Source organism: Streptococcus sp. HMSC061E03, from assembly GCF_001813505.1.
GTDB lineage: Bacteria > Bacillota > Bacilli > Lactobacillales > Streptococcaceae > Streptococcus.
In genome coordinates, this window is record NZ_KV812784.1 from 1,066,376 (window position 1) to 1,112,111 (window position 45,736).

A 45,736-nucleotide genomic window follows, 5' to 3' on the forward strand; every position below is an offset into this window, starting at 1 on the left:
ACCAAGTCGGTCGTCATCAAAATCTTGCGACGCGAAAAACGGTCTGAAATCACTCCTCCAAAAGGATTCACGAGAATCCCTGTCACTAACTCAGAAATCTGATAGATCCCTAATACCGTCTTTCCTATAGTCCCCATCGAGGCCAACCAGACACTATTTCCGTAGTCATAGAGCATATTTCCAATTTTGTTAATAGCTCCACGACTAATTAATTGGACCGCATGTCGGTTCATAAAATCTCCTTTATCACTGTCCTATTTAGAACATTCATGTTTTACAAATTTATCAAAGTGTTCTTGATAATAGGCTACCTGCTCTGGCAGTCCCAGCACATCAAAAATGTGCATGGCTTCCCTCATTTGCTGCCGCCCTTCTTCTGTTTGCCCCTTCTGATACAGGGCAAATCCCTTGAGATAATGAAAGACATTGCGTTCGTAGAGCTTGATGCTCTTGCCGATAATCTTTTCTACATAGGCTTCAAAATAGCTGGCGTTTTCAAAAGAACGATGTTCTAAACAATGTTGGTAGCAATTCAGGGCTAGAATCAAGACCAGTTTGCGATGGCGACCAATTTCTTTGTAGAAATCTTCACGCTCCATCACTTCTCTCCCAAGCCGTGTGACATAGTCCACCTCATAAAAGCTGTAGAGATTGCCAAAGAGGATCAATTCATACATGGTCCACTCTTCCGTTTGAAAGAGGTAATCCGCCACCTTATCCAGATCACGCTGCTTCATGGTGTAGCTGGCATCTCTCTGGCAAATCAGCCCTTGTAGCAGGATCCAGTTCAGCTCAAAATAGAGAGGATTGGTCGAACTCTTGGCTTTTTCAAGTTGTTCTCTTTGAAGCTTTTTAAAACCTGCAATATCATTTGAGTAGTAAAGCGGAATAATCTGAGCCATCAAAGCGACATGCTCATGGTGTTGAAAATTTCTGGCCTTATCCATAAAATTCTCAATCGTCACATGGATATTGTCCAAAATGTCAAAGAAGCGCGAAGCAGCCAGATCCGACTCCCCCAATTCAAAACGGGATAATTGGGAAGTCGAGCAAGCTTCTCCTGCAGCTTCTTTTAACGAATAATTTTTACTGATTCGAAATTCACGAAAAACTTTTCCTAAATTTTCCATCTATTCCACCTGCTCTGACAGTTCTGCCCACTCTTCCATGACTGCTTCCTGCTGGACAGTCAGTTGATCCAGCTCGCTCTGGAGTTGAACCAAGTCAGCTGCATCGTTGGTGCTATGCATGGTTTCGGTGATGTCTTGGATTTTTTGATCTAACTCTTCCATCTCCGCTTCCAATTGCTCAATGCGACGAGTGATTTTCCGGAGTTCCTTCTGGTTTTGCTTTTGCAAGTGATAATCATTGCTGGTGACTTCTTCAGTCGAAGAAACAGGCACAGCTTCTGCTTGTGCTGCAGCAAGGGCCTCTAACTCTGCTTTCTTCTCCAGATAATAGTCATAGTCTCCCAGATAAAGAGTTGAGCCCTCTTCTGACAGTTCCAAAACTTGTGTAGCCACCCGATTGATAAAGTAACGGTCGTGGCTGACAAAGAGCAGGGTGCCGTCAAAATCAATCAAGGCATTTTCTAGCACTTCCTTGCTATCGATGTCCAAGTGGTTGGTCGGCTCGTCGAGAATCAAAAAATTGTTATTTTCCATGGACAGCTTAGCTAGAAGCAAGCGGGCCCGCTCTCCACCCGACAGCATGCCGACGGTTTTCTTGACATCATCCCCAGAGAAAAGAAAGGCTCCCAGGCGATTGCGAATTTCCACTTCTGGCGTCAGTTTAAAGTCATTCCAGAGCTCATCCAAGACACTGTTGTGAGGCGTTAGTTTACTTTGGGTCTGATCATAGTAACCCACCTCGACATTGGCCCCAAAACGAGCTTCCCCCTTGATAAAAGGAATCTGCCCGACGATGGACTTTATAAGAGTAGATTTCCCGATCCCATTTGGTCCCACAATGGCGACTGCATTCATCTTGCGGATATCCAAATTAATAGGCTCTGAGAGGATTTGATCGTCATAGCCGACGGCTGCCTCTTCTACAGTCAAGACGACATTGCCCGATGTCTTATCAGCATGGAAGGTCATATGGGCAGACTTGGTCCCAGCTTCCGGCTTGTCTAGGCGCTCCATTTTTTCCAACTGCTTGCGCCGAGACTGAGCCCGCTTGGTAGTCGAAGCCCGCACCAAATTGCGATTAACAAAGTCTTCCAGCGCCGCGATTTCTTTTTGTTGCTTCTCGTAGTTCTTGGCTTCGGTCAGCAGTTTTTGCTCCTTTTGCTCCACAAAGCTGGAGTAATTGCCGACATAGCGATCTAAAGAATGCTTGGTCAGGTCCAAGGTAATGGTAGCAACTTTATCGAGGAAATACCGGTCGTGGCTGACAATGAGAAGGGCACCACTATAGTTGACCAGATAGTTTTCCAACCAGGCGATGGTCTCAATATCCAAGTGGTTGGTCGGCTCGTCCAGTACCAAGAGATTTGGTTTTTCCAAGAGCATCTTGGCCAGAGCGAGACGGGTATTTTGCCCACCAGACAGCTCTTCAATCTTCATCTGCCACATGGACTCATCGAACTTGAAGCCGTTAAGAATCGCACGGATATCTGCCTCATAGGTAAAACCACCTGCCTGACGGAATTCTTCCGATAGACGGTCATAGTCCTGCATGAGTTTTTCTAAGTCAGCCCCAGTTTTTTCCCCCATCTCAAGCTCCATCTGCCGCAAAGTTTTCTCCGTTTTACGGAGGTCGTCAAAGACATGGAGCATCTCATCGTAGATAGTATTGGACGACTCAAAGCGACTATCCTGGGCCAGATAGGAGAGAGATAGATCCCGCTTTTTATTGATTTCTCCTGAAGTCGGCTCTTCTTCACCCACCAAGATTTTTAAGAGTGTTGACTTACCGGCTCCGTTCTTTCCGACCAGGGCAATCCGGTCCCGTTCATCCACTTGCAGGCTGATATTATCAAAAAGAACCTCCCCTGCAAAAGAGCGTTCAATTTTGTTGGCTTGTAAAATAATCATGTCCCTATTTTACTATCTTTTTTCAGATTAAACAAGGAAAGACGAGCCATCAAAAAAATCCTGAGCCCCTTGAGGCTCAGAACTTTTAGAAAGTATTTTAAAACTTATTCTTCCTTGTATAATTGTCGGACTGCTTCCACATCTGTATCCTGAATACTGTAGAAAGAGCCGGCCGGTTGCATGACCGATTCTCCATCAGTGTGATCCAGCCCAATCGCATGGCCTAGCTCATGCTCAGCTGTATTGACAATCCGATCATAACTATAGTTATAGACATAATTTAAAAGATAATGGCGATTGAGACGCACTGTGATGTGGGTGAACCGGTTGGTTAAAAGGTTAGTCTGAGAGGCAGTCTCTCCTGCAGCAGAAACCGATGCGTTATCCATTTCCGTCAAGACCACATTAGCCTCTTTTTCATTTGTAACCAACTTGAAGGTAAAGGCGCCTGTTTGGTTCCAAGCCTCAATAGCTTCCCGATAAGCTTTTACAAAAGTTTGACTGATATTGGGATCCAAATAGACCGTAGCCTCCGCTTTTTCCCAGCGAGCACCGCTATGCTCATGATTGTCTGTCTGCGTGGTCTGTGAGCTAGGTGTCATCCCAAAGCGCGATGCAAAGCCCTGATCACCAAATAAATTGCCGACTTGATAGACAACCTTTTGGGCAGCTCGTCCAAATCCATCCATACCAGAACTAGGAGAATCTGTGAAATAGATGATCCCCACTAGGACGAGAAAACTGATGGCAATGGTCCAGAAAAATCCCCAAAAAAGACTCCAAGCCATGCGAAGGATTCCTCTGAAAAATCGAAAAATGGTTCTCATACATTCTCCTTTCTCTTAAAGAAGGTATGCAATTGTAACACCCCATTCTTAAAAATAACTTAAATAACTGCGCTTTCCAGCTTATTGATGGACGGTTACTTTTCCTGTCTGGTAATCCAGGCTAATCCCACTTTGAACATTAGGAACAAAAACATTGAATTCAAGCGTCCCGTCACTCGATTTGGCTTCGATATGAGAACCTAATGGAATCAAATCTTCTGGCTGGTTGTAGATCAAGGTCACCCGATAGCGGATCCGCTTGTTCTTATCCAGTGCTTTTCGGACCAGGGTCTCATAGTAGTTTTGACCGGTGGAATGAGGATCATTGGCTTGATTGGACCAAGCCGTTTGCACAGCGATATTTTTGGGATTGCTCGTCGAAGCATCGAAACCTTTGAGATTACCGATCAAGGCATAGCCCAATAGGTGGCCCCGATCCACAGCATGGTCATACTCACCGGACAGATTATGGACCTGATGCCAACCTGCTGGTTTCCAATCGGTTAGGCCACTTCCTGTTGCATCTCGATCTCTGTACTGGCGAGTCGCCTTGGTCATAATAGCGTTCGCAACGGTCGGTACGATCTTTCCATTGACTTCTTTTGTCTTGTTATCCGCATAGGGTTGACTAGCCACGCTGGCATCCAGATCTGTGCGATTTCCCTTAACTACAAAGGCTCCAGCACCATTCCATTCCAAGTCATTTCCCAATTGTGAACGAGCAGATTTCGTTAATACAGAGCTAGCTAACTCTTTACTAGGTGTTTCTTGTTGGCTACTCGTCACCACCGAAACAACCTGATCTGTCGCTTCTTTTTCCGTCGGTTGATTGAAATAATAGCCCCCAATAGCTAGGGCCGTTGCCACCACAAAACCTGCTAGGGTTTGTTTGGTTCGTTTGCTTACTGTTTGTTTTGCCATACATCTCTCCAAAAAAGAGCAGCGCTAGATGGGTCACTGACTCGATTCGCTGCTCTCCTTTTTACTCAATTTTAGTTAAAAACTTATTTGCCTGTTAGTTTTCCAATGATCTCTGACCAAGTGTCCGGAGAGAGAATGGACCATGGATTTTTTCCATCTCCATTCACTCCATAACCAATGACCAAACCAACTGCAAAAATGATGATTCCAATCACAGCCAACAGGAGGACAATTCCTAGCTGTTTTCCAACATAGCGAAGATTAGTTTTCATCGTCTTCTTCCTCTACACGTTTCACGTCTGCACCTAGTGCCACTAATTTCTCATGGAATTGATAATAACCACGATCTAAGTGACTTAATTTGCTGACTTTCGTCTCTCCTTCTGCTACCAAGCCCATCAAGACCAAGGTTGCACTTGCTCGTAAATCTGTCGACATGACCTCTGCACCTTGGAAGCTTTCCCCTCCAACGATACGAGCTGTATCCCGCATAATATCCGAGTGAACGCCCATCCGACGCATTTCTTCCAAATGCTGGAAGCGATTCTCAAAGACCGTTTCAATCATGGTAGACTCACCTTTAGCCATGGCCATCAAGGCTGTGAATTGAGCCTGCATATCGGTTGGGAATCCTGGGTAGGGAAGAGTTTTAACGGTCACTGGACGGAGCTTACTGATATCCGACTGAATCCGAATGCCATTTTCTTCTTCGGTCACCGTCACACCCATCTCCTGCATCTTAGAAAGCAGCGGACGGTTGTGTTCCCAAATGGCATCTTCGATCAAGACATCTCCACCAGTCATGGCTGCCCCAATCATAAAGGTTCCAGCTTCGATGCGGTCTTGCACAACATTGTGGTTTGCACCATGCAAGCTCTCCACACCAACAATGGTCAAGGTCTCAGTTCCTGCCCCCTTGACATTAGCTCCCATTTTATTCAGCAAGAGAGCTAGGTCAACAATTTCAGGTTCTCGAGCTGCATTTTCAATCACAGTGACTCCATCTGCCAAGGTTGCGGCCATCATAATATTTTGTGTCGCCCCAACTGATGGGAAGTCCATATAGATGTGTGCACCCTTGAGACGATCTGCTTTTGCTTCAATATAGCCGGCCGTTTGGGTAATTTCAGCCCCCATAGCTTCCAGACCTTTCAGGTGGAGGTCAATCGGACGACTCCCAATCGTACAGCCTCCAGGCATGGAAACTTTGGCATGGCCATTGCGTGCCAAGACAGGACCCAAGACAACGATAGAAGCCCGCATCTTACTCACATATTTATAAGGCGCTTCCTCAGACAATTTCTCTCGTGCATCTACGACAACCGTATTGTCTTCTTCATTGAAGGTTACTTGTGCATTCAAACCACGAACAACATTGTTCATTGTAAAGACATCTGATAAAACAGGTACATTTTTCAAGGTTGTCACGCCCTCGCTTGCTAGAACTGTTGCAGCAAGAAGAGGAAGGACAGCATTTTTTGCTCCTTCGATTTTGACGGTTCCAACCAGTCGATTATGACCACCATTAACGATTATTTTTTCCATACGGGATTGTTCTCCAATTTCTTAAAGTCACGCTTTCTATCATACCATATTTTTTATAAAATGTGGCTAGAATTGGCCAATAAAAATCTGCCGACTCATCTCATAGACACTGATAAAAAATGAGCTCGCTAGATAGCCTATTCCAACGCTGATCATCAAGATCAAAAAACGGATTTTAACCGCATTTTCAGCACTTACTTTTAAAAACTTTTCCCATTGAACCAGGTTCATCAATAGGTAATAGGCAAAAAAGATAAATAATAGATGGCTTGAAAGATTAAAAATCATTTGAATCATATAGCTATTATACCATATTTGGTCCGTACTTTCTTCTTTTGATTCTCTCCCAACAAAAATAAGGTGAGGACAAAACCTCCACCTTATTTTGAATATCTTATAAACGATTTCCGACATTAATCCGGTTAATGGCGCGTTGAAGAGCAATTTTAGCACGACGTTCCATATCAACCGAATGCTGATCTTTGGCTTCTTCAATCGCTTTTTCAGCTCGCAGTTTGGCACGTTCTGCACGACTAATGTCGATATCTCGAGCACGTTCGGCAGAATCGGCAACAATGGTAATGACATTATCAGCTACTTCGATAATCCCCCCATTGACTGCAATCCAATCAATATGTTTGTCATCGTCGACACGACGAACCTTTACTTGGTCTACAGCCAAAACCGCAATGGTATTGATATGATGAGGTAAAATCCCTAATTCACCATCAATTGTCTTGACAGATACAAATGCGGCATGATGATCATAAACCAGTCCATCCGGTGTAACGATTTGGACGTTCATTTGACTCATCTTTCACCTCTTCTTAGAATCCCATTTTTTCAGCTTTGGCGATCACATCTTCGATCGATCCAACACCACGGAAGGCATCTTCAGGAAGATGGTCATATTTCCCATCCAAAATTTCTTTAAAGCCACGAACAGTTTCTCCAACTGGAACATAAGAACCAGGTTGACCTGTAAATTGTTCCGCAACGTTGAAGTTTTGTGACAAGAAGAATTGGATCCGGCGAGCACGAGCAACCAAGGTCTTTTCTTCGTCAGACAATTCATCCATCCCCAAGATAGCAATGATATCTTGCAATTCATGGTAACGTTGAAGGACGCGTTTGACTTCAGAAGCTACTGCATAGTGTTCTTCTCCTACGATTTCTGGAGAAAGGGCACGTGAGCTTGATGCCAATGGGTCCACCGCAGGGTAGATCCCCAATTGTACCAATTTACGTTCCAAGTTAGTGGTTGAATCCAAGTGGGCAAAAGCGGTTGCTGGCGCTGGGTCTGTGTAGTCATCGGCTGGCACATAGATGGCTTGGATCGATGTAACAGAACCTTTCTTGGTTGACGTAATCCGTTCTTGCAATTGCCCCATTTCAGTTGCCAAAGTAGGTTGGTAACCAACGGCTGATGGCATCCGTCCCAAAAGGGCTGATACTTCAGATCCGGCTTGAGTGAAACGGAAGATATTGTCGATAAACAAGAGAACGTCCTGACCTTCAACATCACGGAAATATTCCGCAATGGTCAAACCAGTCAAAGCAACACGCATCCGTGCTCCAGGTGGCTCATTCATTTGTCCAAAGACCATGGCTGTTTTTTCAATAACGCCAGATTCTTTCATTTCCCAGTAAAGGTCATTCCCTTCACGAGTACGTTCCCCAACACCGGTAAATACAGAAATCCCACCGTGTTCTTGGGCAATATTATGGATTAATTCTTGAATCAAGACGGTCTTCCCAACTCCGGCACCACCGAAGAGTCCGACCTTCCCACCTTTCAAATAAGGGGCTAAGAGGTCAATAACCTTGATCCCTGTTTCAAGAATTTCTTCTGAAGTAGAGAGCTCGTCAAAGGATGGAGCTTTTTTGTGGATGGAGTCACGAGGAGCATCCTGAGGAAAAGGTTGATCCAAGTCAATGGTATCTCCAAGAACATTGAAGACACGTCCCAAGGTTTCTTTTCCGACTGGAACAGAGATTGGACGACCTGTGTCCAAGACTTCCATTCCACGTGTTAAACCATCAGTTGATTCCATGGCGATGGTCCGTACGACCCCATCACCAAGTTCCAAAGCTACTTCAAGAACGACTTTTGATTTTTGTTGGTCATTTTTATAGACTACAAGCGCATTATTGATCTCAGGAAGTTTATCTCCAACGGAAAAGGCAACGTCTACGACGGGACCTACGACCTGAGAAATTTTGCCTAAACTCATGTCATTCTCCTATTCTAAGTAATTTCTACTGCTCAAAAGTTCTCTTTCGAGCATCTGTTTTTGTATATAAAATTGTATCCGACAACTATTCAAGGGCGCTAGCACCTGCAACGATTTCGGTAATTTCTTGTGTAATCGCTGCTTGACGAGCACGGTTGTATTGAATCGTTAATTCATCAATGACTTTCTTGGCATTGTCTGTTGCAGTTTGCATGGCCATCATCCCCGCAGCATTTTCAGCTGTTTTAGCATCAATAATGGCACCATAGATCATGCTTTCAGCAAATTGAGGGAGCAATTGATCCAAGATGGCATCTCGACTAGATTCCAATTCTAGATTCAATACATAATCCTCATCTGCTTCATTGGGGTCCAAATCAATAATCGGAAGCATCTGTTCCACCCGCATTTGGCTAGTCAAACTGTTGACGTGATGGTTGTAACAGACGTACAACTCGTCAAACAAGCCTTCCTGATACATTTGGACTGTTTTCGAAATGATCTTACGAACTTCCTTAAAGCTAGGCTGATCAGGCAAACCACGCAATTCATAAACCGGCTGAATCCCACGGGCACGGAAGAAATCCGCCCCGACACTTCCAATACAGATCACTTCAAAGTCATCCCCAGTTGGATGGTATTCTGCCTTCATTTCCATCATGGTTTTAAGGATGGAGGCATTGTAGCCTCCGACCAAACCACGATCGGATGTAATCACGATATAAGCTGTCTTTTTTACCGGCCGACTCACCAACATCGGATGGGACTTGGTATTTTCTGTTTCGTGGCCATGGAGCAAGTCTGTTAAGAGCTTACGAACCTTAGCAGCATAAACCTGAAAATCCTTGGCTGCCTGCTCAGATTTACCAAGTTTGGCAGCGGACACCATCTGCATGGCATTGGTGATTTGACTGGTGTTTTTTGTGGATGCAATTTTATTTTTAATATCATTTAATGAAACTGCCATCTTCCACTCCTATTTCTATTTGAAATTTGACTGGTTGACAAATTCAGTAAGGGCTGCATCCAGTTCTTCTTCTGCTGGAAGATCATGTGTCGAACGAATCGTCTCAAAGATTTGATGATAATGTGCTTCAAAGTAATCAAACAACTCTTCTTGGAAACGAAGAATGTCGTCTACTGGAACACTATCTAAGAAACCATGAGTCAAGGCATACAAGATCACGACTTGTTTTTCAACTGTCAATGGTTCATGAACAGGTTGTTTCAAGACTTCCACTGTCCGACGACCACGGTTCAATTTCGCTTGAGTGGCCGCATCCAAATCACTACCAAATTTCGTGAAGGCTTCCAACTCACGGTAGGAAGCGAGGTCGATACGAAGGGTACCAGCAACCTTCTTCATAGCCTTGATTTGAGCAGATCCACCAACCCGGGAAACAGAAGATCCGGCATCAATGGCTGGACGAATACCGGCATTAAACAAACTATCTTGCAAGAAGATTTGTCCGTCTGTGATCGAAATCACATTGGTTGCGATATAAGCGGAGATGTCCCCTGCTTGGGTTTCAATGATTGGAAGAGCTGTAATAGAACCCCCACCCAATTCATCCGAAACTTTCGCAGAACGTTCCAACAAACGGCTGTGGAGATAGAAGACATCCCCTGGGAAGGCTTCACGTCCTGGTGGACGACGAAGAAGAAGGGACAATTCACGGTAAGCTACGGCTTGTTTTGACAAATCATCATAGACGATCAAAACATGTTTACCGTTATACATGAACTCTTCTGCCATGGCAACCCCAGCATAAGGTGCCAAATAAAGCAATGGAGACGGTTGAGAAGCCGAAGCGGTTACCACAATCGTATAATCCATAGCTCCGTATTTACGGAGAGTTTCTACTTGCGTACGAACTGTTGATTCTTTTTGACCAATCGCCACATAGATACAGATCATGTCTTGACCCTTTTGGTTCAAAATGGTATCGATGGCAATCGAAGTTTTCCCTGTTTGACGGTCCCCGATGATCAATTCCCGTTGACCGCGTCCAATTGGAACAAGGGCATCAATGGCTTTCAAACCAGTTTGTAGGGGTTCTGAGACAGATTTCCGTTGCATAACACCAGGAGCTGGTGTTTCAACTGGACGGAATTTATCTGTCACAATCTCACCTAAACCATCTACTGGTTGGCCAAGTGGGTTGACAACACGACCAATCAAGGCATCCCCTGCAGGGACTTCCATGATTTTACCTGTACGACGGACAGAGTCTCCTTCACGAATATCCGTGAAATCACCCAAGATGATGATCCCGACATCCGTTGTTTCTAAGTTTTGGGCCATCCCGTATGAGCCATTTTCAAAGATTAACAACTCACCACTCATGGCATTTTCAAGCCCATGAGCGCGGGCAATCCCGTCACCAATGTAGGTTACAACACCTGTCTCAGTGACGTCAAAGTTTGGCTTGAAATTTTCAATTTGTTGCTTAATTAAAGCGCTGATTTCTTGTGCGTTAATCGCCAAAATTCACACCACTTTCTATTTCAATTTAGATTTTATAACTTGCAATTGGTGTTTGAGACTGGTATCCAACGTTTTATGATTGGCTGTCACGACAAAGCCACCAATTAAATCTGGATCGATCTTTTGTTGGATCGAGCGAACTTGAATCCCAAATTTTCTTTCGATAATGGGTACTAGCTTTTGCTCTTGAATAGGATCCAAACCAGCAACTGTCGTAACAGTGACGACAAATGCGTTGCTCAACAGTTGAATCTGATCCAAACAAATCGTTACAATGTCATAAAATAAGGCTTCACGATGATTGAGAATAACCACTTCAATCAAATGGTCGAGTAATTGTGAATCAGAGGGTTGAAAAAGTCTTAGACTTTTTGCTTTCTCTTCATCCTCTACACCGATATGAGCTAAGAAGTTAGCAAGTCCAGTCTCCTCAAAAATGCCCTTGATTTGGGTCAATTTTTCAAAGACAAGATCTTGTTCTCCTTTTTCAAAGACCAATTGAACAAAAGGCTGGGTATATTTCTCAATCACCATCAGTTGCTTTTTGTCCATTAGGCTTCTCCTAATTCATCAAGATAGCGATCGATCAGTTGGCGTTGACCTTCAGCATCCAGCTGTTGACTCAACAATTTGCTGGCAAGATTGACAGTGAGATCTGCCACATCGCCTTTGATACTGTTCAATGCTTCTTCTTTGTTATGCGCAATTTCTTGTTGCGCTTTTTCTTTCAAACGTACTGCTTCTTGAGTGGCTTCTGAAAGGATCTGAGATTTGTTCTTTTCTGCAGTTTCCTTTGCATTTTCGACGATAGACGCAGCTTCTTTGCGGCTACCTGCCAACTCTTCTTCACGTTTACTTGCTAGTTCCTCAGCTTTTTGACGAGCTGATTCTGCTCCATCAATATCATCTGTAATCTTTTTGGCACGCGCTTCTAAAATTCCATTGATATTGTTCCATGCAAATTTCTTTATTAAAAAGATTAATAATAGGAAGGAACCAGCAATGAGAATAAAGTTACCAATAATTTCACTCATTGATACATGCATTCTTCTACTCCTCCTCTACTTACTCTTCACCATTAATTTTCTTACCAATATAAATTGATGACAACATGGTAAACACATAGGCTTGGATACATGAAATGAAAATCGAAAACGCTGTCCACGCCATGCTTCCAATAAAGGCAAATGGATACCAATAAACAGCTTGATGCGACAAAGTCACAAGCAAGCTTGCTAGTACCTCACCCGCAAAGATATTTCCGAAGATCCGAAGTGCCAAGGAGGCAAAGTTCGTTAATTCTTCCAAAATATTCATGGGGGTCATAAATCCGGGTGTCACAAAAGCCTTTAAATATTCCTTCACACCACGTCTGCGAATTCCTTCTACATGGGCGATTAAGGTGATCAAAAATGAAAAGGCAAAGTCATAACCCAGGTTAGCGGTTGGTGATGTCCACAAATTGTAACCATTGGTCGTTTCGATTTTAGCCATCAATCCAATGTTATTGGCTACTAAAAGAAAGAGGAAAAGAACAAACAAGAACAAGGAATAGTCCTTTATGTAATGTTCCCCAATATTTCCTTTTGTAAAGCCTACGACAAAGTCATATGCGTATTCCAGCACATTTTGTTTGCCTTTTGGTCGGATCGACATTTTTCGACTGGCCCAATAAATGAAGCCAAAAACGGCGAAAACAGAAATCAGGGTCATAGCAAGTAGGGTCAAATTAAAAGATACAGGTCCAAGAGTAATCGTTGGATTGATACTTTCTTCCAAGGTTTGACACCTCCTTTTCTAAAATAGAAGCGTCTATTTGATAATAAAGGCCATAACCAAGGTTACGAAGAAAGTACCTTCGACAAAGGCAACACCAAGAATCAAGAGGCTACGCAATTGACCGATAATTTCTGGTTGACGAGACGCAGATTTCAATAAGCTACTCATCATCAAACCTTCTGCCAGTGATACACCAAAACAGGCTAAACAAAGACCTAAAAATGTTAAATTCATGATGAATTCTCCTTTTATAAATTTTACCTCCTTAGTTTACTCCTAAAAGATATAATAGTCAAATATTTCCTATAAAAGTAAGCGTTTTAGTGAAATTACGTTGTTTTTTTAATATGATAATTTTTCCTATCTACGATTGATTTCTTTTAATTTTTAGACGCTTTGTCCACCTCTATTCATTTTTTCTTCTAAAAAACTCTCACCTGCTCAGCAGATGAGAGAATTCGATTATTTAAAGATAGACGTTTTGAAACTGTCTGTTTGTTGCAGTAATTTCTTAAAGATTTTTTCTTTCAAGGCAAGGGTATTGTCAAATTTGACAGAACCATTCTTCAAACTGGCCTGATCTTTTTCAACCGCAGTTGCAAAGGCTTGTTTTAAGTCCTCATAAGAGCTATAAGTAGTCCCATCCACTTCAATAGCCTGAAGTCCATTTTTGGCACTGGTTACCACTTCATTGAAGTAGGCTTTCTTCCAGTCTTCAAGGGTACTGAATTTCCCATCAGAAATCTTTTGAATGATGTAATCATCCCCTAGAGTCGCATGACCTGCTTGTTTGGATTCTTGTTTATACTTGTTTGAAGCATAGCCTAAGAAGCCTTTTTCATAGCCATAGTAACCCCAGAGTCTGAAGGTATTGTGTTTGAAGGACATGGCTCCAGGAGCCCCTTCACTGGTGTTTCCACCATAGATCCCTGTCATCATCGGTACCGTCACATAGGCGGAGCCAAAGTCAGATGGATTATAGACTCCATTTCCAGGACTACGATTGGTCATGAAGTTGTTGGTGATGAGATCATCTACTGAATGTAAGGTGATCGCTTTTTCCTCATCGCTCAAAGGACGTACCTTATCAAATTGATTCTTGGTGTTAGCCCCTCGGTATTGTTTATCAACCTTCTTGAACCATGCATTGTTCAAGTCTTGACTGCCTTTGTTGAGGACAGCTTCTCCTTCTAGGTAATCCAGAAGCATGAGGGTGTCGTTATAGCCTTTCATATACCGATCAATTTCGTCACGTGACTTCAAATCATTTGGATTGGTATTGTACCATTGGTTCCCATCATTTGGACGTTCATAGGCCATGTTGATACCTAAGGCCTTGTATTCCCCATTTGGATTGGATACGGATGGCGTTTGTAACATGCCTTGGGCAAAGGCTTCGATATCGGTTCCTTCTCGGTGTCTCCAACCACCTAAGTATACCATGCGGTCATTGACGTGCGTTGTTTCGTGGGTAAAGGCAGAGACCCCAAAGTCACTGATCATATCGGTCACCATGAAGAAAACAGAGTCGTCTTTATATGGGTTTCCGTAAATTCGCGCCACAGCTCCCATGCGCCAATCTGTCGCATGGTAACGATCGGTTGGACCATACAATTCACGGATTGGAGCGACATCTTTGCCACTGTTGGTATGGCCGTAACGGTCTGTACTAATGCCCTTGTAGTTTTGGTTATCAAGGACAGGGGTCGGCACCATATTATTGCTCTTCAAGAGTTGATTGCGAACCTTATCCGTTGCTAGACGTGACCAGAAATCGAGATAATTTTGTTGCCCTTTCGCCACCTTGTCAATTTCCGCTTTGAAGGCATTCCGCTCTGCTTCCGTGTTCTTACCATATTTCTCGAAGGAACTATAAGCCATGGTATTGTATGTTGAAATCAAGAACATATGGGCATCTTTTAAGTTCAAGAGTGGCAAGATCATTTTACCGTGAACATCATTGTTTAAGCCCTCATAGGCTCTATGCTTAGCAGATGCGAAAGCTGGATTGGTCGTCTCAGGCTCCACAATATAGACATTGTCTTTGGTTGCTTTAATGAACCAATCATTCAAGTCTGTCTCTTTTGTGAAGAGCTCCATATTGTACTTCAAGAAGTCATTTAGGTTCCCAGAAAGAGTCGATTTAGCCACGACTTCTCGGAAGGCATCGTGGGTACGAGTCCCTTTGATGTAGTCTTCTTTTGAACCAATTTCAATCAAGCGGTCTAAGACATCAACATTCTTCCCATAGAAATCTGGCTTGAACAACATGAGCTGTTTGAGATTGACATCATCGAACTTCACTCCATAATAGCGATTGAGGTATGACAAACCAAGAAGAACAGCGGCCTTGTTGTCATCAACTTTCTTGATAAGGGCCCGTTTGGCAGCCTCATCTGTATTTAATTGATGATCTTGGTTTTCAACTAGTTGTTTGACAAAGTGAGTCAGATTATCCTTGACTGCTTGGAAGCTTTCTTCAAGGTAAAGGTTCTTAATGGCATTGACTTTGTTAGGACCTGTTCGACCAAGATGTGTGTAGATTGGATCTGATTGTAATTCGACAGGGCTTAATTTTTCAACGATCGCACCAATGAGATCGCTCCGGTCTTTGTCCACCATATTTGGCGTATAGACCACTTCACCGAGCTCCGCCACACTGTACTCTTTGACTTGTTTGACTTTAGACTCTTTCGGTGAAATGCTAAAGATATCTTTTGTCTTATCGGCATAATGGATCAGGATGTGATCAGCATCAGCTAGTTCAGTAACAAAATCATTGCCCTTCATAGCAGTCACAGACAAGACTTCCTTGGTCAAGAGAGGACTCGTTGCAGCCAATTTATTCCCTTGGTCGACAATCCATTCTTTGTTGTAGAATGGTTGCAATTTAGCAATATTGCGGTAAGCTAGCTCACGAGTCGCATCGTAAGCAGTGATAGCCTTGTATTGATCGTCTTTGCTAACAAGGTGATTGAGCGTATCTTCAATTGGTTTCCTGCTGGTGAATTTATCAGCAGTGATTCCCATTGCTTCAATCTTCTGCTCAGCTTCTGCCAGCGAGATGCTAGGGATTTTACGGGAGTTGTTAAAGGTTTTCTTCCCTTCACTCACGCCTTCCACACTGTAATTGCGCTTGGTTCTTGAATAGGTGAAATAATCATCTGCGTCAATATCTGAGTGACCAAAGACCATCTCACCAGTTTTGACTTTCATCATGGTGATGTTGTCTTCAATAGTCCCCAAGGCCCAGTTGGTCCCTAGTAATCCACCCGATTGAACCGCTTCTTTCAGTTCAATTGATCCTTTAGCAACTGAATTTCTGAGAACCCCTTCTTTACCTACTGTGTGGTTATTTCCACCATTTTGAGAGGAATAAACGAGACCTGCAGCTTTGGCTTTGTTCCCAGTGATTTCAGCATCAACGTAAGCTTTTTCTACGATACCTTTCCAGTTCTCGCCAACAACACCCGCTAGATAGCCACCTTTGTTACCAGTAGCGTGCAGTTTCCCGATAAAGGCAACGTTGCTGACCTTCCCGCTACCATCAATTTTATTGACAATTCCTGCTACGTCATTGTTCCCGACAACACTTCCTATTACTTTAACGTTCTCAACAGTTGCATTGTTTTTGATGACACCTGAGATTGGGGCTACTCGATCTGTCCCAGGTAGGTCAATATTGACATTTTCAAGCAAGAGATTCTTAACCGAGCCACCTTCGATGTTCCCAAATAATGGTCTTGTAATGTTATGGATGGCAAATGTATTTCCATCCGTACTTTCCAAAATTCCCTTGAAGGCATTGGTTACATAAGATTTTCCTGCTGGCTGGACATTAGCCGCATTCATATTGCTACCCAGTTTAAAGGTTCCAGTCGGATTGGCTTGCATGGCTTTTACAAGTTCGTTGAAATTGTAGTAGACATCACCTTCATGAGCTTTTGGTTTCGCAATATAGTGGACATAGTTCTCATTGAACTGGTTGTCCCCAGTCCGTTGGACCAAATCTGGAGCTTTGGCTGTTACTTTGTAGAGGGTCGCGCCATCTACCGTCACTTCTTCGATTTTATCAACGGCTAGTTTCGTGACCTTATTATCATGGGTGGTAACTTTTAAGTAGTATGGCTTCACATCAGACGGTGTTTCAGACAAGAGGCTGCTATCGGTCTCAAGACCTTGGTCATCCACGCTAATCAGACTGGTTTCCTTGATGTTTTTGATTTCAACTTTTTTAAGATCAATTCTCAGTGGTTCTTCCTTGAGAACTTCTTCTTCATCCCCATTTCCACGGTCATACACCATGGTCGTTGCGAGCGTATAATCCTTGTAGTAGTCCAAGTCCGCTAAAGCAGCTGCCAAGTCTGTCTCTGAAAGGGTCAGGGTTTTCACCACTTGATCACCCTTCTTCAATACAGCCTGGATGGACTTGATGGTCACACCGTCTGGTTTGTCCAAACGATAGGTAGCTTTAGCACTGCGCTTCAACACTTCCTGATCAAGATTGGTCAAGGTCAAGGTTGGCTTGTCTAATTCCTTTGTCCCTTGTTGAATGATCTGATCTTGCGCTTGTTCTACCACTTCTTCGGAAATTGTAGGAGCATCCGTTGTTTTGACACCTTTAATGGTCTTGTAGACCTTGGTGATTTTCTTCTTCCCATTTTTACCGGCTTGAGAAACCCTTTCAGTTCCTTTTAGCAAGGTGGCATCTTGTTCGGTTACCGTCTTAAATGGAATTTCTTCAAAAGCAACTTCCTCTTTTTGGCCTTCAATCGCCTTAGTCCCACGACTAATTTTTTCTGTCACAGGAGCTTTGACCGTTTCAGTGGTCGTACTGAGAGGCTCTCCAATCTTCTCACCATTGACCGTCTTATAAACACGACGAATCTCCTGGCTACCAGCCTCTCCTTTTTGAAGGAGGCTTTCTTCATCGGTGTAACGATTGGCGTCCGTTACATACTCTGTTTCATATGGAAGGATTACCGTTTCTGTCTCGGTTACCGTCCCTTCCGTAACTTGATAGGTTGGATTCTCCGGTTGAACGGGGGCTTCGCCAACATGGCCTTCTTCTTGTGTCCCTTTAGCTTCCACCACACCTGTATAGGCTGGGTTCTCTGGTTGAACAGGAGCTTCGCCAACATGGCCTTCTTCTTGTGTCCCCTTAGCCGTTACAACTGGAGAAGGGCTGGGTTGAGGGGTTGGTTGGGCATCTTCTTTTGTCCCAACAGCAAGAATTTGTGAAACTGGTTCTTTAGTGACCTTGCTTTCAACGACTCTGCGAACTTCTTGTCCATCTACCACACTCACTTCTGTCAATAGGGTCCGCTCCCCATTTTGACCAGCAGTCAGCACCTTGGTTTGCCCTTTAGGTAATGTAGGATCAACTTGGTTGACAGTTTCAAATGGCACAGGCTCAGTATAGACTTCCAGGCTTGGTTTTTCAACTTGAGGAAAGGCTGGAGCGACTTCTGGGGTCACACGCGCTTGTGGTTCCACTTGTGGAATCCCTGTACTTGTTTTGATCGTTCCTTTTACAGAAGGTTTCGTTTCCTGCATAGCCTTTGGCTCTCGTAAGCTCGTCTTTTGGACTGACGGGTAGCGCAGATAACCAATATAGTCATAGCCGTCAATTTGAATCACGCCATTTGCAAGATCTTTGCTCGATGCGATCGCAAGATCCTGATTATAGGCGCGCAAGACTTGATTTTGTAGGGCTGCGACTTCAACTGGAAGTAGAAGACTTTGTCCCATGGCTCCAATCAAAAGGACGCCCATGATCTTCTTCCGGTGCTTTTTAGAGAGTAAGAGGACCGCAAAGGAAGCAGTGGCTAGACTTAGCCCAAAAAGGGCGATTTCCTGACTTCCTGTTTGAGGAAGAACCGACTGAGTTGCTTCCTTCTTCTTATAGACGAGATAGAAAGTATCTTCATTTTGATATGCTTCAGGGATTGCATGAATCACCTGTGCTTTTTCTTCAGCAGTCAGCTCTTCTTCTGTCACATATCCTAAGTGCACATGAGCAGGTAGGGTCACCTGATCTGCTTGGACAGGACGAGCCCCTAACAGGCTTCCTCCTAATAAAAAGGCTCCAATGGCCACCGGACCAACACCGACAGATAATTTCCGAATCGAATATTTGGTCATTTTTTCAAACGTTTGTTTCGCTTTTTTCATCCTAAAATTCCTATATAGTAATATTTAACCCTCGAGCAGGGACCTGATTATTTTTAGAGAGGATGGGATCCTTTCCAGAAATAAGAACCTTCCCGGGATTTTTTACCTTTACCTATCTTATCTTTTTTCTTCTATTTTAGCAAGCTCTAAAACTCAAAAATATAAACCGTTTTCTTTATAGGAAGAAAGCAACACAAAAAAACGCCTCGAAAGGCGTTTGTATCATAGATCTATTTATAAGGATTGGTACAAATCATTGTATCGTTGACTAGCCGTATCCCATGAGAAGTCACGCGTCATAGCTTGCTCTTGGAGACCATACCAAGCCTGTTTGTCATTGTAGTAGACAGCCAAGGCTTCATCAACTGCCCAGTTAAACCAATAGCCAGACAAATTATTGAAACTAAAGCCTGTTCCACTTCCATCAACAGCATTATACGGTTGGACCGTATCTCGAAGTCCGCCGACTTCATGCACCAGAGGAAGGGTTCCATAACGCATGGCCATCATTTGAGAAAGGCCACATGGTTCAAAGCGGCTTGGCATCAAGAAGACATCCGACGCTGCATAGATTTCTTGGGCCAATTGGACATCAAATGTGATATTCGCTGAAAGTTTATCTGGGTAGGCTTGACCAAACCAAGCAAAGGCATTTTCAAATCCAGGGTCTCCTGTCCCCAGCAAAACAATCTGAATATCCTTTTGCAAGAGTTGATGCAACTCTTCTACCACCACATCAAAACCTTTTTGACGTGTCAAACGAGAGACGATCCCAAACAAAGGAACATCATCGCGAACAGGTAGACCAACACGTTCTTGAAGAGCTCGTTTGCTAGCTGCTTTACCTGAAAGATCTGAGAGACTGAAGTGATACGTCAAGAGTGGATCCGTTTCAGGATTATACAGATCTGCATCAATCCCGTTAACAATTCCGGTCACCTTGCCAGACTCCATCCGAAGGATCTGATCCAAGCCACAACCATATTCAGCAGTCATAATCTCATGCGCATAGCTAGGAGAAACCGTTGTTACACGGTCAGCATATAGAATGCCGGCTTTCATCCAGTTCAGGCAATCATTCCACCGAAGCGTTCCATCTGCATAGCGTTCAAATCCAACTCCGAATAGGTCCCACAACATTCCTGGGTCGAACTGACCTTGGAATTCCAAATTATGGATAGTCAATACTGTTTTAATTTCATGATAAGCTTGAATCCAACGGTATTTTTCCTTCAGCAAGAAAGGAATCATCGCCGTATGGTAATCATGGGCATGAAGAACATCTGGAATGAAGTCAACCCGTTCCATCGTTTCTAAAGCCGCGAGCTGGAAGAAGGCGAAGCGTTCTCCATCATCAAAGTCACCATAGACATGACCTCTAAAGAAATAATGTTGGTTATCAATAAAGTAAAAGGTGACTCCATCACGCACAATACGTTTCACACCAACATATTGACTTCTCCAGCCAACCTTGGTCTCAAAATGCAAAACATCTTCGATTTGATCTCCAAACTTAGTCTCTACCATATCATAGTAAGGGAGGATCACGCGCACATCATGACCACTTTTCGCTAAGGATTTAGGAAGAGCGCCAATAACGTCTCCCAATCCGCCTGTTTTAGAAAATGGTGCACCTTCAGCTGCAACAAATAATAGTTTCATTAGACAATATCCTCTGTAACAATCGTTCCTTTTTTAACCACGACAGGTGCTTCTTCTGTCCCACGAATCGTCACACCAGCAGCCACTTCGACACCCTTATCCAGGATGGCATATTCGACGATTGCATTTTCATGAATCACAACACCAGGGAAGAGAAGACTACTGCGGACTTCTGAACCTTCATGAAGGTGTACCCGCCGTGAAACAACGGAGCGTTCAACGGTTCCTTCTACAATACTACCCGAAGCAAATTGAGACGTTTTAATATGTGAAGTCTTGGAATAATACGTTGGTTCTTCATTCTTCACTTTCGTATACACCTTTTGGTTTGGTGAAAAGAGCTTCATGAATTTTTGGTTTTCCAACATATCCAAGTTTGCATGGTAGTAGGATTCAACTGAATGAATATTGGCTAGGTAACCTGTATATTCAAAAGCAAAAGCATTGTATTCCACCGCCAAATCACGCAAGATATAGCGCAATTTTTGTGGGTATTCTTTCTTGGCTTCTTCTTCAATTTTTTCAATCAACCAAGGAGTATCCACAATAAAGACATCTGTCGACATGTTGTAGACTTCGTCAGGATCCTTGCCATCGAAAAGTCTTTGCTCTGTAACATGGTCTGTTTCATCAATTTCCAAGATAGCATTGACTTCAGAGATATTTTGAAGATGCAACTTCTTATAAACCACTGTAATCGGACGGTCAACGCTATTATGCAAGTGGAAAACTTGATTGAGGTCAATATTCATCAAGACATCACAGTTCAAAGCAACTGTTTGGTTGGAACCAGACCGTTTCAAATAGGTCAATAATTGTTGGTAGTATTCTGGCCCTACATTTGTATTTTCAACAGGAGTGTTATAGATTCCGAGGTAATAGTGGCTCAATAAAGTAGACAAGCCCCACTCACGACCTGAACGAATATGGTCAAAGACCGAACTAATATTTTCTTGTTGGAAAATCCCAAAAACACTACGAATACCAGCATTCGCAAGACTAGACAACGGGAAGTCAATCAAGCGGTATTTCCCATCAAATGGTAGAGATGCTACCGGACGATGGCTGGTCAAAGTGGACATATCATGATACCCAACTGTATTTCCTAAAATGGCTGAATATTTATCAATCTTCATCTGTTGCTACCCCCACTTTTTCATTGTAACCGACAACTTGTACTTCCTCTGTTCCATCAATCACGACACCTTCTGCAATGACTGCACCTTCCCCGATAATCGCGCGTTTCACGACAGCTCCTTTACCGATAATGGCATTGCTCATCACGACAGCATCTTCGACAACTGCTCCTTCACGAACTTGAGCTTCTGTTGATAAGATGGAGTGTTTGACTGTACCGTCTACCGAACAACCGTCGACGACAAGAGAATCTTCGACGTGGCCATGTTCCCCAAAGAAGTTCGGTGGAGAAATGAGGTTGCGTGAATAGATTTTCCAGTGACGATCGCGACTATCCAAGGCATTATTTGGATCGATATATTCCATATTGGCTTCCCAAAGAGACTCAATCGTACCAACGTCTTTCCAATAACCATTGAATTCATAAGCATAAACACTTTCGCCTGATTCTAGATACGTTGGAATGACATTTTTACCGAAGTCTGACATATCGATATCACTCTTTTCAGCAGCAACCAACATATTGCGGAGACGAGCCCAGTCAAAGATGTAAATCCCCATGGAAGCCTTGGTAGATTTTGGTTCAGCTGGTTTTTCTTCAAATTCGACAATCCGATTATTGGCATCTGTATTCATGATTCCAAAACGGCTTGCTTCCTTCAAAGGTACATCTAGGACGGCAACAGTTAAGCTTGCATTATTATCCTTGTGCGCTTGAAGCATATCATCGTAATCCATCTTATAGATGTGGTCCCCAGATAATATCAAGACATATTCCGGATTGATGCTGTCGATATAGTCGATGTTTTGGAGGATGGCATGGCTAGTTCCTTCAAACCAACGATTTCCTTCACTAGCTGAATAAGGTTGGAGAATAGACACACCTGTATTGATTCCATCCAAGCCCCAACTGGAACCATTTCCAATATGGCTGTTAAGTGCAAGGGGTTGATACTGTGTAATCACACCAACATTGTGAATTCCTGAGTTGGCACAGTTTGAGAGAGCAAAATCGATAATCCGATAGCGCCCACCAAATTGAACCGCAGGTTTCGCGATGTTTTTGGTTAATTTTCCAAGACGTGTTCCTTGCCCACCGGCAAGAATTAAAGCGAGCATTTCATTCTTCATTGACTACTTCCTCTTTTTAAAGCTTGGACTCCCTTAGAGTCAACCGATCATCATTTTTTATCTGATGTTTTAGATTTCGTTTTGCGAACCTTCCGTTTCACCTTCCAAATGCTAGCCCCTAAAGCCGGCAAAGTAAAGGTCAAAGTTTGTTCATAATCCTTCCACAGTCCATCTTGAGACTGAACTGTCGGATTGTGCTCTTTCCAGACACCTCCCCATTCTTCTAATTCTGTATTCCAAATTTCTTCATAGACCGCTGATACAGGCACACCAATCGTAAAGTCCTTGCGTTCTACTGGTGCCATATTGAAGACGCAAACCAAAAGATCGCCTTTACGATTTTTCCGGATCATAGACAAGACGCTCTGATCCCGGTTATCTGCATCAATAATCTCTAAGCCATCAAAGCTATCATCAATCTCCCACAATTCCTTGTGTTCTTTGTAGAAATGATTGAGCTGAGAAGTGAAACGACGCATCTTAGCATTCATTTCATCCTCTAGATTGCCCCATTCCAGTTGCTCTTCTGACTTCCATTCCAAAAATTGACCAAATTCTGAACCCATAAAGAGTAATTTCTTACCTGGATGGCAAATCTGATAGGTCAAGAGGTTACGGAGTCCAGCAAATTGATTGTAACGATCTCCCCACATCTTATGCATCAAACTCTTCTTACCATGCACCACTTCATCATGTGAAAATGGTAGTAAGAAGTTTTCAGAAAATGCATACATGAAACTAAAGGTTACCAGGTTAAAGTCAAATTTCCGGTAGATGGGATCTTCTTCGTAGAATCGAAGGATATCATTCATCCACCCCATATTCCATTTATAGTCAAAGCCAAGTCCACCTTCTTCTTCAGGACCCGTGATCTTTTGACCAGCAGAACTTTCTTCTGCAATCATCATGACATCTGGGTGTTCGTTCTTGATAATCGCATTCAACCGTCTAAGGAAATGAACGCCTTCGTAGTTGAGGTTTCCACCATCAATATTTGGTGTCCATGGACCACTATCGTAGTCAAGATAGAGCATATTGCTCACAGCATCGACCCGAATCCCATCTAAATGATAGGTATCAATCCAAAACTTCAAACTAGAAATCAAGAATGACTGGACTTGATTCTTCCCTAAATCGAAGTTCAAGGCTCCCCATCCGTAGTTATGGGCACGATGTTCATCCTGGTATTCAAAGGTTGGTGTTCCATCATAATAAGCCAAGGCATCATCATTGATAATGAAATGTCCTGGTACCCAATCCACGATCACTCCGATATTGTTGAGGTGGCATTCTTCCACGAAGTCTTGAAACTCTTCTGGGCTACCATAAGTCTGCTCGAGTGCAAAATATCCCATGAGCTGATAGCCCCAACTCAAGCCCAATGGATGGGCCATCACTGGCATAAATTCCACGTGGGTGTAGTTCATCTCTACCAGATACGGAATGAGTTCATCTTTTAGTTGTTTGAAGGTGTAGGAACTGTGATCCTCATTTCGTTTCCAAGATCCTGCATGAACCTCGTAAATATTAACAGGTCGTTCCTTAAAACCAAGTTTTTTACGGCGTGCTCTCCAGAGACCATCTTTCCAGTTTTTCTCTGGAATGGTCTTAATAATAGATCCTGTATTGGGTCTCTTTTCCATCCATAACGCTAGAGGATCGATTTTTTGCACCTGATGACCATTTTGTCGAGTCACCAAATACTTGTATATATCTCCCTCTTTTGCATCGGAACAGAAGACTTCCCAGACGCCTCCTTCATTACGAACCATTGGAATTTTACGAGCTTCCCAATCAGTGAAATCACCAATCAGATCCACCGCCTGAGCATTGGGAGCCCAAACACGGAAGGTAAAGCCTTCTTGTTCTCCCCTTGTTTCCTTGTGAGCTCCTAAGTACTCTTGAAGATGGAAATTATCCCCTCTTCCAAATGTCCATAAGTCTGTGCTTCTATCCATATACTCACCTCTTTATTTTTTTGAAAGCGTTTTCTAGTTGTTTTTATTTTACTATAAAATCACTTAATTTTCAAGTTGATTCCAGGAAAATCATGTAAATTTATCAGGAAAAGTTCTTTCATTTTCTCTTCCGAACCTTTTACTTCATTCCTTCGCTTTCCTCCTAATCTTACTTACGATTATACTATATATACGAGGAAAATTAAACAAAAAACCGAACATTTAAATCACTATTTTTATTACTAACTAGTTTATTACGAATAAAATGAACATTTTTATGTACAATGTAAAAAAAGACTAAGACAAATTTGTCTTAGTCTTGATCGACTCTTAGTCTACGTTCACGTATTCTTTTGAAAGTTCAAGAACTTCTTCCATTGTTGAACATTCAGTCAGAGCACGGTTAGCGTATTCTTGCATTTTAGCTGTGTCGAGTTTCTTCATCAAGCTACGTGTACGAAGGACAGATGTCGCTGACATAGAGAACTCATCCAAGCCCATTCCGACAAGAAGTGGAACGGCAGTTTGGTCACCGGCCATTTCACCACACATACCAGCCCATTTGCCTTCAGCGTGAGCCGCTTTGATCACGTTGTTGATCAAACGAAGGATAGATGGGTTATATGGCTGGTAAAGGTATGAAACTTGTTCGTTCATACGGTCAGCAGCCATTGTGTATTGGATCAAGTCGTTTGTACCGATTGAGAAGAAATCAACTTCTTTAGCAAATTGGTCCGCAAGCATCGCAGCAGCTGGGATTTCAATCATGATACCTACTTGGATATCATCTGCCACAGCAACACCTTCCGCAAGCAATTTAGCCTTTTCTTCTTCAAGAATACCTTTAGCTGTACGGAACTCTGTCAACAAAGCAACCATTGGGAACATGATCCGCAATTTACCGTGAACAGATGCACGAAGCAATGCACGCAATTGGGTACGGAACATTTGGTTACCTGTCTCAGAGATAGAGATACGCAAAGCACGGAAACCTAAGAATGGGTTCATTTCTTTAGGAAGATCAAAGTAAGGGAGTTCTTTATCCCCACCGATATCCATTGTACGAACGACAACAGGTTTACCGTTCATACCTTCAAGAACTGCTTTGTAAGCTTCATATTGGTCATCTTCAGTTGGGAAGTCTTGAGAATCCATGTACAAGAATTCTGTACGATAGAGACCAACAGCTTCTGCACCGTTATCGTTCACACCTTCAACATCTTTAGGTGTACCGATGTTAGCAGCCAACTCGAAGTGTTTTCCATCAGCAGTCACTGTTTTCGCATCTTTAAGGAGAGCCCATTCAGCTTTTTGTTTAGCATAAGCTTCACCAGCTGCTTTGAACTCTGCGATTTGTTCTTCAGTAGGGTTGATCACAACTTCACCAGTGATCCCTGAAACAGCCAAAACATCGCCATCTTTGACAAGTTCTGTAATGTTATTTGTACCAAGAACAGCTGCGATTTCAAGTGTACGAGCCATGATAGCTGAGTGACTTGTACGTCCACCGATATTCGTGACAAAAGCTTTTACATACTTTTTGTTCAACTGTGCTGTATCAGATGGAGTCAAGTCATGCGCAACCACGATTGCTTCTTCATTGATAGAAGCAGGGTTTGGCAATTTCTTACCAAGCAAGTTGGCAAGGACACGTTTGGTAACGTCACGAATATCTGCTGCACGTTCTTGCATGTAAGGATTGTCTTCCATTCCTTCAAAGATCGCAATGAACATGTCAGTGACTTCTTTCAAGCCTGCTTCTGCATTGATTTTTTTCGTACGAATTGTTTCTTTGATCTGACCAATCATTTCAGGGTCAGCAAGAACCATCATATGCGCATCAAAAACTTGCGCTGCTTCTTCACCAAGGCTTGCTACTGCATTCTCCCGGATAAGAGAAAGCTCGTTTTGTGAAGCTTCAAGAGCTGCATCCAAACGAGCTTCTTCTGCACTTGTATCTTCGACTGAAACAGTCTCAAATGATAAGTCTGGTTGAATGAGCAAATATGCCTTAGCAACGGCAACACCGTCAGATGCTGCAATTCCTTTTAGCATTTTTGTCATATTTTAAGCCAATCCTTCTTTAGTCATTGTTTCTGAGATAGCTGCGATAGCATCATCAGCGTCAGCACCTTCTGCAGAGATTACAACGTCTGCTCCTTGACCAACACCAAGGCTCATAACACCCATGATTGATTTCAAGTTAACTGATTTACCTTTGTATTCAAGAGTAATATCTGAAGCAAATTTGCTAGCAGTTTGAACCAACAAAGTTGCTGGACGTGCGTGGATACCTGTTTCTGCCACGATGTGGAAATCTTTAGAAGCCATAGTTTGACTCTCCTTTTTAAAAATAGTTTTTGAGTTACCTTTTGATAACCCTTACAATTTGGTATTATATCATCTTTTGAAATTTTTTTCAAGATTTTTATCACTGACTTACAGAAAAAGACTGCGAAAAATCCCAATTTAGATACATTTTAAGAAGCACTTGAAGAACAGAGGAAATATCTTTTCAATTTTCTACTATATTATAAGTAACATTTTCCTCCGCTTTCAATGAAAAGAAGCTCTTTAACCACAGGATATTGATTCACCAAAAAATTATAACTAATTAAAGATGCTTTAAAGCCTATTCCTATCCCATTTCTTCGATTTTCACACTTTTCACTCACCACAATATATTGTGCTTTGAAAACTCCATTTCATCTCTTTGCACAATATTTAGTTTTATTTTGTTGACAAGTTGCTGGATTTTGTTTATACTGTTTACAGATTTATATTTCGATAGGAGAACGGAAAAGAAATGGTAACCATTTATTCAAAAAATAATTGTGTTCAATGCAAAATGACCAAGCGATTCCTCGATAGCAATCACGTGGAATATCGCGAAATTAACTTAGATGAACAGCCAGAATTTGTAGAGCATGTTAAGAACCTTGGCTTCAATGCTGCTCCAGTTATTCAAACACCGGATGAAGTATTTTCTGGTTTTCAACCAGCTAAGTTGAAGAAACTTTCATAATAAACACAGTATTTTGCTTAAATAGGGTCTAGCGTTAGCAACCTAACACTAGACTTTTTACTTGTAAAGAGAGGACTTCTCCTCTTCATTTTTTTGAACTAGAAAAGGATTATTATGGGATTAAAATCTCTTGAAGATGTGACGTATTTTCGTCTTAACAATGAAATCAACCGTCCAGTAAACGGCCAAATCATGCTTCATAAGGATAAAGAAGCTTTGGATGCGTTCTTTAAAGAAAATGTTGTACCAAATACTAAAGCCTTTGACTCGATTACAGACAAGATTCAGTACCTTCTCGAGCACAATTACATTGAGAGAGCTTTTATCGAGAAATACCGTCCTGAATTTTTAGAGGAATTGGCCCAATTTATCAAAGACCAAAACTTCCAATTCAAGTCCTTCATGGCGGCCTACAAATTCTATAACCAATACGCTTTGAAAACAAATGATGGAGAATACTATCTTGAAAGCATGGAAGACCGTGTCTTCTTCAATGCTCTCTATTTTGCAGATGGAAATGAAGCTATCGCGCGAGACATCGCAAACGAAATTATCCACCAACGCTACCAACCAGCGACTCCTTCTTTCTTAAACGCTGGACGTGCCCGCCGTGGAGAATTGGTTTCATGTTTCTTGATCCAGGTAACCGATGATATGAACGCGATCGGACGTTCCATCAACTCTGCCCTTCAACTGTCTCGTATCGGTGGTGGGGTTGGGATTTCTCTCAGCAACCTTCGTGAAGCTGGAGCACCAATCAAAGGGTATGAAGGAGCCGCTTCTGGAGTGGTTCCAGTTATGAAACTCTTCGAAGATAGCTTCTCTTACTCTAACCAATTGGGACAACGCCAAGGGGCTGGGGTGGTTTACCTCAACGTCTTCCACCCAGACATCATCGCCTTCCTTTCAACTAAGAAAGAAAATGCTGATGAAAAAGTTCGGGTGAAGACTCTCTCACTTGGGGTCGTCGTGCCAGACAAGTTCTACGAGTTGGCGCGTAAGAATGAAGAAATGTACCTCTTCAGCCCATACTCTGTGGAACGTGAATACGGAGTACCATTTAACTACATCGACATCACTGAAAAATACGATGAGTTGGTTGCTAATCCAAATATCCGCAAGACTAAAATTAAGGCACGTGATTTGGAAACTGAAATTTCTAAATTGCAACAAGAATCTGGCTATCCATATGTAGTCAACATTGATACTGCTAACCGGGCAAACCCTGTTGATGGAAAAATCATCATGAGTAACTTGTGTTCAGAGATCCTTCAAGTTCAAGAACCAAGCTTGATCAACGATGCCCAAGAATTTGTTCAAATGGGAACAGACGTCTCCTGTAACCTTGGTTCAACCAACGTAGTTAACATGATGACTTCACCTGATTTTGGTCGTTCGATTCGTGCCATGGTTCGTGCTTTGACCTTCGTTACAGATAGCTCTCATATCGTAGCCGTTCCAACTATTGACCACGGAAATAAACTGGCGCATACCTTTGGTCTTGGAGCCATGGGACTTCATAGCTACCTTGCCCAACAATTGATCGAATACGGATCACCGGAGTCTATTGAGTTTACGAGCATCTACTTCATGCTCATGAACTACTGGACTCTCGTAGAATCAAACAACATTGCGCGCGAACGTGGTGTTACCTTCCACAACTTCGAAAAATCTGATTATGCCAATGGTACTTACTTTGATAAGTACACGACTGGAGAATTTGTACCAAAATCTGATCGCGTCAAAGAACTCTTTAAAGATATCTTTATCCCAAGTGCTGAGGATTGGGCAGAACTGCGTGCTAAAGTTCAAGCAGATGGTCTTTACCACCAAAACCGCCTAGCTGTCGCACCAAATGGATCTATCAGCTACATCAATGACGTATCTGCTTCTATCCACCCAATTACACAACGGATTGAAGAACGCCAAGAGAAGAAAATCGGTAAGATCTACTACCCTGCAGCAGGATTGTCAACGGAAACGATTCCTTACTACACTTCTGCCTACGACATGGATATGCGAAAAGTCATCGATGTCTATGCTGCTGCAACTGAGCATGTAGACCAAGGTCTTTCACTGACTCTCTTTATGCGCAGCGATATTCCAAAGGGTCTTTACGAATGGAAAACTGAAAACAAACAAACCACTCGTGACTTGTCTATCCTTCGGAACTACGCCTTTAACAAGGGTATCAAGTCTATCTACTACGTCCGTACCTTTACAGATGATGGTGGAGAAGTTGGCGCCAACCAATGTGAAAGCTGTGTCATCTAATCCGCTATCCTAGATAGCTATCAAAAGTCGGTTCGCCGACTTTTTGTGCGGTATTCTATCAATTTATGGTAGAATAGTAACGATTGAATGAATAGAAAAAGAAAGTGATGCAAATGGAAACATACTACAAAGCCATTAACTGGAATGCGATCGAAGATGTCATCGATAAATCGACCTGGGAAAAACTGACAGAGCAATTCTGGTTGGATACACGTATCCCTTTGTCAAACGACTTGGATGACTGGAGAAAGTTGTCGAATAAAGAAAAAGACCTAGTTGGTAAAGTCTTTGGGGGATTAACTCTTCTAGATACCATGCAATCTGAAACAGGTGTTCAAGCCCTTCGTGCGGATATTCGTACTCCCCATGAAGAAGCTGTCTTTAACAACATCCAATTTATGGAATCTGTCCATGCTAAGTCATACTCTTCTATCTTTTCTACTTTGAATACCAAGTCAGAAATCGAAGAGATTTTCGAATGGACCAACACCAATCCTTTCCTTCAAAGGAAGGCAGAAATCATCAACGAAATCTATCTCAATGGGACTCCCCTTGAAAAGAAAGTCGCCAGCGTTTTCCTTGAGACCTTCCTCTTCTACTCTGGTTTCTTCACACCTCTCTACTATCTTGGAAACAACAAATTGGCCAACGTAGCTGAGATCATCAAGTTGATCATTCGGGACGAATCAGTTCACGGAACCTATATCGGCTACAAGTTCCAACTTGGATTTAACGAATTACCAGAAGAAGAACAAGAAAAACTCAAAGAATGGATGTATGACCTGCTCTATACCCTCTATGAAAATGAAGAAGGCTATACAGAGAGCCTCTATGACGGTGTGGGCTGGACAGAGGAAGTCAAGACCTTCCTTCGCTACAATGCTAATAAAGCCCTCATGAACTTGGGACAAGATCCACTCTTCCCAGACTCAGCGGATGACGTCAACCCAATCGTTATGAACGGAATCTCAACCGGTACATCTAACCACGACTTCTTCTCTCAAGTCGGAAATGGTTACCTTCTCGGTGAAGTAGAAGCCATGCAGGATGACGATTACAATTACGGACTATAAGAAGAAAAACCTTTCCGTTTGGAAAGGTTTTTAAATGTAGACAACCTATTGTTTTACATAAAACAGATAGATGATTTTCAAAAAATGACTTTTATTTTTTAAAGATTAAAAACTTTCCGCCGTGAGAAAAGTGTCTGAGACATAGTAGTCTCAGACACTCGGAATTCTTGAGACCTTAGTTTCAAGAATTAGTCATGGAACTTCGTAGAAGTTCGCTGACGTCCGTACTCACCTAAGGAAAGTTTTTCAGAAGACTTTATCTTCAATCTGAAACCTTTCCAGACGGAAAGGTTTTTTTGTTGCAATCTTTTTCTAATTGGATCTGCTTCTTTTTTGAAAAAAGAGGTTGAACAAACATCCAACCTCTTCGATAATTACAATTTACCTGCTACAGCATCCAACAATTCTTGGATCTTGGCTTGGTTGCTTCCTCCTGCCATGGCCATGTCTGGTTTACCACCACCACGTCCATCGACGATTGGAGCCAATTCTTTGATCACATTACCTGCATGCACATCTTTTGTCTTGCTGGCTACAAGGACATTGACCTTGTCACCGATGGCTGCGACAAGAACAAGCACATCAGAGTAATCTTTTTGTTTCCAGTTATCCGCAAAGGTACGAAGGGCACCTGCATCTGATACAGAAACTTGGCTGGCAATGTAACGGTGTCCGTTTGCTTCTTGAACATTCTTGAAGACATCACCTGCTGCCGCTGCTGCTGCTTTTTCCTTCAATTCTGCATTTTCTTTTTGCAATTGACGGAGTTGTTCTTGAAGACCTTCCACCTTGTGAGGGACTTCTTTGAGTTGAGGAGCTTTCAAAGTTGCTGCGACTGCTTTCAGAGCATCTTCTTGTTCACGATAAGCTTCAAAGGCTTCCTTACCAGTCACTGCCAAGATACGACGAGTTCCTGATCCGATCCCTTCTTCTTTGACAATCTTGAAGAGACCAATTTCAGAAGTGTTACCTACGTGAGTACCACCACAGAGCTCAACAGAGTAATCACCAATAGTGACAACACGGACTTCCTTACCGTATTTCTCACCAAAGAGGGCCATGGCTCCCATTTCTTTAGCAGTATCGATATCTGTTTCAATTGTTTCGACTGCGATCGCTTCCCAAATCTTTTCATTGACTTGTTGTTCAATAGCTCGCAATTCTTCAGGAGTTACGGCTTGGAAGTGGGTAAAGTCAAAGCGAAGGAATTCTACTTCGTTGAGAGATCCTGCTTGGGTTGCATGGTTACCAAGGATATTGTGAAGAGCCGCATGGAGCAAGTGAGTCGCAGTGTGGTTCTTCATGACACGATGACGACGATTGGTATCGATCGCCAAGGTGTATTCTTGGTTCAAGGCAAGAGGAGCAAGAACTTCAACAGTATGAAGTGGTTGTCCATTTGGTGCTTTTTGAACATCTGTCACTGTCGCTACGACGTTTCCTGCAGCATCCAAGATTTGACCATGGTCCGCAACTTGTCCACCCATTTCAGCATAGAATGGAGTTTCTGCAAAGATCAGTGATGCAGTCCCTTCAGATACAGCTTCTACTTCTGCATTGTCCGCTACAATAGCCACCAACTTAGAAGGCAATTGGCTAGCATTGTAGTTGAAGCTACTTTCAACTGTAATGTTTTGAAGGGTTTCATTTTGCATCCCCATGGATCCGCCTTTAACAGCTGATGCACGCGCACGTTCTTGTTGTTCCTTCATGGCTGCTTCAAAACCTTCACGGTCGACTGTCATACCTGCTTCTTCTGCGATTTCTTCTGTCAATTCCACTGGGAATCCGTATGTATCATAGAGTTTGAAGACATCTTGACCAGCAATCACTGTTTGACCTTTGGCTTTCAAGTCTTCAACGATGGTTTGGGCAAAGTGTTGACCAGAGTTCAAGGTACGAGCAAATGATTCTTCTTCACTCTTGATAATTTTTTCGATAAAGTCTTGTTTTTCAAGTACTTCTGGGTAGTAGCTTTCCATGATCTTCCCAACGGTTGGAACCAATTTATACAAGAAGGTTCCTTCAATCCCCAATTTTTGACCATGCATGGAAGCACGACGGAGGAGACGACGAAGAACGTAACCGCGTCCTTCATTACCTGGAAGAGCCCCATCTCCAATCGCAAATGAAAGCGAACGGATGTGGTCAGCAATCACCTTGAAGCTCATGTTATCGCCATCTGGATCATAGGTTTTACCAGACATCTTTTCCACTTCACGGATGATCGGCATGAAGAGGTCTGTTTCAAAGTTAGTCTTCGCCCCTTGGATAACGGCTACCAAACGTTCCAAACCTGCGCCCGTATCAATGTTCTTGTGTGGTAATTCCTTGTATTCGCTACGAGGAACTGCTGGGTCAGCGTTAAATTGTGACAAGACAATGTTCCAGATTTCGATGTAACGGTCGTTTTCGATATCTTCCGCAAGCAGACGAAGACCGATGTTTTCAGGGTCAAAGGCTTCTCCACGGTCAAAGAAGATTTCTGTATCTGGTCCAGAAGGTCCCGCACCGATCTCCCAGAAATTGTCTTCGATTGGGATCAAGTGACTTGGATCTACACCAACAGCGATCCAACGGTTGTATGAATCCTTGTCGTCAGGGTAATAGGTCATGTAAAGTTTGTCTTTAGGGAAATCAAACCATTCCGGACTTGTCAAAAGCTCATAAGCCCACGTAATGGCTTCATCACGGAAGTAATCTCCAATAGAGAAGTTCCCCAACATTTCAAACATGGTATGGTGACGGGCAGTCTTCCCTACGTTTTCGATATCGTTGGTACGGATGGCTTTTTGAGCATTGGTAATCCGTGGATTTTCAGGTTTGATGGTTCCGTCGAAGTATTTCTTAAGAGTGGCAACCCCTGAGTTAATCCACAAAAGCGTTGGGTCGTTTACTGGAACCAAGCTAACAGATGGTTCTACAGAGTGACCTTTGCTTGCCCAGAAATCAAGCCACATTTGACGGACTTGTGCACTAGATAATTGTTTCATATTTTTCTCCTAATTTTTTTAAGCTTAATTTGCGCCAGCTTCTAACATTTCGACATAATCGATGGCGACACAAAGTGAGATGACTAAATCAGCGTATTCATCCTCATAGACCGATACTTGGTAGGTAGAGGTTAGATGAAAGAGTTCCTTGCTAATCTCAGCGACGATTTGATCCCGATCATCGAATAATTTGAATTCTAGGTCCCAGATATTTCCTTGTACCCGAAGTCCCAAATCTTCGATATCGTATTTATCCCTGAAGAGCGTCAGTTTTTTATGGATAAAAAAGCGGTCCCCATCCTTCAACTCAACCACAAACTTAGGAAGAAGGCTGATTGTTTTTTTAACGATGTGGCTCACTTCTTGTCCATTCTTATCGTAGATGGTAAAAGTCTTGGGAATCTTAAGAAAAGATCCCTCAACCTGGTACTCAACATTTCCCAACTCATCTTTGATATCGAACCGCTCGCCACCCAATCGAAATTTTTGTTTCACTTGATAGGTTCGCATCTTTTGATCTCCTTTAAAAAGCTCCAGACAACTGCCCATAAACAAAAAACAAGCCACTAAACGAAGGGCGAAAAACCGCGGTACCACCTTCATTCAATGAACTTGTCATTCTTCATTTTATATGCAATTGTCTCAGCCGAGTAGCAAAATCATTTCTCTTCCATGGCTCGCACCCCCGCCACTTCTCTGATTCCGAGTAACAATGATTTATTCTCAACTATTTCATTATACAAGTTCCAAAAGGAACCGTCAACTATTTTTTAGATGATGATTTGCTATCGCTCGTTTGAACACCGATATTTTGCAAATATTGGTTAAATGTTGATTTGAAGGCATCATCTTTGACCTTGATATTAGCATTGGTCATCGCTTTTGCAATAATGCTACGGATGTAGTTGGTATCTTGCTTACGACCGTCAACAATGATCTCTTTCAAACGTTTTTCGTATTTCTTCCAGTCAGAACCTTTTTCTGTCTTCTTATTCAACTTGACAATATAGTAGCTAGCAGAATAGTTTTGACCTGCTGAAACTGTGATCACATCTGAAATACCGTTTTCATCCAATTTAAAGGCAGCTTCTTTGACTTGAGATGGAATATTTGCTGTTCCTGAATCGAACTTAACTTCGCCACCTTTATCTTTTGTAGCAGTATCTGTTGAATTGTCTTTGGCGATTTGGGCAAAGTCTGCACCTTCCGCTTTAGCTGCTTCCAACACTTCTTTTGCTTTATCTTCTGAATCCAACTTGATAATTTGTGCTGTTACTTCTGGTGTGTAAGATTCAAAAGCCGCCTTGTAGTCAGACTCTTTGATATCTTTCTTAGCAGCTTGGTTGACTGCATATTCCAACAACATATTGCTACGGATTTGTTTCTTCGCTGTTTCTTCCGTCAAGCCTTGTTGCGCCAAGTATGCATCGAATTGGTTACCTAATTGTTTCTTTTGTTTAGCCAATTCTTTATCGACTTCTTTATCAGAAACTTTTGATCCATATTCTTTTTCAAAGACTTTATTGATGGTCATTTGGAAAAGAACTTGTTGAGCACCTTGGTTGGTTTTGATTTCATTATAGAAATCAGAAACTGTGATCGTGTCCCCTTTCATGGTCACGATATCTTTGTTTGTGCCATTGGCACACGCTGCTAGTGTTACGACTGATAGCAAGGTCACAGCACCCGCTACAAGTTTTTTCTTCATGAAAATTATTCTCCGTTCCTTTTTAAACTTCTTCTATTTTACCACAAATTAGAGAGAATACCTTAAATTTACCTAAAAAGAGCTAGGATCTGGCAAGGTTACCGTCTCTGCATTTTTCCGAATCATCAAAATACCATCTCCAAGTGGCACCAAACTAGCGGTCAAATCTGGATGATTGAGAGTCGCATGAAAGAGGTTCTGAAGCCCCCGGTAAATGGTTCGTTGTCCACGACGCACTTCCATGATGTCCTTGGCAACATCTCCTCCTTGGAAAATATCATCCAGTACCACAATTCCCCCAACCTCTAAGAGTTCGAGAATCCGTGGTAAAAAGACGATGTACTTAGACTTAGCAGAGTCCATAAAGACAAAGTCATAGATCTCTGTTAAATCCTGCAATACATCTACTGCATCTCCTTCAAGCAAGGTGATTTGCTTTCTCTGATCGTATTTAGCCAGATTTTCCTTAGCAAAGCCAATCATCTCTTCATTCCGATCAATAGTGGTAATTTGTGCATCGGGAGCATTTTCAGCCATTAAGAGCGCTGAAAATCCAATTGCTGTCCCAATTTCCAGGATTTTCTTTGGTTGTAGGGCTTGCAGGAGTAGTCTAAAGTAAGCTACCGTTTCATGCGGAATAATCGGAATATTTTCCTTTCGGGCGAATGCTTCTAACTCCTCCAAGGCACCTGCTACCGGTTTTTGACGCGTGCGCATAAAGTCAACGATCTCATCTTTAACCACTGGCCTGCGCATATTGTGGTTGGCATTTTTACTATAAGACTCTACCATCTTATGCGAGTCCTAATTTTTCTACTAGGGCTTCAAATTCATTCAACCGACGTTCAAAGACCGCAAAGGCTGCGTCCAAGTAGTCTTCTTTTTCCATATCCACACCTGCTTTGCGGATGACATTGAGTGGATAGTCAGAATTTCCAGCCTTCAAGTAGTCGATATATTTATCACGATCTTCTTGTGTTCCATGAACAATTTTTTCAGCTAAGGCTGAAGCTGCTGCAAAACCTGTTGAATATTGGAAGACATAGTAGTTATAGTAGAAGTGAGGAATCCGAGCCCATTCATATTGGATCTCAGGGTTGTCTTCTTTTGAAAGACCATAGTATTTTTCATTGAGCTCTGCATAGAGGTTGTTTAAGAACTCACTAGTCAAAACGGTACCTTCTTGGTCTGCTTTATGGATGGCATGCTCAAATTCAGCAAACTGCGTTTGACGGAAGACGGTTCCACGGAAGCCATCCAAGAAGTGATTCAAAATAGCAAAACGAGTTGCATCGTCTTCTACTTCTTCTAACAGACGTTCGGTCAGGATATTTTCATTGGTTGTAGAGGCGATTTCGGCAAGGAAGATGGAATAGTCCCCATAGACATAAGGCTGGGTTTCACGGGTATAGCTAGAATGCATACTGTGACCAGTTTCATGCACCAAGGTGAAGAGATTATCCAATGTATCTTGCCAGTTCAACAACATGAAGGCATTGGTATCATAAGAACCACCTGAATAGGCACCTGAGCGTTTTCCTTGGTTGACATGCACATCAATCCACCGTTCGCTAAAGGCACGTTTCACACGAGAAAGGTAGTCCTCACCCAAAACAGCCAAGACTTCTTCTGCTTTGGCCAACGATTCTTCATAGGTAAACTTGTAGTCTGTATCGGATAATGGCGTATACATATCGTACATCTTCAAGTCTGAGATTCCTAGAATTTTTGAACGCAATTGCACATAGCGTTGCAAGAGTGGCAAGTGTTTGTTCACAGCTGCTACCAAGCTATCATAAACACTTTCTGGTACAAAGTTTTCAGAAAGGGCTGCTTCACGAGCAGATGAGAATTTGCGAACTTTGGCATTGAAGTTGTGAACTTTCACATTGGTTTGCAAGGTTTTTGCATAGGTATGTTGGTACTGTTCATAGACCTTGTAGAGACCTTCGTAAGCTTCTTTACGAACGGCACGATCTTTTGATTCTACCAATGAAATATAGTTTCCATGTGTCAACTGAACTTCTTCACCCTTGTCATCATGCACAGTTGGGAAAACAATATCTGCATTGTCCAAGATTTCAAAAGTTTCACCACCTGACGCAAAGATCTCACCAGCTCCTGCAAGTAATTCCTCTTCTTTTTGAGACAAGACATGTTCTTTTTTCTCTAGCAAACGATCAAAATAATGTCCATATTGTTCCAAGGCTGGAACTTCACTCACAAAGGCCTTGTATTGCTCATCCGTAATGGCCATGAATTCAGGCTCATAGAAGGCAAAGGTTTCACCTAACAAGCTATAAAGAGACATCCCTTTTGATTGGTACTCTTGGTATTTAGCCACTCGTGTGTCTTGGTCATTTTTCATATGGGCATAGACGTAGACCTTTTCTAAACGACGGCTCAATTCTAAATATGCATTGGTTGTATCCAACAGTGTTTGCGCTGAATCCAACAAATGACCAGCATAGTGGCTTGCTGCTTTAATATCTGCAGCTAAGCTAGCTGCTGCTTCTTCCCAAGCTTGATCTGTCGCAAAAATAGTCGACAAATCCCATTGGTATTTTTCATCAATTTCATTACGTTGTTTTACCATTTCGATTAATCCTCCAATGGTACTATTTTAGCATAAAAATGAACATTTCGGGAGGATTTCTATCTTAGAAAGTTAGCTTTTCTGCTGAGCATAAAAACGTGGGGGATAAAGGATCTGAACAGGTTGGATCCCTTGCGACTGATAATAGGTCATAAACTGCTGGTAGTAATCTTCTACATCCTCTTCAATTTGAAGCAAGTTCTGTGAAAGGATCGGACGACAAAGAGGATAAAAGAAATCCAGCCCCAGTTCCATCAGATGGTTTCCCTGCAAATAGAGTTCTTCCTGAAGCTTCAGCCACTTTGGGTGACGATAAAAGAGTTGCTGCTGTATATACGTTAAAAATGTACGATCGAGCTCGACTGCCATTTGCCGCATGGGTTGTGAAAGATAAGGGGTCCGTAAGACATCCAGTAAAGACCTTTGACCAAAAGGGAAAACTTCTGTTTGATAATGCAATCGCCCTCTCAAATCCTCATGGATGAGGTATTGCAAACGTAACTCTTTCTTTGTCAGATCCAATTCCCAAAGATGGAACCCGCGATTCTGACTAAAATAAAGAAAACCAGCCTGTAGCTTTGTCAGTCTTTCCTTGAGCCACAACTTTTTACCAAGTAACCAATAGACCTGGTAACCATGGGATCGATAAGCATCGCTTCTCTCCTTCAAGCGTTCTAAAGATAGGGAGCTGCACTGCACTTCCAAAGCTAAGTTCTTGTCTACTACCAAAAGATCGGCAATTTGTTGAAAGTCTGCTAAATAACTTTCTACCTCTGTTTTAGACTCCTTAGAGGCCCAGTCATAAAGACTGGCTTTCAATTCCAGATGTTCAAAACTCTCCGCTTCGTGATGATAGGGACAATGCTGTAATTCTACATGAGCAAAATGAGCCCGTAGAACCGAGCCATTTTTTAGACGCACTGGACTATGACAAGCTAAGCAATAGAAGGGACCTTCTGTCACAGCTGGGATCTCTTCCATACAGTTCCACCGCTTTTGATTGTTATCCATGGCAATAAACATAGCCCCACCTCCTCATCTATATCATTCGAAAAAAAATAAGAAAAAGGCTGGAAATTCCAACCTCTTCTTCCTTTTATTCTTCAGAATCTGAATCATCACTGTCGTCATCTGCAACAGGAGATTTACTCAATTCTTTCTGCATATCTTTCATTTCTTTACGAGTACTTTCCAACTCTTCTCGAGCATCTTTCAAGCTTTCGATCAAAGCTTCACGCTTTTCTTTAGGAACGACTGTGCTATCTGAACCGATGCTTTCCAAGCCTTCATTAAAGATATCTTTTTGGTTTTCCAATTCTTGCTTCAAAGCACTAATCGTTGCATCGTATTGTTCTTTTGCAGAACCTGTCACAGAAGTGCCTGCTTCTTCAGTAATAGAAACAGATTGATCCATTAATTTTGCAAACAACTTTTTGAAGTCTCCAACTGTTTTAGCCTTGCTGATTTCAGCATCTGTTAAGAGACTAGAAGATGAAGACTCTTCTGAATCTGTTGAAGTATCCTTACTTTTTGAAGTGTTGTCAGATTTGCTCGTCACTTTAGTAGTTGATTGACTATTTGAAGTTTCCTTCTTTGTGTCTTGTTTGTTTGAACAAGCAGCTAGGGAAACAATCGTCAAAAGAGCAGCTGTCGATAAGATCATTTTTTTCATAAAATGGTCTCCTTTATATTTATTTTACCTCATTCTATCATCGAATACTTTGATTGTCAAATTAATCACTAGTTCTTAATAATAGCAAAAAAGTTGGACAAAACACTATGAGATCAGTGTTTCTGTCCAACTCCTCGATGATTAGTCATACAATTGTAACAATTTCATTAGTCTACTTTGCCACCAAAAAGGCCGTGAGCCTTCCCTTGGGGCATTTTTAAGGCAAAGCTCAGTAAAAAGACGATCCCTACAACCCCTGCTAAAAAGAAACTCATGACTTGGTAACCACCTCTTTCAATACAGAGGGCTGCGAAGGGTTGTAAAAGAATGGTTCCTAAATAACGAGCTCCTTGGACAATGGCCATGGCAAGAACCAAGTCTTTGCCATTCACCTGTTGGGCAATAAACCGTAAGGAGACCATAATCAAAACCATCCCTGTTGTATGCTTGGCTAAAAGAGTCAAAAGCACTTTTAAGAAGACAGGACTTGGAAGAGCGTAGACAGCATATTGAGCAAAAATAATCCCGATTGGAAGAGCGATCAAAACCCGTAAAGGCCAGTGGTCCATGAATCGATCAGAGAAAAAGATCAAGGGGGCTTCCACTACGACGGAGATAGCTACAACCGTAGAGGCAATATGGACTGGTAGACCACTATCCATGAGCAACTCAGGAATATAGGTATGACCAATATTTCCAACCCCTGAAGCCAAGCCAATCAAAATGATAAAGAAGAGATAAGGTCCATTATGAAGAAGAGGACGAATAGAGACCGGCTCTTTAACCTTTTCTTCTGTTTTCTCTCTTGTCTTCATCCGAACCGCACTTAGGCAGAAGAGACTCAATACAATGGTGATCAAAACCGTATAATAGACAGCTTGGGGGCTAAACTGATGATAGACCCAGCCGGCTATTTGAACACCGACCGAGTAGCCAATGGTTCCCCAAACGCGAATCTTCCCAAAAGCGTATGGACTTTGCGTTGCAAATACTTCCATCATGGGAGCTGTCCCATTTAAACAGACTAGAACAATCCCATAAAAAACGGTCAGCCAAAAGAGATTGGGGGCCCAAAGAAAACCGAGGACACCACCAATGATCACACTCAGACTGAGAGTCGTCATTTTTACGATTCCAAATCGCTCATTGATATACCCAAAAAAGGGTTGGGCTACCATAGATAAGAAAAAGGCAACCGATACCAAGGTCGACACTTGAGTTGCACCATAGTGCTTTCCCATCAAATAAACGGAAATAAGGGTCGTAAAGAGAGATGTGGACATAAAATAAAAACTATAGAGCAGCATATACGCTGCATAAGAATTTCGGAATCTTTTCATATAAGTCCTTTCTAAAAGTATCTTAATAGAACAATGACAAAACCCAACTGACAATCAGTTAGGTTTTATTTTATTCTTTATTATAGCGCTTTTGAGCCTCTTTTTTGCGTCTCTCACGACTTTGTTTTTCAATCGAGAGAATGATGACAAGAATGAGAATCGGAATCAAAATCAGGAAGTGATCCAGCGAAAGCCATTTACTGTGCTTAGCCGTTGTCTTTTTCACACTTGCTGTTTCTTTGACAAGCTCTGGCTTGGCCCCTTCTTCCACCTTCATATCATCTCGGATACCTTCAGACAACGTATAGAGATCATTATCTACTGTCAGATAGCCATCTTTTACCGCAAGGGTCGGTTCTTTAGCACCTTTTTTAACCGTTGCATAGAAGGGTTTTTCGAGTGTATAGGTCTTGCCGTCAATCTTCTGGACACCCGCATCTAACAATTTTTTATAGCCAAAATCTTTATAAGCTTTTTCGATCAAGGCATTGCCAAACGGATGGCGGTAATATTCCCCATCTTGGTCTGCCCAATCTCCTACGCCCATAATGACAGCAATTAAGCGCTGATTGCCCCGTTTGATGGTCGCGATATAGTTGAAAGCTCCACGAGGACTTGAACCAGTTTTTAAACCATCCACACCTTTCAAGGCATACTTGGCTCCTGGCAATGAATAATTGTAGGTATCAAAGGTTTCCTCATACGGAGTTCCTTTTTTGACCGTGACTTGGGCTTGATTGGTATAGTTTAAAATATCTGGGTATTGATTGATAAAATGATAGACCAAAATCCCTAAATCACGCGCAGTTGTCTGGTTAGCCGCATCATTTGGATAATTGTTGACCTGATAGTAGCCTTGCAAGGTGGAGATGGCCGCCCCACTCGGGTTATTCCAGACCGTGTTGGTCATCCCTAATTCCTTAGCTTTGGCATTCATGCGCTCGATAAAGGCATCTGGATCATTGTTGGACATAAGATTGGCCAACATGAGGGTCGATACATTTGAGGATGGAACCACTGTCATGGTAATCAACTCAGGAATTGTGTAGTCTACCCCAGCAACAATATTATTGTTGGAGATCTCATAGATCTTTCCTATCGCTTGGTCTGAAGCGGTCGCCTTGATCACTGTATCCTTACTGATCTTGCCATTTGCCATATCTTCAAACAAGAGATAGAGGGTCATGAGCTTACTCATGCTGGCAGGATCTCTGACTTCATCGATATTGTCTTTCCAAAGAACATTTCCCGTATTGCCGTCAATGATGAGTGAAGAATGTGGACGGTTAATGGCTTGGACATTGTCATTTGGGTACATCTTTTGCGCCATATCCACCAATTCATCCGCACTCGCTAGAATTGGCTGGCATAAGAGACTCAGAAGGAGGCAAATATGGATCAAATATTTTTTTATCATAAACTTTTCCTTTATAACAGACTAATCAGCTGGAGGATAAAATAAGCTTCTAGCCCTCATGCCCTTTCCTCTTGTCTCCCAGTAGATGAAAAGAGCTAATCCCAGCAGATAATTACTTGTATTGTACCATATTTTGAAGCAGAAAAAAACCTATCTGGCCCGAATAAATCGGCGATAGGTCCTGTTTTTTATCGACTTAACAAGCTCAAAGCTTCCTTATCCGCAATAATGGTCACATTTGGATGTCCTTGAAGGGCACTAGCTGGCACTTTTTCTGTCCTTTCCCCCTCTACCGTACCTTTGATCGCTTGGGCTTTTGATTCCCCATAAGCAAATAAGACAATTGATTTCGCAGCTAAGATATTGGCAATCCCCATCGAAATGGCTTGGGTTGGTACATCTTCGATCTTATCAAAGAAACGAGAATTAGCTTCAATGGTAGAGGCATCCAACTGAACTAAGTGGGTCTGACTATCAAAGGATGTCCCAGGCTCATTAAAACCGATATGCCCATTGCGTCCGATTCCCAAGATTTGAAGATCCACTGGATGGTCTTCGAGTATTTTGTTATAACGGATCACTTCTTGATCGGCAGATTCTTCTACACCTGATGGGAGATAACTTTCTTTGAATGGTTTGGCATCAAAGAGGTTTTTCTCCATGAAATACCGATAAGATTGAGGATCATCTCCCGTCAACCCTACGTATTCATCTAAGTTCACACTGATTAGATTAGACAGATCCAAATCACTTTCACGAATTTGTTTATAAAACTCAAGGGGACTGCTTCCAGTCGCAAGACCTAAGGTTTGAGCACCTTCCTTTAAAGTTTCTTTTAATATATCAAAGGCAACTTTTCCACCCTCAATTTGGTCCTTTACTTCAATAATTTTCATTGGATAGACCTCCTATTTCTCTATGCTTTTATTATATGGTATAGACCAATTTTTGTCAAGTGAAACCGCTATCTTTTTCTGGCATTTTTTTCATTTTCAAGTCGATTCGTGATATAATGAAAGGTATGATTGTATCACTATTATTCATCATTTTTTTGATCGGACTCCTTGTCTTTCTCTTATCTTTCTTGATTCATCAAAGAAAGATTCTCAAGGTCCTGATCTTTTTGATGGGAATCAGCCTGATGCTCTTAGCTGTCGGGACTACCATCTATCTACTCACAAATTTATTATAAAAGGAGCGCAAATGAATACTAACGACTTTGACTTTGATTTGCCTGAAGAACTGATTGCTCAAACCCCTCTTGAAAAACGAGATGCCTCTAAACTCTTGATCCTCGATCGAAAAACAGGGCAATTCCAAGACCGTCATTTTGATGCAATTTTGGATGAATTGGAGCCAGGAGATGCTCTTGTCATGAACAATACGCGCGTACTGCCTGCCCGTCTTCACGGCGTCAAGCCAGAAACAGGTGGTCACGTCGAATTCCTTCTCCTTAAAAATACGCAAGATGACTGTTGGGAAGTCTTGGCAAAACCCGCAAAACGCTTAAAGGTCGGGGCCACAGTCAGCTTCGGAGATGGTCGTTTGACCGCAACCGTTGAGGAAGAATTGGAGCATGGTGGGCGCATCGTTCGCTTCCACTACCAAGGGATCTTTTTAGAAGTCTTGGAAAGCCTTGGTGAAATGCCACTTCCTCCCTATATTCACGAAAAGCTTGCTGACCGCGAGCGCTACCAAACCGTTTACGCCAAAGAAAATGGTTCTGCTGCAGCTCCAACGGCAGGTCTTCATTTCACCCAAGAATTGCTCCAAAAGATTGAAGCAAAAGGTGTTCACCTGGTCTATTTGACCCTTCATGTGGGCCTAGGAACCTTCCGTCCAGTATCCGTGGACAATCTTGAAGACCATGAGATGCACTCTGAATTTTACCAACTTTCTGAAGAAGCTGCCGCGACCCTTCGTCAGGTAAAAGCTGCAGGGAAACGCATCGTAGCCGTCGGAACGACTTCTATTCGAACCCTTGAAACGATTGGTAACAAATTTAATGGAGACATCCAAGCCGATTCAGGTTGGACCAATATCTTTATTAAACCAGGTTATGAATGGAAAGTCGTCGATGCCTTTTCAACCAACTTCCACCTTCCAAAATCAACTTTGGTCATGTTGGTTTCTGCCTTTGCCGGCCGTGAATTAACCCTCGAAGCATACCACCATGCTATTCAAGAACGCTACCGCTTCTTCAGTTTTGGGGATGCTATGTTCATCAGGTAAAGGAGTCTCTCATGAATAAAATTGAAAGTCGCCACCGCTTGATCCGCTCGATCATTTCTGAGCGTAGGATTCATACCCAACAAGAACTTCAAGAAGCCTTAGAAGCCAATGGCGTTCTCGTTACCCAGTCCACCCTTTCACGGGATGTCAAATCCTTGAATCTAGTAAAAATTAACGAGGGGGATAGTTCCTACTATGCCATGAATACGATCGCTCCTTCCCGTTGGGAAAAGCGCCTGCGGATGTATATGGAAGATGCCTTAGTCATGTTGCGGCCCGTTCAAAACCAGGTCGTTGTAAAAACTCTTCCAGGCCTCGCTCAATCTTTTGGAGCGATCTTAGATGCATTGGAACTCCAAGAAATTGTAGCTACCATCTGTGGAGACGATGTCTGTTTGGTTATCTGCGAAGACAACCAAGGAGCTTTGGATTGCTTTGAAAAATTAAAAGAATTCACCCCACCTTTCTTCTTTAGTAAATAAAAAGAGAGTGGGACAGAAATCGGTAATTCG

37 protein-coding genes and 1 pseudogene are annotated in these 45,736 nt (G+C 42.4%); 5 read left to right on the forward strand and 33 right to left on the reverse strand.

What is annotated here, in order from left to right; genetic code table 11:
• From HMPREF2917_RS05465 to HMPREF2917_RS05575, 23 genes and pseudogenes are all read right to left on the reverse strand, one after another.
• Positions 1 to 233, reverse strand: a pseudogene (locus tag HMPREF2917_RS05465) (MFS transporter); the annotation flags it as partial.
• A gap of 21 nt (positions 234 to 254) precedes the next feature.
• Positions 255 to 1,130, reverse strand: a complete 876-nt coding sequence (locus HMPREF2917_RS05470) for an XRE/MutR family transcriptional regulator (protein WP_070589421.1) — start codon at positions 1,128 to 1,130, stop codon at positions 255 to 257.
• Positions 1,131 to 3,038 carry an ABC-F family ATP-binding cassette domain-containing protein gene (locus tag HMPREF2917_RS05475; protein WP_070589423.1) on the reverse strand — a complete coding sequence of 636 codons (1,908 nt, stop codon included), beginning with the start codon at positions 3,036 to 3,038 and terminating at the stop codon, positions 1,131 to 1,133.
• Positions 3,039 to 3,142: 104 nt separating this feature from the next.
• Positions 3,143 to 3,865, reverse strand: coding sequence for a M57 family metalloprotease (locus HMPREF2917_RS05480; protein ID WP_070589425.1), 723 nt, complete (start codon positions 3,863 to 3,865; stop codon positions 3,143 to 3,145).
• An 81-nt stretch (positions 3,866 to 3,946) separates the two neighbouring features.
• A complete protein-coding gene (locus HMPREF2917_RS05485) occupies positions 3,947 to 4,786 on the reverse strand; it encodes a DNA/RNA non-specific endonuclease (RefSeq protein WP_070589427.1) in 840 nt (279 codons plus the stop codon).
• 83 nt (positions 4,787 to 4,869) lie between these two features.
• The gene (locus HMPREF2917_RS05490) at positions 4,870 to 5,058 is read right to left on the reverse strand and encodes a DNA-directed RNA polymerase subunit beta (RefSeq protein ID WP_070589429.1); all 189 of its coding nucleotides are present in this window, start codon (positions 5,056 to 5,058) and stop codon (positions 4,870 to 4,872) included.
• A complete protein-coding gene (murA, locus tag HMPREF2917_RS05495) occupies positions 5,048 to 6,331 on the reverse strand; it encodes a UDP-N-acetylglucosamine 1-carboxyvinyltransferase (RefSeq protein ID WP_045759256.1) in 1,284 nt (427 codons plus the stop codon). Before murA ends, HMPREF2917_RS05490 begins: the two co-directional genes overlap by 11 nt.
• A gap of 66 nt (positions 6,332 to 6,397) precedes the next feature.
• On the reverse strand, positions 6,398 to 6,628 hold the full coding sequence (locus HMPREF2917_RS05500; protein WP_003006458.1) for a DUF1146 family protein: 231 nt from the start codon (positions 6,626 to 6,628) through the stop codon (positions 6,398 to 6,400).
• A 97-nt stretch (positions 6,629 to 6,725) separates the two neighbouring features.
• Positions 6,726 to 7,145, reverse strand: a complete 420-nt coding sequence (locus HMPREF2917_RS05505) for a F0F1 ATP synthase subunit epsilon (protein ID WP_003002471.1) — start codon at positions 7,143 to 7,145, stop codon at positions 6,726 to 6,728.
• A 13-nt stretch (positions 7,146 to 7,158) separates the two neighbouring features.
• Positions 7,159 to 8,565, reverse strand: a complete 1,407-nt coding sequence (atpD, locus tag HMPREF2917_RS05510) for a F0F1 ATP synthase subunit beta (RefSeq protein ID WP_070589431.1) — start codon at positions 8,563 to 8,565, stop codon at positions 7,159 to 7,161.
• Positions 8,566 to 8,650: 85 nt separating this feature from the next.
• Positions 8,651 to 9,532, reverse strand: a complete 882-nt coding sequence (locus HMPREF2917_RS05515; protein WP_013903320.1) for a F0F1 ATP synthase subunit gamma — start codon at positions 9,530 to 9,532, stop codon at positions 8,651 to 8,653.
• Positions 9,533 to 9,547: 15 nt separating this feature from the next.
• The gene (gene atpA, locus HMPREF2917_RS05520) at positions 9,548 to 11,053 is read right to left on the reverse strand and encodes a F0F1 ATP synthase subunit alpha (protein ID WP_009732555.1); all 1,506 of its coding nucleotides are present in this window, start codon (positions 11,051 to 11,053) and stop codon (positions 9,548 to 9,550) included.
• A 15-nt stretch (positions 11,054 to 11,068) separates the two neighbouring features.
• Positions 11,069 to 11,605 carry a F0F1 ATP synthase subunit delta gene (locus HMPREF2917_RS05525; protein ID WP_070589433.1) on the reverse strand — a complete coding sequence of 179 codons (537 nt, stop codon included), beginning with the start codon at positions 11,603 to 11,605 and terminating at the stop codon, positions 11,069 to 11,071.
• Complete coding sequence (gene atpF, locus HMPREF2917_RS05530; protein WP_004219970.1) at positions 11,605 to 12,099, reverse strand: F0F1 ATP synthase subunit B; 495 nt, start codon at positions 12,097 to 12,099, stop codon at positions 11,605 to 11,607. Before atpF ends, HMPREF2917_RS05525 begins: the two co-directional genes overlap by 1 nt.
• Before the next feature lie 19 nt (positions 12,100 to 12,118).
• The gene (gene atpB / locus HMPREF2917_RS05535) at positions 12,119 to 12,832 is read right to left on the reverse strand and encodes a F0F1 ATP synthase subunit A (protein WP_024055550.1); all 714 of its coding nucleotides are present in this window, start codon (positions 12,830 to 12,832) and stop codon (positions 12,119 to 12,121) included.
• Positions 12,833 to 12,865: 33 nt separating this feature from the next.
• Entirely contained in the window at positions 12,866 to 13,066 is a 201-nt protein-coding gene (locus tag HMPREF2917_RS05540; RefSeq protein WP_003006433.1) for a F0F1 ATP synthase subunit C, read from the reverse strand.
• 228 nt (positions 13,067 to 13,294) lie between these two features.
• Positions 13,295 to 19,006: a ZmpA/ZmpB/ZmpC family metallo-endopeptidase gene (locus HMPREF2917_RS05545; protein WP_070589434.1), complete on the reverse strand. Its 5,712-nt coding sequence runs from the start codon at positions 19,004 to 19,006 to the stop codon at positions 13,295 to 13,297.
• 234 nt (positions 19,007 to 19,240) lie between these two features.
• Positions 19,241 to 20,668 (reverse strand): glycogen synthase GlgA, encoded by a 1,428-nt coding sequence (gene glgA / locus HMPREF2917_RS05550; protein ID WP_070589437.1) that lies wholly within the window; start codon positions 20,666 to 20,668, stop codon positions 19,241 to 19,243.
• Positions 20,668 to 21,804 (reverse strand): glucose-1-phosphate adenylyltransferase subunit GlgD, encoded by a 1,137-nt coding sequence (gene glgD, locus HMPREF2917_RS05555; protein ID WP_031573430.1) that lies wholly within the window; start codon positions 21,802 to 21,804, stop codon positions 20,668 to 20,670. Before glgD ends, glgA begins: the two co-directional genes overlap by 1 nt.
• A complete protein-coding gene (locus HMPREF2917_RS05560) occupies positions 21,794 to 22,936 on the reverse strand; it encodes a glucose-1-phosphate adenylyltransferase (protein WP_014713084.1) in 1,143 nt (380 codons plus the stop codon). Before HMPREF2917_RS05560 ends, glgD begins: the two co-directional genes overlap by 11 nt.
• A gap of 50 nt (positions 22,937 to 22,986) precedes the next feature.
• A complete protein-coding gene (glgB, locus tag HMPREF2917_RS05565; protein ID WP_031573435.1) occupies positions 22,987 to 24,894 on the reverse strand; it encodes a 1,4-alpha-glucan branching protein GlgB in 1,908 nt (635 codons plus the stop codon).
• A gap of 330 nt (positions 24,895 to 25,224) precedes the next feature.
• Positions 25,225 to 26,958 (reverse strand): phosphoenolpyruvate--protein phosphotransferase, encoded by a 1,734-nt coding sequence (ptsP, locus tag HMPREF2917_RS05570; RefSeq protein WP_003006414.1) that lies wholly within the window; start codon positions 26,956 to 26,958, stop codon positions 25,225 to 25,227.
• Positions 26,959 to 26,961: 3 nt separating this feature from the next.
• Positions 26,962 to 27,225 (reverse strand): phosphocarrier protein HPr, encoded by a 264-nt coding sequence (locus HMPREF2917_RS05575; protein ID WP_003006411.1) that lies wholly within the window; start codon positions 27,223 to 27,225, stop codon positions 26,962 to 26,964.
• A gap of 475 nt (positions 27,226 to 27,700) precedes the next feature.
• Here HMPREF2917_RS05575 and nrdH point away from each other — a divergent pair, with 475 nt between their 5' ends.
• The 3 genes from nrdH to nrdF all read left to right on the forward strand — a co-directional run bounded on the left by nrdH (position 27,701) and on the right by nrdF (position 31,266).
• On the forward strand, positions 27,701 to 27,919 hold the full coding sequence (gene nrdH / locus HMPREF2917_RS05580) for a glutaredoxin-like protein NrdH (protein ID WP_003006408.1): 219 nt from the start codon (positions 27,701 to 27,703) through the stop codon (positions 27,917 to 27,919).
• Between the two features lie 114 nt (positions 27,920 to 28,033).
• Positions 28,034 to 30,193, forward strand: a complete 2,160-nt coding sequence (nrdE, locus tag HMPREF2917_RS05585) for a class 1b ribonucleoside-diphosphate reductase subunit alpha (protein ID WP_004219930.1) — start codon at positions 28,034 to 28,036, stop codon at positions 30,191 to 30,193.
• 113 nt (positions 30,194 to 30,306) lie between these two features.
• The gene (gene nrdF, locus HMPREF2917_RS05590; RefSeq protein WP_031573445.1) at positions 30,307 to 31,266 is read left to right on the forward strand and encodes a class 1b ribonucleoside-diphosphate reductase subunit beta; all 960 of its coding nucleotides are present in this window, start codon (positions 30,307 to 30,309) and stop codon (positions 31,264 to 31,266) included.
• Positions 31,267 to 31,640: 374 nt separating this feature from the next.
• Here nrdF and alaS read toward each other — a convergent pair whose 3' ends face one another.
• The 10 genes from alaS to HMPREF2917_RS05640 form a co-directional block, all read right to left on the reverse strand.
• Positions 31,641 to 34,259 (reverse strand): alanine--tRNA ligase, encoded by a 2,619-nt coding sequence (gene alaS / locus HMPREF2917_RS05595; protein ID WP_004219906.1) that lies wholly within the window; start codon positions 34,257 to 34,259, stop codon positions 31,641 to 31,643.
• Positions 34,260 to 34,283: 24 nt separating this feature from the next.
• On the reverse strand, positions 34,284 to 34,769 hold the full coding sequence (locus tag HMPREF2917_RS05600) for an LURP-one-related/scramblase family protein (protein ID WP_070589439.1): 486 nt from the start codon (positions 34,767 to 34,769) through the stop codon (positions 34,284 to 34,286).
• Between the two features lie 253 nt (positions 34,770 to 35,022).
• The gene (prsA, locus tag HMPREF2917_RS05605) at positions 35,023 to 35,967 is read right to left on the reverse strand and encodes a peptidylprolyl isomerase PrsA (RefSeq protein WP_070589441.1); all 945 of its coding nucleotides are present in this window, start codon (positions 35,965 to 35,967) and stop codon (positions 35,023 to 35,025) included.
• Between the two features lie 72 nt (positions 35,968 to 36,039).
• Entirely contained in the window at positions 36,040 to 36,759 is a 720-nt protein-coding gene (locus HMPREF2917_RS05610; protein ID WP_070589443.1) for an O-methyltransferase, read from the reverse strand.
• A 1-nt stretch (position 36,760) separates the two neighbouring features.
• The gene (pepF, locus tag HMPREF2917_RS05615; protein WP_070589444.1) at positions 36,761 to 38,563 is read right to left on the reverse strand and encodes an oligoendopeptidase F; all 1,803 of its coding nucleotides are present in this window, start codon (positions 38,561 to 38,563) and stop codon (positions 36,761 to 36,763) included.
• 72 nt (positions 38,564 to 38,635) lie between these two features.
• A complete protein-coding gene (locus HMPREF2917_RS05620) occupies positions 38,636 to 39,586 on the reverse strand; it encodes a competence protein CoiA (protein ID WP_070589446.1) in 951 nt (316 codons plus the stop codon).
• A gap of 73 nt (positions 39,587 to 39,659) precedes the next feature.
• Complete coding sequence (locus HMPREF2917_RS05625) at positions 39,660 to 40,235, reverse strand: LptM family lipoprotein (protein WP_070589450.1); 576 nt, start codon at positions 40,233 to 40,235, stop codon at positions 39,660 to 39,662.
• Positions 40,236 to 40,402: 167 nt separating this feature from the next.
• Complete coding sequence (locus HMPREF2917_RS05630) at positions 40,403 to 41,575, reverse strand: MFS transporter (RefSeq protein WP_070589452.1); 1,173 nt, start codon at positions 41,573 to 41,575, stop codon at positions 40,403 to 40,405.
• Between the two features lie 70 nt (positions 41,576 to 41,645).
• Positions 41,646 to 42,992, reverse strand: a complete 1,347-nt coding sequence (locus HMPREF2917_RS05635) for a DUF1958 domain-containing protein (RefSeq protein WP_070589454.1) — start codon at positions 42,990 to 42,992, stop codon at positions 41,646 to 41,648.
• A 188-nt stretch (positions 42,993 to 43,180) separates the two neighbouring features.
• Positions 43,181 to 43,888 (reverse strand): glucosamine-6-phosphate deaminase, encoded by a 708-nt coding sequence (locus tag HMPREF2917_RS05640; protein WP_003006372.1) that lies wholly within the window; start codon positions 43,886 to 43,888, stop codon positions 43,181 to 43,183.
• A gap of 307 nt (positions 43,889 to 44,195) precedes the next feature.
• Between HMPREF2917_RS05640 and queA the strand changes: the two genes are divergently transcribed.
• Both queA and HMPREF2917_RS05655 read left to right on the forward strand, forming a co-directional pair.
• Positions 44,196 to 45,224: a tRNA preQ1(34) S-adenosylmethionine ribosyltransferase-isomerase QueA gene (gene queA, locus HMPREF2917_RS05650; protein ID WP_070589455.1), complete on the forward strand. Its 1,029-nt coding sequence runs from the start codon at positions 44,196 to 44,198 to the stop codon at positions 45,222 to 45,224.
• Between the two features lie 11 nt (positions 45,225 to 45,235).
• Positions 45,236 to 45,706 (forward strand): arginine repressor, encoded by a 471-nt coding sequence (locus HMPREF2917_RS05655; protein ID WP_003006364.1) that lies wholly within the window; start codon positions 45,236 to 45,238, stop codon positions 45,704 to 45,706.
• Positions 45,707 to 45,736: the final 30 nt, after the last annotated feature.

What these genes read in the sequence shown, in the direction of transcription:
- HMPREF2917_RS05470 (WP_070589421.1), bottom strand. Translation starts at nt 1,130, where the DNA reads ATGGAAAATTTAGGAAAAGTTTTTCGTGAATTTCGAATCAGTAAAAAT.
- HMPREF2917_RS05475 (WP_070589423.1), bottom strand. Translation starts at nt 3,038, where the DNA reads ATGATTATTTTACAAGCCAACAAAATTGAACGCTCTTTTGCAGGGGAG.
- HMPREF2917_RS05480 (WP_070589425.1), bottom strand. Translation starts at nt 3,865, where the DNA reads ATGAGAACCATTTTTCGATTTTTCAGAGGAATCCTTCGCATGGCTTGG.
- HMPREF2917_RS05485 (WP_070589427.1), bottom strand. Translation starts at nt 4,786, where the DNA reads ATGGCAAAACAAACAGTAAGCAAACGAACCAAACAAACCCTAGCAGGT.
- HMPREF2917_RS05490 (WP_070589429.1), bottom strand. Translation starts at nt 5,058, where the DNA reads ATGAAAACTAATCTTCGCTATGTTGGAAAACAGCTAGGAATTGTCCTC.
- murA (WP_045759256.1), bottom strand. Translation starts at nt 6,331, where the DNA reads ATGGAAAAAATAATCGTTAATGGTGGTCATAATCGACTGGTTGGAACC.
- HMPREF2917_RS05500 (WP_003006458.1), bottom strand. Translation starts at nt 6,628, where the DNA reads ATGATTCAAATGATTTTTAATCTTTCAAGCCATCTATTATTTATCTTT.
- HMPREF2917_RS05505 (WP_003002471.1), bottom strand. Translation starts at nt 7,145, where the DNA reads ATGAGTCAAATGAACGTCCAAATCGTTACACCGGATGGACTGGTTTAT.
- atpD (WP_070589431.1), bottom strand. Translation starts at nt 8,565, where the DNA reads ATGAGTTTAGGCAAAATTTCTCAGGTCGTAGGTCCCGTCGTAGACGTT.
- HMPREF2917_RS05515 (WP_013903320.1), bottom strand. Translation starts at nt 9,532, where the DNA reads ATGGCAGTTTCATTAAATGATATTAAAAATAAAATTGCATCCACAAAA.
- HMPREF2917_RS05525 (WP_070589433.1), bottom strand. Translation starts at nt 11,605, where the DNA reads ATGGACAAAAAGCAACTGATGGTGATTGAGAAATATACCCAGCCTTTT.
- atpF (WP_004219970.1), bottom strand. Translation starts at nt 12,099, where the DNA reads ATGCATGTATCAATGAGTGAAATTATTGGTAACTTTATTCTCATTGCT.
- HMPREF2917_RS05540 (WP_003006433.1), bottom strand. Translation starts at nt 13,066, where the DNA reads ATGAATTTAACATTTTTAGGTCTTTGTTTAGCCTGTTTTGGTGTATCA.
- HMPREF2917_RS05545 (WP_070589434.1), bottom strand. Translation starts at nt 19,006, where the DNA reads ATGAAAAAAGCGAAACAAACGTTTGAAAAAATGACCAAATATTCGATT.
- glgA (WP_070589437.1), bottom strand. Translation starts at nt 20,668, where the DNA reads ATGAAACTATTATTTGTTGCAGCTGAAGGTGCACCATTTTCTAAAACA.
- glgD (WP_031573430.1), bottom strand. Translation starts at nt 21,804, where the DNA reads ATGAAGATTGATAAATATTCAGCCATTTTAGGAAATACAGTTGGGTAT.
- HMPREF2917_RS05560 (WP_014713084.1), bottom strand. Translation starts at nt 22,936, where the DNA reads ATGAAGAATGAAATGCTCGCTTTAATTCTTGCCGGTGGGCAAGGAACA.
- glgB (WP_031573435.1), bottom strand. Translation starts at nt 24,894, where the DNA reads ATGGATAGAAGCACAGACTTATGGACATTTGGAAGAGGGGATAATTTC.
- ptsP (WP_003006414.1), bottom strand. Translation starts at nt 26,958, where the DNA reads ATGACAAAAATGCTAAAAGGAATTGCAGCATCTGACGGTGTTGCCGTT.
- HMPREF2917_RS05575 (WP_003006411.1), bottom strand. Translation starts at nt 27,225, where the DNA reads ATGGCTTCTAAAGATTTCCACATCGTGGCAGAAACAGGTATCCACGCA.
- nrdH (WP_003006408.1), top strand. Translation starts at nt 27,701, where the DNA reads ATGGTAACCATTTATTCAAAAAATAATTGTGTTCAATGCAAAATGACC.
- nrdE (WP_004219930.1), top strand. Translation starts at nt 28,034, where the DNA reads ATGGGATTAAAATCTCTTGAAGATGTGACGTATTTTCGTCTTAACAAT.
- nrdF (WP_031573445.1), top strand. Translation starts at nt 30,307, where the DNA reads ATGGAAACATACTACAAAGCCATTAACTGGAATGCGATCGAAGATGTC.
- alaS (WP_004219906.1), bottom strand. Translation starts at nt 34,259, where the DNA reads ATGAAACAATTATCTAGTGCACAAGTCCGTCAAATGTGGCTTGATTTC.
- HMPREF2917_RS05600 (WP_070589439.1), bottom strand. Translation starts at nt 34,769, where the DNA reads ATGCGAACCTATCAAGTGAAACAAAAATTTCGATTGGGTGGCGAGCGG.
- prsA (WP_070589441.1), bottom strand. Translation starts at nt 35,967, where the DNA reads ATGAAGAAAAAACTTGTAGCGGGTGCTGTGACCTTGCTATCAGTCGTA.
- HMPREF2917_RS05610 (WP_070589443.1), bottom strand. Translation starts at nt 36,759, where the DNA reads ATGGTAGAGTCTTATAGTAAAAATGCCAACCACAATATGCGCAGGCCA.
- pepF (WP_070589444.1), bottom strand. Translation starts at nt 38,563, where the DNA reads ATGGTAAAACAACGTAATGAAATTGATGAAAAATACCAATGGGATTTG.
- HMPREF2917_RS05620 (WP_070589446.1), bottom strand. Translation starts at nt 39,586, where the DNA reads ATGTTTATTGCCATGGATAACAATCAAAAGCGGTGGAACTGTATGGAA.
- HMPREF2917_RS05625 (WP_070589450.1), bottom strand. Translation starts at nt 40,235, where the DNA reads ATGAAAAAAATGATCTTATCGACAGCTGCTCTTTTGACGATTGTTTCC.
- HMPREF2917_RS05630 (WP_070589452.1), bottom strand. Translation starts at nt 41,575, where the DNA reads ATGAAAAGATTCCGAAATTCTTATGCAGCGTATATGCTGCTCTATAGT.
- HMPREF2917_RS05635 (WP_070589454.1), bottom strand. Translation starts at nt 42,992, where the DNA reads ATGATAAAAAAATATTTGATCCATATTTGCCTCCTTCTGAGTCTCTTA.
- HMPREF2917_RS05640 (WP_003006372.1), bottom strand. Translation starts at nt 43,888, where the DNA reads ATGAAAATTATTGAAGTAAAGGACCAAATTGAGGGTGGAAAAGTTGCC.
- queA (WP_070589455.1), top strand. Translation starts at nt 44,196, where the DNA reads ATGAATACTAACGACTTTGACTTTGATTTGCCTGAAGAACTGATTGCT.
- HMPREF2917_RS05655 (WP_003006364.1), top strand. Translation starts at nt 45,236, where the DNA reads ATGAATAAAATTGAAAGTCGCCACCGCTTGATCCGCTCGATCATTTCT.